This is a genomic window from Micromonospora sp. FIMYZ51 (assembly GCF_038246755.1).
GTDB lineage: Bacteria > Actinomycetota > Actinomycetes > Mycobacteriales > Micromonosporaceae > Micromonospora.
Map to the genome: position 1 here is coordinate 2,152,228 of NZ_CP134706.1, position 57,671 is coordinate 2,209,898.

Annotated in this window: 44 protein-coding genes, 1 pseudogene and 1 riboswitch; of the genes and pseudogenes, 19 read left to right on the forward strand and 26 right to left on the reverse strand. The window is 71.9% G+C overall.

Going from position 1 to position 57,671, the window contains the following annotated elements:
- Nucleotides 1-7: 7 nt before the first annotated feature.
- The 4 genes from mgtA to QQG74_RS10595 form a co-directional block, all read right to left on the reverse strand.
- On the reverse strand, nt 8-2,530 hold the full coding sequence (gene mgtA / locus QQG74_RS10580; RefSeq protein ID WP_341720118.1) for a magnesium-translocating P-type ATPase: 2,523 nt from the start codon (nt 2,528-2,530) through the stop codon (nt 8-10).
- A gap of 182 nt (nt 2,531-2,712) precedes the next feature.
- Nucleotides 2,713-3,321 carry a DedA family protein gene (locus tag QQG74_RS10585; protein WP_341720119.1) on the reverse strand — a complete coding sequence of 203 codons (609 nt, stop codon included), beginning with the start codon at nt 3,319-3,321 and terminating at the stop codon, nt 2,713-2,715.
- Between the two features lie 171 nt (nt 3,322-3,492).
- Complete coding sequence (locus QQG74_RS10590; RefSeq protein ID WP_341720120.1) at nt 3,493-3,873, reverse strand: YccF domain-containing protein; 381 nt, start codon at nt 3,871-3,873, stop codon at nt 3,493-3,495.
- Nucleotides 3,874-3,934: 61 nt separating this feature from the next.
- Nucleotides 3,935-6,019 (reverse strand): cellulase family glycosylhydrolase, encoded by a 2,085-nt coding sequence (locus tag QQG74_RS10595; protein ID WP_341720121.1) that lies wholly within the window; start codon nt 6,017-6,019, stop codon nt 3,935-3,937.
- Between the two features lie 278 nt (nt 6,020-6,297).
- On the opposite strand from QQG74_RS10595, the gene QQG74_RS10600 reads away from it, so the two are divergent.
- On the forward strand, nt 6,298-7,512 hold the full coding sequence (locus QQG74_RS10600) for an FUSC family protein (RefSeq protein ID WP_341720122.1): 1,215 nt from the start codon (nt 6,298-6,300) through the stop codon (nt 7,510-7,512).
- 5 nt (nt 7,513-7,517) lie between these two features.
- Here QQG74_RS10600 and QQG74_RS10605 read toward each other — a convergent pair whose 3' ends face one another.
- The 4 genes from QQG74_RS10605 to QQG74_RS10620 form a co-directional block, all read right to left on the reverse strand.
- Nucleotides 7,518-8,048, reverse strand: a complete 531-nt coding sequence (locus tag QQG74_RS10605; protein WP_341720123.1) for a DUF3558 family protein — start codon at nt 8,046-8,048, stop codon at nt 7,518-7,520.
- A gap of 19 nt (nt 8,049-8,067) precedes the next feature.
- Entirely contained in the window at nt 8,068-8,595 is a 528-nt protein-coding gene (locus tag QQG74_RS10610; protein ID WP_341720124.1) for a hypothetical protein, read from the reverse strand.
- 58 nt (nt 8,596-8,653) lie between these two features.
- A complete protein-coding gene (locus tag QQG74_RS10615; protein WP_341720125.1) occupies nt 8,654-11,440 on the reverse strand; it encodes an AAA family ATPase in 2,787 nt (928 codons plus the stop codon).
- A gap of 70 nt (nt 11,441-11,510) precedes the next feature.
- A complete protein-coding gene (locus QQG74_RS10620) occupies nt 11,511-12,473 on the reverse strand; it encodes a helix-turn-helix domain-containing protein (protein ID WP_341720126.1) in 963 nt (320 codons plus the stop codon).
- Between the two features lie 358 nt (nt 12,474-12,831).
- On the opposite strand from QQG74_RS10620, the gene QQG74_RS10625 reads away from it, so the two are divergent.
- Nucleotides 12,832-13,455 carry a hypothetical protein gene (locus tag QQG74_RS10625; RefSeq protein ID WP_341720127.1) on the forward strand — a complete coding sequence of 208 codons (624 nt, stop codon included), beginning with the start codon at nt 12,832-12,834 and terminating at the stop codon, nt 13,453-13,455.
- A 145-nt stretch (nt 13,456-13,600) separates the two neighbouring features.
- Here QQG74_RS10625 and QQG74_RS10630 read toward each other — a convergent pair whose 3' ends face one another.
- Nucleotides 13,601-15,286 carry a hypothetical protein gene (locus tag QQG74_RS10630; RefSeq protein WP_341720128.1) on the reverse strand — a complete coding sequence of 562 codons (1,686 nt, stop codon included), beginning with the start codon at nt 15,284-15,286 and terminating at the stop codon, nt 13,601-13,603.
- Nucleotides 15,287-15,600: 314 nt separating this feature from the next.
- Here QQG74_RS10630 and QQG74_RS10635 point away from each other — a divergent pair, with 314 nt between their 5' ends.
- From QQG74_RS10635 to QQG74_RS10650, 4 genes are read left to right on the forward strand one after another with little or no spacing between them, the layout of a single operon-like run.
- A complete protein-coding gene (locus QQG74_RS10635) occupies nt 15,601-16,434 on the forward strand; it encodes an ABC transporter ATP-binding protein (protein WP_341720129.1) in 834 nt (277 codons plus the stop codon).
- Between the two features lie 39 nt (nt 16,435-16,473).
- The gene (locus QQG74_RS10640) at nt 16,474-17,457 is read left to right on the forward strand and encodes an iron-siderophore ABC transporter substrate-binding protein (RefSeq protein WP_341720130.1); all 984 of its coding nucleotides are present in this window, start codon (nt 16,474-16,476) and stop codon (nt 17,455-17,457) included.
- Nucleotides 17,454-19,562: an iron ABC transporter permease gene (locus QQG74_RS10645; RefSeq protein WP_341720131.1), complete on the forward strand. Its 2,109-nt coding sequence runs from the start codon at nt 17,454-17,456 to the stop codon at nt 19,560-19,562. The genes QQG74_RS10640 and QQG74_RS10645 overlap by 4 nt, the downstream gene beginning before the upstream one ends.
- A gap of 28 nt (nt 19,563-19,590) precedes the next feature.
- Nucleotides 19,591-20,523, forward strand: a complete 933-nt coding sequence (locus tag QQG74_RS10650; protein WP_341720132.1) for a siderophore-interacting protein — start codon at nt 19,591-19,593, stop codon at nt 20,521-20,523.
- 212 nt (nt 20,524-20,735) lie between these two features.
- Here QQG74_RS10650 and QQG74_RS10655 read toward each other — a convergent pair.
- Nucleotides 20,736-21,248, reverse strand: a pseudogene (locus QQG74_RS10655) (2'-5' RNA ligase family protein); the annotation flags it as partial.
- A gap of 16 nt (nt 21,249-21,264) precedes the next feature.
- Nucleotides 21,265-22,311: an NAD(P)-dependent alcohol dehydrogenase gene (locus QQG74_RS10660; RefSeq protein WP_341720133.1), complete on the reverse strand. Its 1,047-nt coding sequence runs from the start codon at nt 22,309-22,311 to the stop codon at nt 21,265-21,267.
- 243 nt (nt 22,312-22,554) lie between these two features.
- Here QQG74_RS10660 and QQG74_RS10665 point away from each other — a divergent pair, with 243 nt between their 5' ends.
- Nucleotides 22,555-23,451, forward strand: coding sequence for a DUF72 domain-containing protein (locus QQG74_RS10665; RefSeq protein WP_341720134.1), 897 nt, complete (start codon nt 22,555-22,557; stop codon nt 23,449-23,451).
- Here the strand turns inward: QQG74_RS10665 and QQG74_RS10670 are convergent.
- From QQG74_RS10670 to QQG74_RS10685, 4 genes are all read right to left on the reverse strand, one after another.
- Entirely contained in the window at nt 23,438-23,815 is a 378-nt protein-coding gene (locus QQG74_RS10670) for a hypothetical protein (protein ID WP_341720135.1), read from the reverse strand. The two genes, QQG74_RS10665 and QQG74_RS10670, sit on opposite strands and share 14 nt — an antisense overlap.
- A 256-nt stretch (nt 23,816-24,071) precedes the next feature.
- The gene (locus QQG74_RS10675; RefSeq protein ID WP_341720136.1) at nt 24,072-24,713 is read right to left on the reverse strand and encodes a hypothetical protein; all 642 of its coding nucleotides are present in this window, start codon (nt 24,711-24,713) and stop codon (nt 24,072-24,074) included.
- Nucleotides 24,714-24,818: 105 nt separating this feature from the next.
- Nucleotides 24,819-25,676 (reverse strand): alpha/beta fold hydrolase, encoded by an 858-nt coding sequence (locus tag QQG74_RS10680; protein WP_341720137.1) that lies wholly within the window; start codon nt 25,674-25,676, stop codon nt 24,819-24,821.
- Between the two features lie 163 nt (nt 25,677-25,839).
- Entirely contained in the window at nt 25,840-27,051 is a 1,212-nt protein-coding gene (locus tag QQG74_RS10685; protein ID WP_341721192.1) for a globin domain-containing protein, read from the reverse strand.
- Between the two features lie 147 nt (nt 27,052-27,198).
- Between QQG74_RS10685 and QQG74_RS10690 the strand changes: the two genes are divergently transcribed.
- On the forward strand, nt 27,199-27,663 hold the full coding sequence (locus QQG74_RS10690; protein ID WP_341720138.1) for an Rrf2 family transcriptional regulator: 465 nt from the start codon (nt 27,199-27,201) through the stop codon (nt 27,661-27,663).
- A 68-nt stretch (nt 27,664-27,731) separates the two neighbouring features.
- On the opposite strand, the gene QQG74_RS10695 is transcribed toward QQG74_RS10690, so the two are convergent.
- The gene (locus QQG74_RS10695; protein ID WP_341720139.1) at nt 27,732-28,997 is read right to left on the reverse strand and encodes a hypothetical protein; all 1,266 of its coding nucleotides are present in this window, start codon (nt 28,995-28,997) and stop codon (nt 27,732-27,734) included.
- 352 nt (nt 28,998-29,349) lie between these two features.
- Here QQG74_RS10695 and QQG74_RS10700 point away from each other — a divergent pair, with 352 nt between their 5' ends.
- The 3 genes from QQG74_RS10700 (at nt 29,350) to QQG74_RS10710 (ending at nt 35,536) form a co-directional block, all read left to right on the forward strand.
- Complete coding sequence (locus QQG74_RS10700) at nt 29,350-31,407, forward strand: DNA topoisomerase IV subunit B (protein ID WP_341720140.1); 2,058 nt, start codon at nt 29,350-29,352, stop codon at nt 31,405-31,407.
- 31 nt (nt 31,408-31,438) lie between these two features.
- Nucleotides 31,439-33,922, forward strand: coding sequence for a DNA topoisomerase (ATP-hydrolyzing) (locus QQG74_RS10705; protein ID WP_341720141.1), 2,484 nt, complete (start codon nt 31,439-31,441; stop codon nt 33,920-33,922).
- 225 nt (nt 33,923-34,147) lie between these two features.
- Complete coding sequence (locus QQG74_RS10710) at nt 34,148-35,536, forward strand: RICIN domain-containing protein (protein ID WP_341720142.1); 1,389 nt, start codon at nt 34,148-34,150, stop codon at nt 35,534-35,536.
- Between the two features lie 225 nt (nt 35,537-35,761).
- Here the strand turns inward: QQG74_RS10710 and QQG74_RS10715 are convergent, their stop codons facing one another.
- The gene (locus QQG74_RS10715) at nt 35,762-37,105 is read right to left on the reverse strand and encodes a solute carrier family 23 protein (protein WP_341720143.1); all 1,344 of its coding nucleotides are present in this window, start codon (nt 37,103-37,105) and stop codon (nt 35,762-35,764) included.
- A 207-nt stretch (nt 37,106-37,312) separates the two neighbouring features.
- Between QQG74_RS10715 and QQG74_RS10720 the strand changes: the two genes are divergently transcribed.
- The 3 genes from QQG74_RS10720 to QQG74_RS10730 all read left to right on the forward strand — a co-directional run bounded on the left by QQG74_RS10720 (nt 37,313) and on the right by QQG74_RS10730 (nt 40,997).
- Nucleotides 37,313-38,440 (forward strand): acyltransferase, encoded by a 1,128-nt coding sequence (locus QQG74_RS10720; protein WP_341720144.1) that lies wholly within the window; start codon nt 37,313-37,315, stop codon nt 38,438-38,440.
- 195 nt (nt 38,441-38,635) lie between these two features.
- Nucleotides 38,636-39,424, forward strand: a complete 789-nt coding sequence (locus QQG74_RS10725) for a hypothetical protein (protein WP_341720145.1) — start codon at nt 38,636-38,638, stop codon at nt 39,422-39,424.
- A gap of 341 nt (nt 39,425-39,765) precedes the next feature.
- Nucleotides 39,766-39,908, forward strand: a riboswitch (cyclic di-AMP (ydaO/yuaA leader).
- A gap of 222 nt (nt 39,909-40,130) precedes the next feature.
- Nucleotides 40,131-40,997, forward strand: a complete 867-nt coding sequence (locus QQG74_RS10730; protein WP_341721193.1) for a C39 family peptidase — start codon at nt 40,131-40,133, stop codon at nt 40,995-40,997.
- Nucleotides 40,998-41,055: 58 nt separating this feature from the next.
- Here the strand turns inward: QQG74_RS10730 and QQG74_RS10735 are convergent, their stop codons facing one another.
- A complete protein-coding gene (locus tag QQG74_RS10735) occupies nt 41,056-41,757 on the reverse strand; it encodes a helix-turn-helix domain-containing protein (RefSeq protein ID WP_341720146.1) in 702 nt (233 codons plus the stop codon).
- A 116-nt stretch (nt 41,758-41,873) separates the two neighbouring features.
- On the opposite strand from QQG74_RS10735, the gene QQG74_RS10740 reads away from it, so the two are divergent.
- The gene (locus tag QQG74_RS10740) at nt 41,874-42,899 is read left to right on the forward strand and encodes a hypothetical protein (RefSeq protein ID WP_341720147.1); all 1,026 of its coding nucleotides are present in this window, start codon (nt 41,874-41,876) and stop codon (nt 42,897-42,899) included.
- Here the strand turns inward: QQG74_RS10740 and QQG74_RS10745 are convergent.
- From QQG74_RS10745 to QQG74_RS10765, 5 genes are all read right to left on the reverse strand, one after another.
- Nucleotides 42,887-43,414, reverse strand: a complete 528-nt coding sequence (locus tag QQG74_RS10745) for a hypothetical protein (protein ID WP_341720148.1) — start codon at nt 43,412-43,414, stop codon at nt 42,887-42,889. The genes QQG74_RS10740 and QQG74_RS10745 overlap by 13 nt on opposite strands.
- A 67-nt stretch (nt 43,415-43,481) precedes the next feature.
- Nucleotides 43,482-45,179 (reverse strand): CDP-glycerol glycerophosphotransferase family protein, encoded by a 1,698-nt coding sequence (locus tag QQG74_RS10750; RefSeq protein WP_341720149.1) that lies wholly within the window; start codon nt 45,177-45,179, stop codon nt 43,482-43,484.
- Between the two features lie 34 nt (nt 45,180-45,213).
- Nucleotides 45,214-46,722 carry a bifunctional cytidylyltransferase/SDR family oxidoreductase gene (locus QQG74_RS10755; protein ID WP_341720150.1) on the reverse strand — a complete coding sequence of 503 codons (1,509 nt, stop codon included), beginning with the start codon at nt 46,720-46,722 and terminating at the stop codon, nt 45,214-45,216.
- Nucleotides 46,723-46,889: 167 nt separating this feature from the next.
- Nucleotides 46,890-47,693: an ABC transporter ATP-binding protein gene (locus QQG74_RS10760; protein ID WP_341721194.1), complete on the reverse strand. Its 804-nt coding sequence runs from the start codon at nt 47,691-47,693 to the stop codon at nt 46,890-46,892.
- 10 nt (nt 47,694-47,703) lie between these two features.
- The gene (locus QQG74_RS10765) at nt 47,704-48,600 is read right to left on the reverse strand and encodes an ABC transporter permease (RefSeq protein WP_341720151.1); all 897 of its coding nucleotides are present in this window, start codon (nt 48,598-48,600) and stop codon (nt 47,704-47,706) included.
- A gap of 156 nt (nt 48,601-48,756) precedes the next feature.
- On the opposite strand from QQG74_RS10765, the gene QQG74_RS10770 reads away from it, so the two are divergent.
- The 4 genes from QQG74_RS10770 to galE all read left to right on the forward strand — a co-directional run bounded on the left by QQG74_RS10770 (nt 48,757) and on the right by galE (nt 52,782).
- Nucleotides 48,757-49,386 carry a TetR/AcrR family transcriptional regulator gene (locus tag QQG74_RS10770; protein ID WP_341720152.1) on the forward strand — a complete coding sequence of 210 codons (630 nt, stop codon included), beginning with the start codon at nt 48,757-48,759 and terminating at the stop codon, nt 49,384-49,386.
- Nucleotides 49,387-49,619: 233 nt separating this feature from the next.
- Nucleotides 49,620-50,729, forward strand: a complete 1,110-nt coding sequence (locus QQG74_RS10775; protein WP_341720153.1) for a DegT/DnrJ/EryC1/StrS family aminotransferase — start codon at nt 49,620-49,622, stop codon at nt 50,727-50,729.
- Complete coding sequence (locus QQG74_RS10780; RefSeq protein ID WP_341720154.1) at nt 50,726-51,742, forward strand: Gfo/Idh/MocA family oxidoreductase; 1,017 nt, start codon at nt 50,726-50,728, stop codon at nt 51,740-51,742. Before QQG74_RS10775 ends, QQG74_RS10780 begins: the two co-directional genes overlap by 4 nt.
- Nucleotides 51,739-52,782 carry a UDP-glucose 4-epimerase GalE gene (gene galE / locus QQG74_RS10785; protein WP_341720155.1) on the forward strand — a complete coding sequence of 348 codons (1,044 nt, stop codon included), beginning with the start codon at nt 51,739-51,741 and terminating at the stop codon, nt 52,780-52,782. The genes QQG74_RS10780 and galE overlap by 4 nt, the downstream gene beginning before the upstream one ends.
- Nucleotides 52,783-53,013: 231 nt before the next feature.
- On the opposite strand, the gene QQG74_RS10790 is transcribed toward galE, so the two are convergent.
- From QQG74_RS10790 to wecB, 3 genes are read right to left on the reverse strand one after another with little or no spacing between them, the layout of a single operon-like run.
- The gene (locus QQG74_RS10790) at nt 53,014-55,131 is read right to left on the reverse strand and encodes a glycosyltransferase family 1 protein (RefSeq protein ID WP_341720156.1); all 2,118 of its coding nucleotides are present in this window, start codon (nt 55,129-55,131) and stop codon (nt 53,014-53,016) included.
- Nucleotides 55,128-56,549 (reverse strand): glycosyltransferase, encoded by a 1,422-nt coding sequence (locus QQG74_RS10795; RefSeq protein WP_341720157.1) that lies wholly within the window; start codon nt 56,547-56,549, stop codon nt 55,128-55,130. Before QQG74_RS10795 ends, QQG74_RS10790 begins: the two co-directional genes overlap by 4 nt.
- Nucleotides 56,546-57,628, reverse strand: coding sequence for a UDP-N-acetylglucosamine 2-epimerase (non-hydrolyzing) (gene wecB, locus QQG74_RS10800; protein WP_341720158.1), 1,083 nt, complete (start codon nt 57,626-57,628; stop codon nt 56,546-56,548). The genes QQG74_RS10795 and wecB overlap by 4 nt, the downstream gene beginning before the upstream one ends.
- Between the last annotated feature and the right edge of the window lie 43 nt (nt 57,629-57,671).

Sequence of the window (57,671 nt, forward strand, 5' to 3'; positions counted from 1 at the left end):
CTGGCTGCTAGTCCGGTGGCACCCATCGTTTGACCAGTTCGTTGGCGGCGACGTACGCGGCGGTGAGCCCGGCGAGCGTGGCCAGCACGGGCAGTGGCGGGCGGCCGAGGCCGAGCGGCCCGCCCCACGGGCTGAACGGCAGGGCGACGGTGACCGCGATGAGCAGGGCACCGGTGGCGAGCAGCGGCGTCGAGGGTCGGCTGCGCAGGAAGGTGCGGTTGGTCCGCAGCACCATCAGAACGATGATCTCGGTCGCGGTGAACTGGATGAACCACGCGGCACGGAAGACGTCGGTGGGTGTCCGCCACCACCAGTGCAGTACGGCGAGCGCGGCAAGGTCGACGGCGATGCTTATGGATCCGTAGACCAGCATGAACCGGCGGATCGCCCGAACGTCGACGGTGCGGGGGCGGCGCAGCTGCTCGGGATCGGTGTGGTCGGTGGAGATCGTGGTGTAGGGGATGTCGGAGAGGAAGTTGAGCAGCAGCACCTGCCGGGGCAGCAGCGGCAGGAAGGGCAGCAGCACGGTCGCGATGCTCATGCTGACCACGTTGCCGAAGGACGCACTGGTGTTGACCCGGATGTATTTCAGGGTGTTGGTGAACGTCTGCCGGCCGAGCCGGACGCCGTCGGCGACCACGTCGAGGTCCTTGTCCAGCAGGACGATCGCCGCCGCCTGCTTCGCCACGTCGGCGGCGGTGTCGACGGAGATGCCGACGTCGGCGGCGTGCAGGGCGGGGGAGTCGTTGATGCCGTCGCCGATGAATCCGACCACGGCCCCCCGGGCGCGCAGCGCGGTAAGCACTCGCTCCTTCTGGACCGGGTCGACCTCGGCGAAGATCTCGGTGCCGCCGACCCGGTCGGGCAGCTCCGCGTCGGCACAGGCGGCGATGTCGGCGCCGAGCAGCGGCTCGCCGCTGAGGCCGACCTGCGCGGCGACGTGCGCGGCGGCGTACCGGTTGTCGCCGGTGATCAACCGGACCGCGACGCCCAACGTCTTGAGGCGGTCGATCGCCTCGGCGGCGTCGGGTTTGGCCGGGTCCTGGAAGGCCAACAGGCCCACCAGGGTCATCGCGGTCTCGTCGTCCGCAGTGGCGGTCCGGGCCCCGGGCAGCGCCCGGACGGCCAGGCCGAGCACCCGGTGCCCGCGCTCGCTCAGCTCGGTGAACCGCTGCTGGACCCGGTCGCGGACCTGGTCGAGCGGTACCACCCCACCGCCGGTGCGGGCCGTCGCGCAGACGTCCAGCACGGCGGCCAGCGAACCCTTGGTGATCAGCGTGGCGGTGCCGCCGTCGTCGACCAGCAGGGACAGTCGCTGACGGCTGAAGTCGTACGGGACCTCGGCGAGCCGGCGAGCCGGATCGGCGGGCGGCTGCCCGGCCATGATCGCGCTGTCCATCGGGTTGGTGAAGCCCTGTTGCAGGCCGGCGTTGAGCCGGGCCAGGCGGGCGGTCTCGGGATCGGGTGCGCCGTCCAGCGAGAGACAGTCGGTAAGCGTGACGGTTCCGGCGGTAAGTGTTCCGGTCTTGTCGGTCAACAGCATGGTCATCGCACCGAAGTCCTCGATCGCTTCGAGGCGCTTGACGATCACCCGGTGCGCGGCCATCGCCCGGGCACCGGCGGAGAGACTGACCGCGACGATCGCCGGGAGCATCTGCGGGGTCAGCCCGACGGCGAGGGCCAGCGAGAACAGCAGGGAGTCGATGACCGGCCGGCCCATCAGCAGGTTGACCGCGGCGATGCCGACGAGCAGCACCAGCATGATCCGCACCAGCAGCAACCCGAAGCGGGTCAGACCCCGCTGGAAGCCGGTCGCGGCGGGCCGGGCCCCGATCCGGGCGGCCACCTCGGCGTACGCGGTGTCCCGGCCGGTCCGCATGACCACCACCCGGCCGGTGCCGCTGACCACGTGCGTACCCATCCAGAGCGCGTTGGTCCGCGCGGGCAGCTCGGCGTCGGCGGGCACCGGATCCGGCCTCTTCTCCACCGGGAACGACTCCCCGGTCAGCGCGGCCTGGTCGACCTGCAACCGGTGCGCCTCGACGACCCGGCAGTCGGCGGGCACCACGTCACCGGCGTGCAGCACCACCAGGTCGCCGACCGTGACCTCCTCGACCGGTACGGCGACCTGGCGACCGTCGCGGAGCACCTCCACGTCCACCCGCACCCGCGCCTGGAGCGCGTCGACGGCCCGGCCGGCGGCCCGTTCCTGCCAGAATCCGAGCCCACCACTGGCCACGACGATGGCCAGGATGATGGCACCGTCGATCAGGTCGCCGACGGCCATCGACAGCACCGTCGCGGCGATGAGGATCACGATGATCGGGTTGGTGAACTGGGTCAGCAGCAGGCGCCAACCGCGACGGCGGGCCACCGCGACCCGGTTCGGGCCGCGCTCACGCAGCAGCCGGGCGGCCTGCTCGCCGGTCAGACCCGAAACCGGTGCGCCGACGGCGGCCAGCGCCTCGGGCAGCGGCCCGGCCCAGAACTGCCCGGTGTGGGTCTGCCGCCCGCCCTCTGCCGCCCCCACCCACCCTCCGCAGCGTCGCGGCGGCGCATCCCGCCGCGACGTTGACGCTACCGAGCAGCCACGGGCCGCGCGGCCGGTCGGCCCGATCGGTCAGTGCCGCGCAGCCACGTGCCGCGCGGCCGGTCGGCCCGATCGGTCAGTGCCGTGCAGCCACGTGCCGCGCGGCCGGTCGGCCCGATCGGTCAGTGCCGCTGCCGGGCCCGGTGCCGCCAGGCCGCCACCAACACACCGACGAGGACCACGGCGAGCAGCACGTGCGTCCCGATGCCCAACTCCCGCTCCAGGTAGCGCAGCGAGGCCGCGCCGAGGTAGCCAAGCAGGGCCACCCCCGTCGCCCAGACCAGCCCGCCGGCCAGGTTCGCCCACCCGAACGCCGCCCGGCGCATCCCGCTGGCACCGGCGATGATCGGCACGACGGTACGCAGCACCGCCACCCACCGACCGATCAGCACCGCCGTCGCGCCCCGGCGGGCGACCAGGCGTCGGGCCCGGTCCAGGTCCAGGTGCCGCCGGGCCACCGCGGGTGCCCGGGCCACCACCTGCGGGCCGTAGCGCCGGCCCAGCAGGTAGCCGGCCTGGTCGCCGAGGCACGCGCCGATGGTCGCCGTGACGATCACCGCCCACAGCGGCAGCCCGCCGCCGTGCGCCACCACCCCGCCGACAAGCACGGCGGTCTCCCCGGGCACGACCAGGCCCAGCAGGGTCGAGGACTCCAGCGCGGGCAGGGCGAACACCAGGATCAGCACCACCACCGGTGGCAGCGCGGCGATCATGGTGAGGGCCCGCTCCATGTCCTGATTGTGACCGCCGGAACCGGTCCGGATCGGATGATCGGTCCGGCGCAACCACCGGACGTCGCGGCCCGAGTCGGTAGGGTTCGACCGGGCAGCAGGCCCGGGACCGCCGTGCCGGACCCCGGCCTGCGGTACGAGTCGGGTGCCGGGATCCTGCGCCATTGCCGGCTACGGCGCCGGGACGACCTCCTGGCCGAGCGGCCAGATCGCCGCCGGCACGAGCTTGAAGTTGGCCACCCCGAACGGGATGCCGATGATGGTGAGGCAGAGGCCGACGCCCGCGACGATGTGGGACAGGGCGAGCCACCACCCGGCCAGCACCACCCAGATGACGTTGGCGATGCCGGAGGCGACGCCGACGCCGGGCTTGGGCACCAGGGTGCGTCCGAAGGGCCAGAGCGAGTACGACGCCAGCCGCAGCGACGCGACCCCGAACGGGATGGTGACGACGAGTACGAAGCAGATCAGTGCGGCGATGCCGTAGCCGATGGCCAACACGATCCCGCCGCCGAAGATGAGCCACAGCACGTTCAGCACGAATCGGATCATGAATCAATCATGACTGGCGGGTGCCACCGGCCACCCGGGGCGGCCGGTGGCACCCGACGGGTCAGCCGGTGACGCCGGTGACGCTGCCACCGGACTTCGTGACGCGGTACGTCACCTGCGTACCGCTCCAGAAATGGAAGGTGAGGGTCACCGCAGCGCCGTCGCGGACCGCGTCGAAGAAGGTGTCGGTAAGCGTGATCCGGTTGCCGGGGTAGTCGGGGGCGAAGGCCACGTCGAACTCCTTGTACGACGTCCAGTCGTGCGGCCCGGCGTTGCTGCCGTCGGCGTACCTGGCCTCCATGGTGGCGAGTTGGTCGCCCCGGAACTGGGTCGGGATGGCGAACGAAGCGGTCGAACCGGTCGCGTTCGACAGCACCGGCGGGTCGTAGCTGATCACATCGATCCGCCAGGGCACGCCGGTCGAGAACCGCGCCTGCAAGGTGGCGTTGACGCCGTACGCCCGGTTGCCGACCAGCCGGGTCACCGCGCTGGCGGTGAGGGTGAGCTGGTTGCCGGAGACGGTGTAGTCGGTGCCCTGCGTCAGGTTCGTGCTGCCCTGGCGCAGCCCGGCGAAGGTGGTGCCGTTGAGGTGCAGAGTGAGCGACTTGGCGGTGATCGAACCGGTACGCGGCACGTAGACCTGGTCGGCCGACGCGGTGCCGGAGCGGGTCGTCCAGCTCGACTTGATCTGCGCGAACAGCTCCGGGTCCGTCCACTGGTAGGAGATCCGGTTGAAGTGCTGGCCGTTGTCCCACAGCTGGGTGGTCAGCTGCCGGTGTCGGGCGTAGTAGCCGAGGAACTCGAAGAACTTGAGCTTCTCGCCCTGCTGGATGGTGCCGGTGTGCCGGTCGAAGCCGAGCAGCCCGTACTCGCCGATGACGACCGGGATGCCCCGGGCGACGAAGGCGTTGTAGACCCGGTCGAACGAGTCGACCAGGTCCTGCTGGGTGGTGGCGTCGAAGCGAGTGCCGCCGGCCACGTTCACGCTGAACGGCCAGTAGCCGTAGAAGTGCACGGTGGCGATCAGGTTGCGGTCGTTGAGCTGGTTGATCGTCGTGGTCAGCTCGTTGATGCGGGCCTGCTCGGAGGAGGTGTGCAGGGTCGGCAGGACCAGCATCCGGGTGGCGTTGTTGCCGCCGGAGGCGCGAACGATCCGGTGGAAGTTGACGTTCAGTTCGTGCAGCAACTGCGCGTTCTGCGCGTCCCCGGAGCTGTTGGCGAACTGCGGCTCGTTGACGCTCTCGAAGTGCAGTCGCGGTGAGGCGTCGCGGAACGCCGCGGCGATCTGGGTCCAGAGCGCGTTGTAGCGGTTGAGCACGGTGGTCCGGTTCGTCGGCATCTCATGGATCCACTGCCACGAGTCGTGGTGCAGGTTGATCATCACGTAGAAGCCGTCGTCCAGCGCCCAGCCGACGACCTCCTTGATCCGGTTCAGCCAGGCGGCGTCGATGGTGTAGGACGGCGCCGGTCCGTGGTGGTTGCTCCAGGTGACCGGGATCCGGATGCTGTTGAAGCCCTGGGCCCGGATGGCGTCGAGCTGTGCCTGGGTGACGCGCGGGTTGCCCCACGCGGTCTCGTCGGCGCCGACCGCGTCGAAGGTGTTGCCGAGGTTCCAGCCGGGCTGCATGGCGGCGACGTACGCCATCGGGTTGCCGGTCGGCGGCGGGGTGGTCGGTGGCGGCGTGCTCGGCGGCGGGGTGCTGGGGCCCACGCTGCCGGTGCAGGTGACACCGTTGAGCGCGAACGAGGTCGGTGCGTTGTTGGCACCGGACCACGACCCGTTGAAGCCGAACGAGGCCGTCTGGTTGGTGCCGAGCGCGGCGTTGTAACCGACATTGCTTGCGGTGACGTCGCTACCGGACTGGGTGACTGTGGCGTTCCACGCCTGGGTCACCCGCTGGCCGGAGGGGAAGGTCCAGGTCAGCCGCCAACCGTTGAGCGGATCGCCCAGGTTGGTCACGTCGACGTTTGCGGTGAACCCGTCCGGCCACTGGCTGGGCGCGGCGTATGCCACCCGGCATCCGGCCGCCGCGTGCGCGGCACCCGCGTTGATCAAGCCGACACCGGCCAGCAGCACCGCGATGCCGCTGGTGATCAGGCCGAATCGCCATCGTGTCCTTCGTAGTGTGCCGCTCAGCCCGGCCATGACGCTCCTCGTGTGGTGATGGTGTCGACGGGTGGCTGGCCGGGCGCCGCCGGGACCACCGGAAACGTCCGGCCGGCTCGCACCATAAGTTGGGATCAACAACTTTGTCAATCGATGTTTCGCGATGCGGTGCGCAGCTTCGCAGGTCGGGATGGTGTCAACCGAAGTTGCGCTGACTGTTGGTCGTCCGTATGGCTTCGATGGAGCGTCCGGAGTGTGCTGGGGGTGCAGGTCCGGATTGGGACGATTGATCACGGTCTCGGCGGGTAGTCCGCAGCGTGACAGCGGCGGACGAGCGGGGCGGCGGGCCGGTGCGCGCCGCCGCTGCCAGGGCGGAGGCGCTGGTCGCGAGGGCGGTCGGCGGTGTCAGCCGGCGGGCCGGTTGGCAGGAACGGCGGCGCAACCTGGAGCTGTACGCGATCCTGGCCATTCAGTCCGGAGTGGCGGCCGCGATCGCCTGGACGGTCGCGCACAACCTGCTGAACCACCCGTCGCCGGTGTTCGCGCCGACCGCCGCCGTCGGTACGATCGCCGCGGCCATCGGCCGACGCACCCGCCGCACCGTCGAACTGTTGATCGGTGTGCTGGCGGGGATCGTGGTCGGCGACGCGCTGATCATGATCATCGGGACCGGCCCGTGGCAGCTCGCCACCATCGTCACGCTGGCCATCCTGCTCGCCCTCTCCCTGAGCCGGGGCGGTTCGGTGGTGACCCAGGCCGGCGGTACCGCAGTGCTCATCGCGACGCTCGCACCGGTGCAGCGCGGGCTCGAGGTACCCCGAATCATCGACGCGATCATCGGCGGTGTCTCCGCCGTGCTGGTGGTGGCCGTCCTGCCGGTCAACCCGGTCCGGATCATCCAGCGGGCCGCCCGGCCGTTGTTCACGGTCCTGTTGGAGCACCTGCACCTGGCCGCAGACGGAATGACCGACGGCGACGCCGACGCGGTTGCCCGTGCCAAGGACGAGGTGGTCAACGCCACCAACAAGATCCAACTGCTCACCGATGCCGTCTCCGGTGCCGAGGAGGCGGTGGCCATCTCCCCGCTGCGCTGGCACCGCCGGCGCGAGTTCGAGCACTACGAACGGGGCACCCGCTTCCTGGGACTTTCCATCCGGGGCGCGCAGGAGATGCTGCGCCGGGCGGCCACCGCGACCCGCGACGGCGAGCCGATGCCGGCCGGATTGCCGGCCGCGGTGCACTACTTCGGCGACGCCCTCGCGCTGATCCAGATCGAGGTGGAGAGCGGGCACCACTCCGCCCGTTCCGAGAAGCTGATCCTGAAGGCGGTCAGCCGGGCCGCCGAGGCGTACGAGGAGGGAGTCGGATTCTCCGGCAACGTGGTGGTGGCGCAGATCCGTACCGTCGCCACCGACCTGCTGCGCACCCAGGGATACGACGAGGAAGCTGCCAGCGCCCTCGTCCGGGAACACTTCGAACGCCGGATGCGTGCCGACCCGGCGGAGCACTCCACCGAGCCGGATCGCAAGTGACGTGATCAGAGCCGTCCGGCCACCGTGCGGGCCAGCTCGGTAAGGGGTTTGCGGTACCCGGCCGGGTCCTCCAGCCGGACCAGCCGGATGGCGACCCACACCCCGGAGGCGTTGACGAAGACGGCCCCGTCCTCGAGATACGCCTCGTCGCCGATGCCGGAGAGGGTCTCGAACTCGTGGTCGAGCTCGCGGTCGATGTCGAGGATCTTCTTCGCCCCGTCCCCGACGTAGACCTCCACCTGAGCCAGCGGGCCGGAGACCGGTCCGGTGTAGGAACAGCTCTCCCCGCCCGGCACCGCGTCCTCCAGCCGGGTACCGGCGAGCTGCTCGGCCTCCCGCTTGGAGACCAGCGCACAGGCGTCCACCGGCGGCGCGGCGGCCGGCTCGGGCGCGTCGACCGGCTCGGTCGGCGGCGCCGCCTCCGCCGTCGCGGCGGGCGACGGGGGCGCCTCGGTGGGCGCGGAGTCGCCGCAGGCGGCGAGGGTGGCGACGGCGACGGCCGTCGCCGCGAGCCGGGCGGAGGTCAGGTAGCTCACCGGGTCTCCCTCGTCCGCTTCAGTTGGGCAGGGCGTCGAGCAGCCGGCGCATCGCCTGCTGATAGCCGTCGGGTTCGGCGCCGAGGCGCTGGAAGCTGCTCAGGGTCACCGTGAAGCTGCCCGCGTCGTTGATCACCACGGCCTCGGCCCCGAGTTCCTTGACGGCCAGGTAGCCCTTGCCGCCACCGTCGAGTTCCGTCACCTGCTGATACAGCTCGTCGGCCTGTTGGCGCTGGTAGTCGTAGGTCGTCTCGCCGGCCAGCCGGGACGCCGTCGTCACCGTGGCCAGGGCCACCCCGTTGCCGTCACCGAAGCTACAGTTGCCCTGGTCGACCATTGGTTGACCGACCAGGTCGGCGATCTGATCGGCGGTGAACGGGCAGTCCGGGCGGACCGCGTCGGCACCGTCGGCGGGCAGGTCGAGGTCCGTGTCGTCGACGGACTGATCGGCGTCCGGGCCGGCGGCCGGCGGCGGTGGCTCGGTCTGGTTGCATCCGGTCAGGGCGAGCACGGCCACGAAGACCGCGGGCAGGATCAGTCGCCGCACGTGTTTCTGTTCCCTTCTTCCGCCCGGCCTCGGACAGCCGGCAGGTGACGTCTCGACGCTACGGTCGGCCGTCCGCAAAGGAATCCGGCGTTTCCCCCACCATTGCGCCGAGGCCGGCGCGGGCCAACGCGGTACCGAGTTCGGCCCGACGGGAGATGCCCAACTTGCGGTAGACACGGGACAGGTTCGTCTCGACGGTCTTGGGGCTGACGAAGAGTTCGTCGGCGATGGCCCGGCTGGTCCGTCCCTGGGCGGCGAGCCGGGCGACCCGCTCCTCGGTGGCGGTGAGGTCCGACGGCGCGGGCGGACGCCCGCCGAGCCGGGCCGCCTCGGCCCGGGCCCGCCGGGCGAAGGCCGTCGCGCCGAGCGCGTCGAACTCCACCGCAGCGGTCGCCAATGCCTCCCGGGCCGGTCGCTTGCGGCGCAGCCGGCGGTGCACCACCCCGGCGACCAGCAGGCACCGGGCCCGGTCCAGCGGCAGCACGTCCGGTGCCACCGCAGCACGCGCCGCGGCGAGTTCGGCCAGGGCGGCCGACGGGTCCACCCCACCGGCGCTGTCCAGCAGGGCCCGGCTGCGGGCCAGCCCCAGCGACGTCCAGGGCCGGGGCAGGCGTCGGTGTCGCCGCGCCAGCCGGTCCAGGGCCGCCCGGGCGGTGGCCAGGTGGCCGGCGCCCACGCACGCCTCGATCCAGTCCGGTTCGAAGCGCTGTGCCAGCGGTTCGGTCAGGCCCATCCGGTCCACGGTCTCGGCGAGCCGGCCGTACCCGGCCGCCGCCTCGGCCATCCGCCCGGCACAGAGATCGACGAAGGCGGCCAGCTGAAGATGGATCCGCCGACACCAGTCGTCGTCGAGCTCCTCGCCCAGCCGTACGCCCGCCTCGGCCACCCGCGCCGCCACGTCGAGCCGGCCGCGCAGGGCGTCGAGCAGCCCGGCCAGCCAGGTCTCCGCGGTCAGCTCGGTGCCGAGCAGTTCACCGAGGTCCCGGGCGGCGGCGATGTGTCGCTCGGCGACCGCCCAGCGTCCCGCCAGCAGTTCGGTTTCGCCGAGATGCTTGAGCAGTTCGTACTGCGACGGTTCGTCGCCGCGCGCCGCCGCCCGGTCCAGCAGTGCCTGGAGCCGGTCGCGGGCCCGGCCCGGATCGTCGATCGCCTTCCACCAGATCGCCGGAATCGTGCCGGCCAGCCAGGACGGTTCCGCGCCTTCCATCGCCAGGGCGCGGTCGAGCAGTTCGGTGCGCGGCGGCTCGCCGGCCCGTGCCTCGTTGAAGAACAGGTGCAGCAGTGCCGCGGCCAGCAGGGTGCGGTCGCCGCCGGGCCCGGCGAGCAGGGCGATGGCCGCCTGAGCGTGGGCCCGGGCCGGTTCCGGCACGTCGACGAAGAGCGCCAGGTGGGCGTGGATCCGGCCGGCGAGCAGGGTGCCGGGCGGAGTCGCCGCCAGCGCCCGACTCGCGGCCTCGACCGCCGTGCCCCCCGGCTCGTCGGCGCTCCACGCGACCACCGCCCGCAGCAGCAACGCCTCGGCGCGTACGTCGCCGGTGAAGGTGGCGGCCACCACCTCGGCGGCGGCTCGGGCCCCCGGATGGTCGCCACAGTCGAACCGGCAGCGGGCCGCCGCCAACAGCCGCTCGCCGTGATTGACCCGGTCGTCGGCGGGGGTGAGGCGGCCGGCCGCCTCGTACAGGTTGGCGGCGGCCTCTGCCGCGCCCCGGGCGTGCTGACGGGCGGCGGCTGCGGCGAGCGCGTCGGCCACCACCGCATCGGCGGTGACCGTGCAGCGGGCCAGGTGCCGGACCCGTTCGTCGGGGTCGGTCACCACCTCGGCCAGCCGGCGGTGCAGGCCACGCCGGACGCCGGGTGGAATGCCGGCGCGGACCGCCGCGGCGTACACCGGGTGGGCGAACTCGACGCGCAGCGGCGTGACGACAAGCAGCCCGGCCTCCTCCGCCGGGTCGAACGCGCTGGGGGAGACCCCGGCCGCCGCCAGTTCCCGGAGCAGGGGTACGCCGAGCAGGGCCGCCAGCCGTACGGCGTCCCGGCAGCGGGCCGGCAGCCCGGCGAGCACCTCGCCGAGGAGTTGGTGCATGGAGGAGGCCACCGGCAGGTCCTCGGCCGGCTCCGGGGGCTCCGGCAGGCGCTGCACGGCACGGGCCACCTCGATGGCGACCAGCGGATTGCCGCCGGCCTCCCGGGCGATCCGGGTCAGCAGCGAGCGGTTCAGCGTGCTGCCGACCCGCTCCCGCAGCACATGGTGCAACTCGTTCACGCCGAGCGGCGTCAGCGACAGCCGGGTCAGCCGGCCGGCGGCGGCGCCGAGCCCGAGGGGTGCGGCCCGCAACGCGCCCGCGTTGTCGCTGCGACAGCTGACCAGAGTGGCCGGTCCCGGGCCGACCCGCCGCAGCGCGAACCGCAGGGCGCGTTCACTCGGCCGGTCCAGCCACGGCGCGTCGTCCACGGCGACCAGCACCGGCCCGCCCATGGCCAGCGCCGCCTCCAGCAGCGAGCGGGTGGCCGCGCCGATCACCCGCTCGTCCACCGGTTCGTCACCCTCGCGAGTGAGCAGCACCATCTCGGCCGCGACCCGTTGCGGACGCGGGAGCTGGGTGGTCAGCTCCGCCAACGGGCGCAGCAGGTCGGCGAGGGCGGCGAAGGGCAGGTCCGTCTCGCATTCGGTCGGCGCACAGGAGAGCACCTGCCAGCCGGCCTGGGCCGCCTCGCTGACCAACGCCCGCAGCAACACCGTCTTGCCGATCCCGGCCGGGCCTTCCAACAGCACCGGCCCGGGCTCGCTGAGGGAGCGCCACGCCTGATCGAACAGTTCGTCCCGGCCGACGAGCGCTCGCCGCATGGACAGGATTCTGGCACCGCCTGACCACAGGTGACCATCGTGCGGACGGCGAGCCACCGGCGGCGGTCGGTCAGGCGTGCAGCGTCCGGCTGGGTGGGATTCCGTAGATGGCGTGGTATCGCGCGGTGAACCGGCTGTGGCTGAGAAATCCCCATCGCGAGGCGATGGCCGAGACCGTCTCCTGTCGCGGATCGGCCAGCAGCAGGTCGTGGTGGGCCCGATCGAGCCGGACGCGGCGCAGGTGGGCCATTGGCGTGGTGTCCAGGTGGCGGCGGAACGCCAGTTGCAGGGCCCGCAGCGAGACCTGGGCGGCGGCGGCGATGTCGGCCGCGCCGATGTCCCGGTCCGCGTGCTCCTCGATGAACGCGGTCGCTCGGCGCAGGGTCGCGGTCGTCGCGTCGCGTCGCTCCATCGCGGTCGGCCAGCCGGCGGTGGTGTTGGGGAAAACCGCGAGGGCGGCGGCGGCCAGCATCCGGGCGGCGTTGGCGAGCACCAGCGGCTGCCGGTGGGCGGACGGGTTGCCCAGTACGACGTGGTTGAGGTAGCTGGTGGTGTGCCGCCACAGCCGGGCCAGGCCCGGCGAGATCGGGGTCAGGCCGGTGAACCTGGTCGCACCCGCCCGGTCGTCCGCGGTGCCGCCGGTCACCTTGGTCAGCACGGACCGGTCGAGCACGCACCCGACGAGCTTGCCGGGTCGCCAGTGCATCGAGAACGGCAGGCCCGGTGCGGCGGCCAGGAACACGTCGCCCGGACCGAGCCGATCGTTCACCCCGGCGCAGCTGCGGTCGACCCGACCGCTCACCACCTGGCCGATCATCAGCGCCTCGATGGGCCCGACGTCGATGTCCAGCCGGGTGGTCTGCTCCACCGTCTCCAACCAGAACGCTCCGGCGTCGATGCGGTGATGGCGCAGCCGATAGCGTTCGGTCGACCGCATGATCAGTTCCGTGCCGTACGCGCCCGTCAGGAAGGCGCTGATGGTGTCCGGGTCGCTGCTGTCGAACCGGTGTGCGGTCGGAACCTTCGTGTTCACGGCGTCTCCATCACAGTGGACGGAGTGGTCTGTCGCCACGCACGGCCAGCCGGTGTACTGGGCTCAGTCCGGCAGCGTGACCTGAAAATTCCCGTAAATGCTAATCCACAAAGGAGGGATTCCCGTCGATCTCATGCGGCATATGCGGTGCCGTGGGCTGAATGTCGCTCGTTGCCGACCGGGGGAGGGCTTCGTTTTCGGGCTAGGGCCACACGTTCCCGTGCGCCTGCCGGACTAGCCGATGACCGATCGTGGCCATGATCATGCAAAGCGTGTCGAGCGAAAGGTAGCTATTCGACCGAACGGATGAATTAGGGGTGGGGTGTTGGAGATCAAAAATCCGACTGACATCGTCCGGTTGGCGTCGGCTGAAGCGCTTCGGCGGATCGCCGAGGAGACCCTCCTGACCGGCCTTCTGGGGATCCGGATGGCCGCCCTCGGCGGCAGCCTCCGGGATGTGCTGCGCGTGGCCCTGGTGGCGCAGCGGCTGGCCACACCGGCACGGCTCATCGCGTTGTGTCGGGAATCGGGTTTCGGTCCCGATGCCTTCGACCTGCTTGGGCATCATCTGCTTGGTGCCCTGGTCGGTTATCGGCCGGGGCCGGATGCGTTGGTACGGGTCGGCGGTGCGCTCGGGCTGGCCCGTCGGGAGTTGTTCACATCCGGTGGTCCGCCGTCCGGCGAGCCGGTCCGGGTCCGTGCTCATCCGGGTCGGCGCAACAGTGCGGCGGGGCGCTACCGCTCGGCGAAGCCACCGGAGCACCTGCCCTCGCCGCCAGCCTGGACCTGCACCGGATGTGGCCAGGAGTGGCCGTGCGCGGTCAAACAGAGCCAGTTGCTGGCCGAGTTCGGCGGAGCCCGGGCGGCGCTCGCGGTCTACCTGGGCTCGTGCCTGCTCGCCGCCGCTCGTGACCTGCCCGGCCTGCCGCTGGCCAGAGCCCGGAACCGGTTCCTCGGCTGGCTGCCGCGCCGGCCGTTCTGATCAGTGCTGCCCCCGCGCCGGTCCGCTCGGGTGGCGCTCCGGCGACCCGGGCTGCGGTCCGCCGGGCTGCGGTCCGCAGCCCGGCGGACCGGCGGGCGCGCGGGCGGTGCGGCTCGGCGGACCGCGTCCGGGCAGCAGGCGGTGCTCAGTGTGGCGCGGGTTCGGGTGCCCGGTCGTCGGAGGCCGGCCGGTCCAGGGCCTCCTCCCCGGTGGCCGCCGGGCCGGCGAACCAGTCGATGCCGCCCGGCTTGCCCGCCGCCACGGCCGCCGCCGCCCGCGCCACCGGATCCGTCGGCGCGGCGGTGGTGAGACCCGCCGCTTGCTGTCCGGCGGAGTCAGGCGTACCTGCGTGCGGGGCCGCATCGTTTCCGGCCACGCTCCCGTCGGTGGTCGGCCCGGTCCGGCCGGCACCGCCCCCGCTGGCCGCTGGGGTGCCGGAATCGCTCTCGCCGGGCTGGTTCTCGTTGCCGGCCGAGAGGGTCGCCGCGTCGCCGGTCCGGGCCGCCGGCCGCTCATTAAGGCGCGCAGCCACCACCGGGTACTCGGCGGTCTCGCCACCGCCGGCCGCAGCGGCCATGACGGCCGCCGCCGCCAGGTCGGCGACCCGCTTGGCCTCGCGTTGCACCCGGGCCCGGGTCTCCTTGGCGTGCCGCTCGGCCGCCTCGACGGCCCGGCGTACCTCGTCCAGCCGCCGGCTCTCCGTCTCCAGATCCCGGTTGGTCTCCGCCAGCTGCTGGCGCAGCCGGGTCAGCTCGGCGTCCGTGCTCTCCTTGTCGCGCCGCGCCTCGTCGAGCTGTTGCCGGGCGGTCTCCAGCTGCTCCTGCACCTGGGCCAACACGTCCTGCTGCTCACCGACCGCCAGCTGGACGGCGTGCAGCTGCTCCTCGGCGGCAGCGGCCTGCTCGTCGCTGTGCTTGCGTACGTCGGCGGCCTGCTCGTCGGCGCGCTTGCGGATCTCCGCCGAGTACTGCTGGGCGTCCGCGATCATCGAGCTGACCCGCTGCTCCGCGGCGGACCGCTGGGCGGCCAGCTCGCGCTCGACGCTCGCCCGCTGCTCGGCCAGATCCTCCTCGGCCGCGGTCCGCCGCTCCGCCAGCTCCTCCTCGACGGTCGACCGCCACTGCGCCATTTCCTGCTGGTTCTTCGCGCGGGCCGCCTGGATCTCCTGGTGGATCTGGGTACGCGCGGAGGTGGTCAGCGCCTCCGCCGCCGCGCGGGCCTGTTCGACCTGTTGGCGACACTGCTCGCCGATCCGCTGCGCCTCCTGCTGGGCCCGCTCGTGTGCGGCCTCGCCCTCGGTACGCAGCTGGTCGGCCCGTTCGCGGCTCTGCACCAGCTCGGCATCGGCCGCCGCCCGCAGCTCCTCGTACTTCTTCTCGTGCTCGGCCCGCCGGCCGGCCAGCTCCTCTTCGAGGTCGGCGAGGGCCTTGACGGTCCGCTCGCGAGCGTTGGCGAGGATCTTCTCCGCCTCCGCCTGGAGCTTGGTGGCGCGCTGGGTGTGGGTCTCGATGATGGCGGCGGCCTGCTTCTCGGCCAGGTCCAGGATCTGGCCGACCATCGGGCCGACGTCCTGGAAGGTCGCCTTGTCCAATTGCGCGGGCCGCTGGCGCAACTCGGTCACCTCGGCCTGCAACGCGTGCAGCTTGGCGACCATCTCCTGGACCTGTGTGGCGGCCCGGTCCCGTTCGGTCGACACCGCGCTGAGCCGGCCCTCGATCTGTTCGACGTAGCGCTCGACCTGGCGTTTTTCGTACCCGCGCAGGGTGACCTCGAAGTTCGGCCGCAAAACCAGGTCGTCGCGGGCTGCGAACGGCTCCTCGCCGATGGACATGCCTCATCCTCCGTACGGTCGCGAGTCGCCACACCGGGGCGGCCCGGCGGCGATGACGCGCAACGCTACCGCTGCTCGCGATGGTCTGTCGTCCCACCCCGGTACCGTTTCCGGCCACCTGACCGGCGGTGCCGCCGGGCGACGCCAACCCGCGGTGGTACGCCTCCGGTGTGGACCTCCCGACGGAGCTGGCGACCCGGGGGAGGCGGTTGCATCGACCCGCATCTACCTGCGGCGACGTGGTCGCCGGGGCGGGCGCGGACGGCCGGGACCCGCGCCTTGACATCAAGTTAGGTTAGGTTAACCTAACCCGCATGTTTAGCGGACCGGCGTCGGAAAACGCCGAGCAGAGCCTACGGGGGGCCGACCTCCGGCTGGGCTACCACGGCACACCTGTGGTGCACGGTGCGACGATCACGCTACGGCCCGGCACCGTGACCGCGCTCGTCGGACCCAACGGCAGCGGCAAGTCCACGCTGCTGCGGGCGCTCGCCCGGCTGCACCCCATCGGCGGCGGCGCGGTGCACTTCGCCGACGGCACCGCCGCGGCCGGCCTGCCCGCCAAGGAATTCGCCCGCCGGGTGACCCTGCTCGCGCAGAGCCGACCGGTGCCCAGCGGGGTCACCGTCCGCGACGTGGTCGGCTACGGCCGCCACCCGTACCGGGGCCGTTGGCGTGCCGACGATCCCGACGGGCCCGCCGCGGTGGCCCGCGCGATGGACGTCACCGGGGTGGCCGCGATGGCCGACCGGCCGGTGGACGAGCTGTCCGGTGGCGAATTGCAGCGGGTCTGGCTGGCCACCTGCCTGGCCCAGGACACCCCGGTGCTGCTGCTCGACGAGCCGACCACCTTCCTCGACCTGCGCTACCAGGTCGAGATCCTCGACCTGATGCGTGACCTCGCCGACGACCACGGCGTCGCGGTCGGCGTCGTGCTGCACGACCTCAACCAGGCCGCCGCGGTTGCCGACGAGGTGGTGCTGCTGCACAACGGCCGGGTCCGCGCCAGCGGCATTCCGGCCCAGGTCTTCACCGAGCCAGACCTGACCGAGACCTACGGCATCCGGATCGAGGTCGCCGTCGACCCGGCCAGCGGGCTGGTCACCACCCGCCCCGTGGGCCGGCACCTGACCCGGATCCCGGTCTGAACCCCACCCCGTCAACACCCGCACCAGAGAAAGAACGTCATGTCTCGTACCCGTGTCACCGCCCTGGTCGCCGCCGTCACCGCGTTGGCGCTGGCCGCCTGCGGCACCACTGAGAACACCGCCGAGCCCACGGCCGCCACCCCCGCCGCCGGCGGGCCGGTCACCGTGACCGACAGCCGCGGCAAGGAGGTGAAGCTCGACAACCCCGCCTCCAAGGTCGTCGCCCTGGAGTGGGGGGAGGCCGAGATGCTGGTCAGCCTCGGCGTCATGCCGGTCGGCGTGGCCGACCCCAAGGGCTACGCCACCTGGGTCACCGCCGCCAAGCTCGACGCCGAGGTCAAGGACGTCGGCACCCGGGGCGAGCCGAGCGTCGACTCGATCGTCGCGTTGCAGCCCGACCTCGTGGTGATGGCCGACGGTCGCGGTCCCAACCTGGTCAGCCAGCTGGAGAAGTACGTGCCGGTGATCGTCACCAAGAGCAGCGACGCCACGGACAACCTCGGCCGGATGCGCAACGACCTCAACATGATCGCCCAGGCGGTCGGCCGGACCACCGAGGCGGAGAAGCTGCTCGCCGACCTGGACACGGCGATCGCCGAGGGCAAGCAGAAGATCGCTGAGGCCGGCGCGACCGGCAAGTCGTTCGCCATCGCCGACGGTTGGAAGGAAGGCAGCACGGTGAGCATCCGGATGTTCGGCGAGGGTGCCCTCGTCTCCCAGCTCGGCATCCAGCTCGGCCTCACCAACGCCTGGCAGGGCAAGACCGACGAGGTCTGGGGCCTGGGCCAGACCGACGTCGAAGGGCTGACCGGGCTGAAGAGCCCCGACCTGCACTTCTTCTACAACGCCTCGGACGGCACCGACGTCTTCGCCGACGGCCTGGCCGGCAACGCCATCTGGACCTCGCTGCCCTTCGTGCAGCAGGGCAACCTGCACCGGATGCCCGACGGTATCTGGACCTTCGGCGGGCCGCTCTCCGGCAAGCAGTACATCGACCAGTTCGTCGCCACGTACGCGGGGTGACTGCGCTGATCGCGCCCACGAGCTCGGAGCCGGCCGCCCCGCCGGCTCCGGGCCGGCGCCACTCCGGTTCCCGGGTGGCCGGGGTCTTCCTCGCCGCCATCGCGCTGTGCCTGGTCGTCGCGGCGGTGCACGTCACCCAGGGCACCTCCGGCATCGGCGCGCTCGACCTCCTGCGGCTGCTCACCGGCGGTGACGACGAGGCGGCCCGGGTGCTTGTCGCGTCCCGGCTGCCCCGGCTGCTCGCCGGGCTGGCCATCGGCATCGCCCTCGGCTTCGCCGGTGCCGCCTTGCAGTCGGTGGCCCGCAACCCGCTCGCCTCGCCGGACACCCTCGCCGTCAACGCCGGCGCCCACCTGGCCATCGTCTCGGTCGCCGCGTTCGGTATCGCGCTGCCCGCGCTGCCTGCCGGTGGCCTCGCCTTCGGCGGCGGGCTCGCCGCGGCCGGCCTGGTGCTGGCGATGTCCTCCGGCGGGCAGGCCGGCACCACCCGGCTGATCCTCGCCGGCTCGGCCACCGCACTGGCGCTCAGCTCGGTGACCATGCTGCTGCTCCTGCTCTTCGAGCAGGCCACCATCGGCCTGTTCGCCTGGGGCAACGGCTCGCTGGTGCAGGCCGACCTGGTCGCGCTCAGCCAGCTCGCCCCGGTGATCGGCGCCGCGCTGGTGGCGCTGATGCTGCTCGGTCACCGCCTCGACATCCTGGCCCTCGGCGACGACACCGCCACCGTGCTCGGCCTCAACGTACGGCGTACCCGGCTGGTCGTGACGGTGCTGGCCGTGCTGCTCTCCGCCGCAGCGGTCACCCTCACCGGACCGGTCGGCTTCGTCGGCCTCTGCGCGCCGGTGATCGTCCGGCTGCTCGGGCCACTGGTACCCGAGGTGCACCGGCACCGGGTACTGCTGCCGCTCTCCGGCATCGCCGGAGTGGTGATCGTGCTCGGTGCCGACGTACTGCTGCGCGCCGTCATGGGCGGTCAGGCCGGCGTCGACATCCCCACCGGAGTGGTGACCACCCTGCTCGGTGCGGCGATCCTGATCTGGCTGGCCCGCCGGCACCGCGACGCCGGCCCCACCCGCCGCCCGCCGGGCGGGCACGCGGCGGTGCGTACGGCGGCCTTCCACCGCACCGTGGTGGTCGTGGCCGGCACGGTGACCGCCGCCGCAGTGCTGCTCGGCATGCTCGCCGGGGACACCTGGGTGCTCTTCGGCGACGTGGTGAACTGGCTCAACGGCAGCACCGGACCGGCGTACACCTTCGTGCTCGACCAACGGTGGCCACGGGTGGCCGCGGCGATGCTGGCCGGCGCGGCGCTCGCGGTCGCCGGCACCACAGTGCAGGCGGTCTGCCGCAACCCGTTGGCCGAGCCCGGCATCCTCGGCATCACCGCCGGGGCCGGGCTGGGCGCGGTCTGCCTGCTCACCTTCGTCCCGCTGGCCGGCGTCTGGGCCGTCTCGGGGGTCGCCGGGGTCGGCGCGATGCTTGCCTTCGCCCTCGTCTACGGCGCGGCCTGGCGGGGCGGGCTCAGCTCCGACCGCCTGGTCCTGATCGGCTTCGGCGCCTGGCAGGGCGGCATGGCGCTGATCACGTACCTGATCGTCGCCTTCGACCCGTGGAACACTGGCAAGGCCCTGACCTGGCTCTCCGGCTCCACCTACGGCCGTACCGCCGGCCAGGTGCTGCCGGTGGCGATCGCGCTGCTGGTGCTCACCCCGGCGGTGGTCGCCGCCCGCCGCGAGCTGGACCTGATGGCGCTGGACGACGACACACCACGGGTGCTCGGCGTCCGGCTGGAGCGCACCCGACTGGTGGCGCTCGGCGCGGCGGCGCTGCTCACCTCGACCGCGGTCTCCGCGGTGGGCGTGATCGGTTTCGTCGGCCTGGTCGCCCCGCACGCCGCCCGTGCCCTGGTCGGCGGTCGGCACGCCCGGGTGTTGCCGGTGGCCGCGCTGCTCGGCGCGGCCCTGGTCAGTCTCGCCGACACCCTCGGCCGCACCGTCATCGCCCCGGCACAGGTCCCCGCCGGCCTGGTCACCGCGTTGATCGGCACCCCGTACTTCGTCTGGCTGCTGTGGCGCTCCCGCGCCGCCACCCCGCAAACCCGGTGACGCACCGGTCCGCATTGAGAGAGGCACCATGACCAGCACCCTGCCCGCCGCGCCCTGGCGGCTGTTCAGCGTCGAGGTCCGCGCGGTACGCCGGCTCAGCCCGTCCTTCGTCCGGGTCACCTTCACCGGCCCGGACCTGGACCGCTTCGCCGACAACGGCTACGACCAGCGGATCAAGCTGGCCCTGCCGGTGCCCGGCCAACGCGGCGTCCACCTGCCCGAAGGCCCCGACTGGTACGCCCGCTGGCGCGCACTGCCGGAGCACCTGCGCAGCCCGATCCGCACGTACACCGCCCGCGCGGTCCGGCCGCAGCTCAACGAGGTGGACGTCGACCTGGTGCTGCACGGCGACGGCGGGCCGGCGACCCGGTGGGCGCGGCGGGTCCGCCCCGGCGACGAGATCGCCATCCTGGGACCGAACGCCGCGTACGAGGGGAACCACGGCGGCGTCGAGTTCCGTCCCCCGTCGACCGGGTGCCTGCTGCTGGCCGGGGACGAGACTGCCGTGCCGGCGATCAGTGGCATCTGTGCCCGGCTGCCGCTGCACGCCCGTGGTCGGGTGCTGCTGGAGGTGCCCGAGGCGGCCGACGTGCTGCCGCTGGCCACCCCGCCCGGCGTGGCGGTGACCTGGCTGCCCCGGGCGGCCGACCCGTACGGTGCCCGGCTGGTCGGTGCCGTGGTCGCCGCGGCCGACGAGTTGCTTGCCGACCGAGTGCCCGCCCTCGCGGCCCGGTCGGTCGCCGCTTCGGCCGGCCAGCCGGTCGACGACGTCGACGTGGACCGCGAACTCCTCTGGGAGGTGCCCGACCCGTTTCCGGCGGCACCGCTCTACGCCTGGCTGGCCGGCGAGGCGGCGGTCATCCGCACCCTGCGCCGCCACCTGGTGGCCGAGCGCGGCCTCGACCGTCGCGCCGTCGCCTTCATGGGCTACTGGCGCCAAGGCCAGCCCACACCCTCCTGACCCCACCTCACCCCACCCCACCCCACCGCTCTCGCCCCCGCGGCCCTCCCCGCCCTCCCCGCTCCCGCGATCTTGCACTTCTTGTCGCGGCAAAAGCCCCAAAGGGGCGTATCAGCGACTAAAAGTGCAAGATCGCCGGGGCGGGGCGGGGCGGGGCGGGGCGAGGAGGGTGGGGAGGAGGAGGAGGAGGGTGGGGTGGGCGGGAGGGTGTTAGGGGAGGGGTGGGAGATGTTGCGGGCGTGGTCGGTCAGGGCGGCGGCGACCACCGTGGCGTTCAGGGGCAGGACTTCCAGGCAGCGGCGGATGGCGGGGGCCATCAGCGTGTTCGGTACCCGCATCGAGAGGGTGCAGTGGGGGACCCACCGGTCCGGCTGGTAGTGCTCGACCAGCGGGACACCGGCCGCGGCCAGCCGGGCATGCACCAGCCGATGGTGCGCCAGCAACTCCGGCGTGGGAACCGGACCCAGCCAGAGCACCCGGCCGACGAACTGGCCCGCGTACTGGAACGACAGCCGCAACGGCACGGCCACGGTGGTGCCCGCCAGAGCCGCGCCGACCTGCTCCGGGTCGAGCCGTGGCGCCACCGCGAGTGAGACGTGCGGCCGGTGCCGCTGCGCCAGCAGTGAGCGCATGCTCGGTACGCCCTCGGCCTCCAGGGCGTCCCAGAGCACCCGGATCCGTCGGGTGGCAACGTTGTCCAGGTAGAGCTCCAGCGCGGCGACCACATGATCAGCTTAGGGTTCACGGCACGATGACGGCGCGACCCTCCAATGTGCCATCCTGCATCTGGCCGTACGCGCGCAGCGCGTCGTCCAGCTTGAACGTCGTCGTCTTTGGCCGAACCAGCCCCCGGGCACCGAGTTCGAGCACCTCGATCAGCTCCGGCCGGCTACCCCAGTAGGTGGTCTGGATGCTGAGCTCGTACGGCACGGAGAAGAAGCCGACCGGCAGGCTCCCGCCGCCGATGCCGACGATCGTCAGGTCCCCCAAGGTACGCGCGGCGGCGGCGCCGAGCCGCAGGGTCGCGTCGGCCCCGACGAAGTCCAGCACCACATCGGCACCGCGACCGGCGGTGGCCGACCTGATCTCCTCGGCGGTCTTCTCGCCCGAGCGCAGGGTCAGGTCCGCGCCGCACTCCTCGGCGAGCCGCAACGCCTCGTCGCGGGTGTCCACGGCGATCACCCGGGCCGCGGTGGTCGCCTTGATGATCTGCACGCCGACGTGCCCGAGCCCGCCGACACCGATCACCACGGCGGTGCTGTCGGGCGGCAGCTTGGGCCAGGACCGGCGGATCGCGTGGTACGGCGTCAGTCCCGCGTCGGTGAGCGGCGCCGCCTGGACCGGGTCCAACCCTTCGGGCAGCGGTACGACGAGCCGGGCGGCCGGCACCAACTCGTACTCGGCCATGCCGCCGTCCAGGCCCAGCCCACCCCCGCCGCTGGGCACCGGCGCCGCGGCCGGGTTCTCGCAGTAGTTCTCGGCACCGATCCGGCAGCGGGCGCACGTGCCGCAGCCCCACGGGCCGTACACGGCCACCGGCTGGCCCACCTCCAGCCCGGTGACCCCGGCGCCGACCGCGTGCACCCAGCCGGCGTTCTCGTGGCCGAGAATGAACGGCGGATTCCAGGGCACCGCACCCGCCTCGAAATCGTGCATGAGGTGCAGGTCGGAATGGCAGGCACCGGCAGCGCCGATCTTCACCACCACCTGGCCGGGGCCCGGCGTCGGCTCGTCGACCTCGACCAGCTCCGGATCCGTCTTCCAGTCGGGTAGCCGCAGCGCACGCATGCCATACCTCCTCGTCCCGGTGGCGTCTCGCTCCGGGCTCCCCGTCCGGCGCCGAAACAAACCCCGATCCGACGCTTTCCGACCCTCCCTATTGCCTGGTCAGGACCTTGATCGCGGCCCGCAGCTCCAGCGCGGCACATGCTCGACGGTGACCGCCGAGCGGTTGCCACCGGCGCGGCACGCGCTCGACGGTGACCGCCCCAGCGGTTGCCGATCCGGCGGCTCGGCGGTGCACTGAATTACATGACTGTCATCAAGGTGGGCACGTCGTCCTGGGCCGACCGGACCCTGCTGCGCTCCGGCTGGTACCCGCGGCAGGTGAACACCCCCGCCGGGCGACTGGGCTACTACGCCGACCGGTTCGCACTGGTCGAGGTGGACACGTCGTACTACGCGGTGCCGGCACCGGAGACGGTCCAGGGCTGGGTGGACGCCACACCGGACGGATTCACCTTCAACGTGAAGGCGTTCAGCCTCTTCACCGGCCACCCGACGCCGGTGGCCGCGCTCCCGGCCGACCTGCGGCCGACCGGTGGGCCGGACCGGATCCGCCGCCGGGACCTGCCGCCGGACGCGTACGACGAGCTGTGGCGGCGGTTCCGCGCGGCGCTGGCACCGATCGCGGCGGTCGACCGGCTCGGCGCGGTGCTGTTGCAGTTCCCACCGTGGCTGGCCCGTGGCGACGCGGCCCGGCGACGGATCGTGGAGCTGGCCACCCGCTGTCGACCCGGGCGGGTCGCCGTCGAGCTGCGGCACGCGTCCTGGTTCGACGGCCGGGCGGCGTTGGAGACGCTCGCCTTCCTCCGGGAACACGAGTTGACGTTCTGCTGCGTCGACATGCCGCAGGGCCATCCCGATTCCGTGCCGCCGGCCCTGGTCGCTACCGCCGACCTGGCGATGGTGCGGTTCCACGGGCACAGCACCGCCTGGGCCGGCGGCAACAAGGAGGATCGGTTCCGCTACGCCTACGCAGACGACGAGCTGCGCTGCTGGGCGCAACTGCTTGCGGAACTCGCCGGGCAGGCCGACGAGCTGCACGTACTGTTCAACAACTGCTGCGCCGGGCAGGCGCAGCGCGACGCGGAGAAAATGGCCGGGCTGCTCGCCGTCGGTGCCGGGCAGCCGGTCAGTCCCGGGTGACCCCCTTCGGTCGCATGCCGGTCGCCTCCTCCAGCGCGTTGTCCGGCAGATCCTCGCCGGCCACCTCGTCCGGGAACGGTCGCCGGGCCGGCGCCGGATCTGGCGGCGCCCCCGGACCGGCGGCCGGCACGACGGTCGGCTCCACCGAGCCGAGCCCGTGCCGGCCGGCGGGCCGATGCTCCGTCGGGATCTCGCCCGCCCGTCGCTCGCCCCGCCGCCCCTCCGGCACGGCGGACTCCTCGCTGCCCTCGTTCATCGGCGAGTCCGCACCGGCGCCCCACGGCGGGTCGGCATCGAAGCCGTCCGTGGTCCCCCAGGGCGTGACCTGCTCCGGTCCCCGGTCCTGCCGCTTCCTGTCGGTCATGACCACCTCACTGCTGGATGCGTCCCCACCGGACCGCCCGCCACCGATCACGCTCCCGGGCCGGGCTGCCGGCCCCCGGCACCGGTCCGGGCTGCCGGCCCGCGTCTGCTGCCGGCCGGTTCACCGGTGCCTGCTGCCGGTCGGGCCGCCGGTCCCCGCTGCGGGCCGGTCACCGGTCCCGGCCGGGTCACCGGTCTCTGCTGCGGGCCGGTCACCGGTCCCGGCCGCGCCGTCGGTCTGCTGCTGCGGGGAGCGGTCAGCGCCCCGACATCGCCATGTTGCGGCGGACCGCCTTCATCGCCGCGACCCCGGTCGCGCCCTTGCCCGCCATCCCCGGGACATGCATCAGCCCGTTCGCCCGGCCGAGCATGCCGCGCAGCACCTGTCCGGGCTTTTGCTGCTCACCCATGTACGCGGTGACCACGATCAGCGCGCCGGTAAGCGCCGGGATCGCCCACTGGAGCATCCGGAGCTGGCGCTGGCAGGAGGCCACCTGCGGCGGCGTCTGCTGGTTCGGTTCGGTGATCCCCTCGACCGAGGGCATGCCGGCCCGCTCCAGGCGCCTGCCGAGCATCCGGCTGTAGCCGGTCACGGCCAGGGCGCCGACGGTAAGCGCCGTCTTCACCGTGCTCATCCGACCGACGCCCCGCTGGGCGGCCATCCGAGGGCTCTCGGTGACCAGCTCGCCGACCGCGCCCGCGAGGTGGGCACCGATGGCTGCCGCGTTGACCGGGGTCCATAGGGCCCAGCCGGTCGAGGCGACCGGAAGCCGTTGGGTCGAGTCGCCGACCCGCGCCGCGGCGCCGTTGACGCCGAAGGCACCCATCAGGGAACCGCCGAACCAGGCCGCCAGGCCCAGGTCGTGCATCGAGCGTAGTGCGGTGTGACTGTCAGACATCTGGTCTCCCTCCGCCGAATCGGGCGTGCCGGCTTACCCCGGTGACCAGGGGTTAATCCCGTACCGCGCAGCATGCGCCCGGCCCGCTCCCGGCCCGCCGCCGGATCAGCGTGCTGGCAGGCCGGCGGTGAAGTCGGCGATCCGGGCGGCCAGCGGCGTGGCGGCGCGTACCCAGGTGAAGTGATCCAGCGTGTTGCCCGGCACGTGGTAGCGCTCGCGTTGCACCTGAGCCGCGGTGAGTTTGGCGCAGAGCCGATCCAGCGTGGGGTGCGGGGTGTACTGGTCGCCCTCGACACTTACCGCCAGCACCGGCATGCCGATGCGGCCCACCGCCGCCTCGGTGTCGGCCCCGTCCAGCGGCGGGAAGCAGCCGGTCCGGGCGGTGTGTGCCCAGTCGCGGATCACCCCCCGGGCCTGCCGGCCACCGAACCCCCACCCGGGCCAGACGCCGAACAGCCGGGTGGTGGCCGCGATGCCCTGGGTGTACGGCAGTAGGCCGTAGCGCCGAGGACCGGTGAAGTCACGCCAGTACGGCAGGCCGACGGCCACCAGAGCCAGCCCGTCCACCTCTGGCTCGTCGTGCAGGGCGAGATGCAGCACGGCGGCGTGACCGCCGAGCGAGTGCCCCAGCAGCAACGTGCGCCGCCCGTCCAACCGCTCCTTCAGCGCGGTCCGGACCGCACCGACGTCGGCGGCCAGCTCCGCGTACCCGTACCGGCAGGCCCGGCTCGGGCGCGGGGTGCTCTCCCCGGTGCCGCGCAGGTCGGCGACGACCACGGCCAGCCCGGCGTCGCGCAGCGCGGCGGCGAACGGCCGGTAGTACCGGGCCCGTACCCCCATCGCCGGCAGGACCAGCACCACCGGCGCGTTCGGCCGGCCCACTGGCTCGGGGTAGACCTGGATGCCGAGGCGGGCGCCGTCGACCTGGACGAACTCCTGCACGTATTCCACACTCGCGCTCACCAGGCCAGGTTACCGATCAGTAGGGGTGCGCCGGGGGTCGGGCCCCGCCGGTGCGCCGGGGCGCCGGTGCGCCGGGGCACCGACCTGCCGGGGCGCCGACCCGCCGGTGCGCCGGGGCGCCGACCTGCCGGGGCGCCGACCTGCCGGGGCGCCGACACAGGCCCTAGCCGCGTAGCATGCCCGGACCGAAGACCTCGTAGGCGATCCGCTCCACGGGTACGCCCCGGCGTAGCAGCCCACCCCGGACGATGTTCATGAACGGCAGCGGTCCGCAGAGGTGCACGTGGGCGTCGGGGGAGAGCGGGATCATCTCGGGGTCCACCCGGCCGCCGGTCACCTCGGCGGCGACGCCGGGCAGGGCGACCCCGGTGGCGTCCTCGTACCACAGCCGGGTGCGCAGGTTCGGCAGCGCGGCGTGCAGGCGCGGCAGGTCATCGCGGAGCGCGTGGGCCGCGCCGGTCCGGTCCGCGTGCACCAGCACCACCGGGCGCTGCGGCGCGGTGACCGCCAGGTGCTCCAGCGCGGCCATCGCCGGGGTCAGCCCGATGCCGGCGCTGACCAACAGCAGTGGACCGTCACCGGCGACGGCGTTCACCTCGCCGAAGGGTGGGCTCAGCCGCAGCCTGGCACCGACCGCCACGTGTTCGTGCAGGAAGGTGGAGACCTGGCCGTCCGGGGCGCCGTCGACGCCGCGTACCCGCTTGACAGCGATCCGCCAGTGCGCCGCGCCGGGGCGGCCGGCCAGGCTGTACTGGCGGATCTGCCGACCGCGACCGCCGTCGAGGTCGACCGCGACCGAGGTGTACTGGCCCGGCACGAAGGTGGGCACCTCGCCCCCGTCGTCGGGGATCAGGGTGAACGAGACCACGTCGGAGGTTTCCTGCCGGCGCGCCGTCACCCGCCACGGACGCCACACCGACCCGCCCTCGGCCAGTCCGGCGCTGGCGTACAGCCGGGCCTCCCGGGCGACCAGCTCGACCGCCAGCAGCCAGTAGACCTCGTCCCAGGCGGCGGCGACGGGCGGGGTGACCGCGTCGCCGAGTACCTCGCCGACGGCGGCGAGCAGGTGCCGGCCCACGATGGTGTACTGCGCGGGGGTGATCCCCAGCGAGGCGTGCTTGTGCGCGATCCGGTCCAGTACCGGACCCCAGGGCGCGGCGTGGGCATCGGTCAGGTGCTCGGCGTACGCGACAACGGCTGCGGCCAGGGCCGCCTGCTGGCTGCCGCTCGCCTGGTTGCCCCGGTTGAACAGATCGAGCAGCTCGGGATGTGCGGCGAACATCCGCTTGTAGAACCGGCGAGTGATGGCCTCGCCGTGCGCCCGCACGGCGGGCAGGGTCGCCGTCACCACCGCTGCTGAGGACTGGGTGAGCACGATGTTCTCCTTCGGAAACGACCTTACGGACCTGCTCACCAAAACAGGTATCGGAGATACCTCTTTAGGGTCGAAAGTCCTGGATCGCTGGTCGCGCCGGTCACACGGCGGACCGTCCGGGGCGTGGCCACTGGCTAGGGTCGAAAGGTGAAGCTCAACCGGTCCACCGACATGGCGTTGCGGATCGCCATGTTCACCGCCGCCTCCGGCCGACGGACGACCGTGGACGAGCTGGCCGAGCGACTGGCGTTGCCCCGCAACCACGTGGCCAAGGTGGTGCAACGGTTGCAGCACCTCGGGGTCCTGGTGACCATCCGGGGCCGCTCCGGCGGGGTGGCGTTCGCCGCGGACGGCGCGACCTACACCGTCGGGGAGGTGGTCCGGGTGTTCGAGGGGGAGGGCGAGGTGGTCGACTGCGAGACGCCGGCCTGTCCGCTGCGGGCGGCCTGCCGGCTACGGGTCGAGCTGCGGCGTGCGCAGGACGCCTTCCTCGCCGTCCTGGACCAGCTCACCCTAGCCGACCTCCTCACCACCCTCACCCTCCTCCCTCCTCCTCCCCACCCACCCCCACCCCCACCCACCCCGTTGATCATGAGGTTGGCGGCAGTTTGAAGATCAACTAGTGCCGCCAACCTCATGATCAACCGGGGCAAGGGGTGGGGTGGGTGGGGTGAGGTGGGTTAGGAGAGGGTGAGGGTGAGGGTGCCGGTGGGGGTGCGGGTGCAGGCCAGGGAGCGGGCGGTGGTGGTGGCGGCGCCGGCTAGGCACTGGCCCAGCACCTGGTGCCCGGCGGCGTTCGGGTGCCACGACTCCTGGCAGGTCTGGAAATAGGTCACGCAGGTGTTCGCGATGCGCTGGATGGCGATCTTGTCCTTGCCGGCGAGGCTGGTGACGAAGGTGCCGTTGGGCGGGTTGTCCATCAGCCGGATCGGGGTGGCCAGGGTGCCGGACGGGCTGGTCGAGGACTCGCAGAGCCGGGCGCCGTCGAAGGCCCGCTGGACGTTGAGGTAGACCAGGTCGGCACTGGGAAACTCGGCGGCCAGTGTGTCCCGGGTGGTGCGCACGATGGTGCCGAGACCCTGCGAGAACCGGTGCCCGGGAGCCAGGCTGGCCCGGTGGATCGGGCAGCCCGCCGCGTACCGCTCGGCGCCCAGGGCCCGGAACTTGTCCCGGGTGTCGTCCCGGCCGTCCTCCGAGTGGTAGGACGCCGCCAGTTCCAGCGGCAGCGGGTTGGTGTAGTCCTGCAACACCACCCGGTGCTGGCCGTCGCCGTCCACCTCGCGCAGGGTGGTGAGGATCTGCCGGACCGCCGCGGTGGTCTCGGCGGTCGCGGCGTTGAGCTGAGCGGCGGTGGCCAGGTCGGCGTCGCTGCACGGCTTCTGCTCCACCGGCCCGTTCAGGTACGCCCAGAACTCCCACCAGCCGGTCCAGGCGTCGGCGATGAACCGGTTGGCGCACTTCTCGGCGACCCCGCCGAAGGTGAACGAGCTGTTGTTCGAGCCGAGGCCGATCAGCACCAGATCGATGTCGTGGGTCTGGGCCACCGCGCGGAGTTGGTCGAGCTGGGCGGCGACCTGGCGGCCGTTGGCCCGCGCCGAGGAGGCGGCACCGATGTCGTGCGGCTGGCCGCCGGAGCAGGCCAGGTTGAACCGGCTCTGGATGCCGGGCAGCGTGGCCTGGTGCAGCGAGGCGTTGGCCGACCGGTGGCAGAAGAAGGCGTTGCTGTTCGGCGCGGTCCACCCCGGGAAGGCCCGCGCCACGCCGGTCGAGTCGACCACCGGCTGGTACGCTCCGGCGCCCTCGCCGCTGATGAAGCTGTCGCCGAGGGCGACGGCGGCGGTGGGCAGCGCCGCCGAGGCGGGGGCGGGTGCCGCGACGGTGGTGGAGAAGGTCGCTGCGGCGACGGCCAGGGCCATCGCGGCGGCGGTACGACGCAACCCGGACATGGCATCACATCCGTTCATGGAAATGTGAAAGATCCTCTGTTGGTGTGATGGGATCACGCCGGTGTGACGCACGTCAACCGCGGGAAACGCCTGTGACATGTGGGTCAGCCGGGTGCTAGACCGGCCGCACCGCGCCCCGCCACCCGCAGCCCTCGCCGGGGTCGGGGCATAACGCCGGACCCCGAGGCGTTGACCGCGGCAGGGCCACCAGCAGCGGCCCCGTGCGGCGTGCCGTACGGGTGTCCGCGTCGCGTGTCGGGGCGTACGGCTACGCTCGCTGCGGCGTGCCCACGCTGGGCCGACCGCCGACGGTGCGGGGCAGCACATCGCCGAGACCCGGGAGTACGACCAGTTGACCGCAGAGCCTGAGACCCTGTACGGAGCCGACGACCTCACGCACCTTGAGGGGCTGGACGCCGTCCGCAAACGGCCCGGCATGTACATCGGCTCCACCGACAGTCGTGGCGTGGGCCACCTCGTCAACGAGATCCTCGACAACTCCACCGACGAGGGGGTCGCCGGTCACGCCACGAAGATCGCGGTGATCCTGCACGCCGACGGCTCGGTGCAGGTCGACGACGACGGGCGGGGCATCCCCACCGACGTGCACGCCCGCTCCGGCATCTCCGGCGTCGAACTGGTGCTCACCCGCCTGCACGCGGGCGGCAAGTTCGGCGGCTCCGGCTACAAGACCTCCGGCGGCCTGCACGGCGTCGGCGCCTCGGCGGTCAACGCGCTCTCCCGCCGGTTCGACGTCACCGTCCGCCGGGGCGGCAAGGTGCACGCCATGTCCTTCCGGCACGGCGTACCGGGCATCTTCGACGGCGACGGCCCGGACGCGCCGTTCACCCCCGGGCCCGGCCTCCAGGTCGTCGGCGCGACAAAGCGCGGCCAGCGCACCGGCACCTCGATCCGCTACTGGCACGACCCCCGCTACTTCGAGACCGGCGCGACGCTTGACCACGACGCCGTACGCGCCAAGCTGCGGCACACCGCCTTCCTGGTGCCCGGGGTCAGCTACACCCTGCATGACCGCACCGGCGAGCAGCCCACCGAAGAGGTGTTCCACTACCCCGACGGGCTGACCGAGATGGTGGAGTTCCTCGCCCCGGCCGGCGACCGTCCCGTCTCCGGCACCCTGCTTGTCACCGGCGAGGGGACGTACCGGGAGAACGCCGCCGACGCCAACGGCGTCATGCAGTCCAACGTGCAGCGCCGGGCCGAGATCGAGATCGCCTTCCGCTGGGGCACCGGCTACGAGCGCACCGTCGAGTGCTTCACCAACACCATCCGCAACGCGCACGGCGGCACCCACCGCAAGGGCTTCGAGCGGGCCCTGGCGCGTACCCTCGCCGACGCCGTACGCAACACCCGTGGCCTGCTCAAGGCCAAGGAGGACGCGCCCACGCTCGACGACGTCCTGGAGGGCATGACCGCGGTGGTGCACGTGCGGGTGCCCGAGCCGCAGTTCACCTCGCAGACCAAGGACGAGCTTTCCACCGCCGGTGTCACAAAGGTGGTGCAGGGGCTGGTCGAGCGGCACGTCAAGTCCTGGCTGGAGGACCGCAAGACGAAGACCGAGGCGCGCACCGTCCTCCAGAAGATCGTCGACGCGGCCCGGGTACGGCTCACCCAGAAGCAGCAGAAGGACGCCGCCCGCCGCAAGACCGCCCTCGAAGGCGCGGCGATGCCCGCCAAACTGGTCGACTGCCGCGCCTCAGGAATCGATAGAAGTGAACTATTTATCGTGGAAGGTGACAGCGCCCTGGGTACGGGGCGACTTGCCCGTTCTGCCGAATACCAGGCGCTTCTTCCGATTCGGGGCAAGATCCTGAACGTGCAGAAGGCCAACCTTCAGCAGGTGCTGGACAATGCCGAGTGCGCGGCGATCGTGCAGGTGCTGGGCGCCGGTTCCGGGCGTACCTTCGACCTGTCGGCGATGCGGTACGGCCGCGTACTCATCATGGCCGACGCCGATGTCGACGGCGCGCACATCCGGACGCTGCTGATCACCCTCTTCGCCCGCTACATGCGACCGTTGATCGAGGCCGGTCGGCTCTACGCCGCGATGCCGCCCCTGCACAAGGTCACCACGAAGGGGCGCAACCCGCAGACCGTCTACACCTACACCCAGGCGGAGATGGAGGCGACGGTGCGCAAGTTGGAGCAGGCCGGCAAGCAGATCGTCACGCCCATTCCACGGTTCAAGGGCCTCGGCGAGATGGACGCCGACGAGCTCTGGGAGACCACGATGAACCCGGCCACCCGCGCGGTACGCCGGATCACCCTGGACGACGTCGAGGCCGCCGAGCGGATTCTCGACCTGCTGATGGGGGAGAAGGTCGAGCCGCGCCGCAACTGGCTGATCGACTCCGCCGACCGGGTCGACCGCGACGCCATCGACGCCTGAGCACCGGCTCTTTCGGAAGGACAGCCCAGCAATGGCACGCCGCAAGGAAACGAAGGTCGACCACTCCGCGTTCGACCGGGCCGGTGCGCGGGTCTTCGACAACCCGCTGGTGACCGAGGTCTCCGACTCCTACCTGGAGTACGCCTTCTCGGTGATCCACTCCCGGGCGTTGCCCGACGCCCGGGACGGCCTCAAGCCGGTGCACCGGCGCATCCTCTACTCGATGCACGAGGCGGGTTTCCGGCCGGATCGGCCGCACGTCAAGTCGGCCCGCGTGGTCGGCGACGTGATGGGCCGCTACCACCCGCACGGTGACACCGCGATCTACGACGCGATGGTCCGGATGGCGCAGGGCTTCTCGCTGAACGTCCCACTCATCGATGGGCATGGAAATTTTGGTAGCCCGGACGATGGACCGGCAGCGGCGCGTTACACCGAGGCTCGGATGTCGCGGGAGGCGATGCTGCTCGTCGGTGAGTTGGGCGAGGAGACCGTCGACGTCGAGCCGAACTACGACGGTTCGCTGACCCAGCCCACCGTGCTGCCGGCCGCCTTCCCGAACCTGCTGGTCAACGGCACCTCGGGGATCGCGGTGGGAATGGCGACCAACATGATCCCGCACAACCTGGGTGAGGTCGTCTCCGCCGCCCGGTGGCTGATCCGGCACCCGGACGCCAGTCTCGACAAGCTGATGGAGTTCGTGCCCGGTCCGGATCTGCCCACCGGCGGCCTGCTGCTCGGTCTGGACGAGGTGCGCCGGGCGTACGAGACCGGCCGGGGTGTGGTGCGGATGCGCGGCAAGGTGGAGATCGGCCCGTTGGAGGGCAGCCGGGGTCGGCAGGCGATCACCGTGGTCGAGTTGCCGTACGGCGTCGGTGCGGAGAAGGTCATCGCGGCGATCACCAACGAGGTGACCAAGACCAAGCGGCTGACCGGGATCGCCGACGTCAAGGACCTCACCGACCGGGAGAGCGGCACCCGGCTGGTCATCGAGTGCAAGGTCGGGGTCAACCCGCAGGCGCTGCTGGCCGACCTGTACCGGCTCACCCCGTTGGAGCAGTCGTTCGGCGTGAACAATCTGGTGCTTGTCGACGGGCAGCCGCGCACCCTGGGGTTGAAGGCGCTGCTGGAGGTCTTCCTGGCGCACCGCTACGAGGTGGTGACCCGGCGCAGCGCGTACCGTCGGCGCAAGCGGGAGGAGCGGCTGCACCTGGTCGACGGGCTGCTGATCGCTCTGCTCGACATCGACAAGGTGGTCAAGCTGATCCGGGCCAGCGAGGACGCCCAGGATGCCAAGGACGGCCTGATGCGCCGCTTCAAGCTCTCCGAGATCCAGGCCGGGTACATCCTGGACACTCCGCTGCGCCGGTTGACCAAGTACGACCGGCTGGAGTTGGAGGCTGAGCAGGAGAAGCTGCGCGCGGAGATCGCCGAGTTGTCCACCATCCTGGACGACGAGAAGGTGTTGAAGAAGCTCGTCTCCGACGAGTTGGCGGCGGTGGTCAAGCAGTTCAACGCGCCCCGGCGGACCACCCTGGTCGACGGCGACCTCAAGGAGGTGCTGGCCGCGTCGGCGCCGGCCGGTCCGCTGGAGGTGGCCGACGATCCGTGCCAGGTGATCCTCTCGGCGACCGGGCTGGTGGCCCGCACCGCCGCCGAGTCGGAGGAGGCCGCCGAGGGGCGCCGCCGGCACGGCCGGGTCAAGCACGACGCGGTACGCGCCACGGTGCACTCCACCGCCCGGGGCCGGGTGCTGCTGGTGACCAGCGCCGGGCGGGCGTTCAAGGTGGATGTGCTGCCGTTGCCGGTGCTGCCGGAGCAGACCGGCACGGTGTCGCTGCGCGGCGGGATGTCCGCCGCCGAGTTGGTGCCGTTGGAGCCGGGGGAGAGCGTGGTCGGCCTGGCGCCGCTGGGTTCGTCTGCCGAGGGCTCGCCCGGCCTGGCGTTGGGTACCCGGCACGGTGTGGTCAAGGTCTGTGCCCCGGACTGGCCGGTGCGTTCCGACGAGTTCGAGGTGATCGGGCTGCGTGAGGGGGACGAGGTGGTGGGGGCGACCTGGCTTACCGATGGCAACGAGTCCCTCACCTTCCTCACCAGCGCGGCGTCACTGCTGCGTTTTCCGGCCGGGTTGGTTCGGCCGCAGGGGCTCAAGGGTGGCGGCATGGCCGGCATCGCCCTGTCGGGCGGGGCGCAGGTGGTCTTCTTCGGCGCGGTCCGTACCGACGATCCGGAGCATGGTGAGCCGATGGTGGTCACCTCCACCGGGGCGACGGTGAAGGTGACGCCGCTGGCGGCGTACCCGGCGAAGGGGAGGGCGACCGCCGGGGTGCGTGCGCAGCGGTTCCTCAAGGGTGAGACCGACGTGGTGGTCGGTTGGGTCGGTCCACGGCCGGTGGGGTCGACGGCGAACGGTGAGGCGGTGGAGTTGCCGGCGGCGGATCCGCGCCGCGACGGTTCCGGCTTCGCGGTGATGTTGGGCCCGACCGTGGTCGGTCACCAGATCGACCGTCAGTAGTTCCTGTTCATCGGGCGCGTGGTGTGGGCCGGCGGGGTTGACCGTCGGTGCGCCACGCGCCCGATCCATCGATGACCGTCATTGACGTATGACGTATGACGACGATACGTTAGGCCATGCTCGCAGGCTTGGCCCAGCGTGTTTACCCCACCATCGAAACGCCGGCGCCTGCGACAACGCGCGTCCGTCCTGAGCGCGCGTGGTCCCAGTCAAAGGAGTAAGTCAATGAATGGTGAGGTTCGTCCCGCCTCTCCTGCACCCCGGCGTCGGCGATGGTCGGTGGTGGCTGCGGCCGGTGCCGCGCTGCTGGTGGCGGGCACCCTCGTGGCGGTCAACGCGGCACCCGCGGCAGCGGCGACGGTGGACACCAACGCCTGGTACGTGCTGGTCAACCGCAACAGCGGCAAGGCGTTGGACGTGTACGGTCTGGCCACCAACGACGGCGCGCGGATCAGCCAGTGGACGCGCAACGACGGGGCCAACCAGCAATGGCAGTTCGTGGACTCCGGCGGTGGCTACTACCGGTTGAAGTCGCGGCATTCCGGCAAGGTCCTGGACGTGTCGAACGCGTCCACCGCCGATGGCGCCGCGATCGTGCAGTGGTCCGACCACAACGGTGCCAACCAGCAGTTCCGATTGGCCGACTCGGACGGCGGTCACGTCCGGTTGATCAGCCGGCACAGCAGTAAGGTCGTCGAGGTGCAGGGCGCCTCCACGGCGGACGGCGCGAACATCGTGCAGTACGCCGACTGGAACGGCACCAACCAGCAGTGGCAACTCGCCCGGGTCGACGGAGGCGGCGGCCCCACATCGCCGCCACCGAGCGGTGAGCCGGGCGCCGGGTGCGGCCGGACGCCGACGCTGGGCAGCGGTTCGCACACGATCCAGAGCAGCGGCAAGAGCCGCAGCTTCATCCTGCGGATTCCCGCCAACTACAACAGCAACACCCGCTACCGGTTGATGTTCGCGTTCCACTGGTTGGGTGGTACCGCGGGTGATGTCGCCTACGGCGGTGCCGATGGGGCCGCCTGGGCGTACTACGGGCAGCAGGAACAGTCGAACAACAGCGCGATCCTGGTCGCGCCCCAGGGCATCGGCAACGGTTGGGCCAACTCCGGTGGCGAGGATGTCACATTCGTCGAGGACATGATCCGTCGGATCGAGAGCGACCTCTGCGTCAACACCACCCAGCGCTTCGCCCTCGGGTTCAGCTACGGCGGTGCGATGAGCTACGCACTCGCCTGTGCCCGCGCGAACGTCTTCCGGGCGGTCGCGGTCTACGGCGCGCCCAGAGAGCTCAGCGGATGCAGCGGCGGAACCCAGCCGATCGCGTACTTCGGCATTCACGGCATCTCCGACAACATCGCCAGCGGGCGGTCGCTGCGCGACAGGTTCGTCCGCAACAACGGATGCACCCCGCAGAATCCGCCGGAGCCGGCGGCGGGTAGCCGGACGCACATCACCACCGCGTACTCGGGATGCCGGGCCGGTTATCCGGTGCAGTGGGGCGCGTTCGACGGCGGCCACACCCCCGGTCCGGTGGACGGCGGCGGGGACAGCGGCGCCCGGACCTGGACCAAGGGCGAGGTCTGGCGGTTCTTCGCCCAGTTCTGACCCAGCCGAACCCGCCGGTGACCAGCCCGCCCCCCATCGAGCCGGCGGACGGGCCCGGTAGCTGGCCCGCCCCCATCGAGCCCGGCGGACGGGCCCGGTAGCTGGCCCGCCCCCCATCGAGCCGGCGGACGGGCCCGGTAGCTGGCCCGCCCTCGCCGAGCCGGTGGGCGGACCCGGTGACCAGCCCGCCCTCGCCGAGCCGGCGGGGGCGGGCCGGTTCGATGGTCAGAGTTCGGGCTCGGGGCCCTGACGGGACGGCGGGGTGGTGCCGCGCAGGCGGGCCACCAGGCGCATGCCGTGGTAGATCAGCAGGGCGGCGGCGGTGCCCAGGGCGATGCCGTGGAAGGAGAGGTCGCCGGCGGCGAGCGTGTAGTCGGCGGCGCCGATGATCACCGCGACGGCGGCGGTCAGCAGGTTGATCGGGTCGTGGAAGTCGACCCGGTTGTCGAGCCAGATCCGGGCGCCGAGGATGGCGATAAGTCCGTAGAGCGCGGTGGTGGCGCCACCGAGCACACCGGCCGGCACGGTGAGGATCAGCGCGCCGACCTTGGGGCTGAGCCCGAGCAGCACCGCGGCCAGCCCGGCCACCCAGTACGCGGCGGTGGAGTAGACCCGGGTGGCGGCCATCACGCCGATGTTCTCGGCGTACGTGGTGGTGCCGGAGCCGCCACCGGAGCCGGCGAGCACGGTGGCCAGCCCGTCGCCCATGAACGCCTTGCCCATGTCCCGGTCCAGGTTGCGGCCGGTCGTCGCGGCGACGGCCTTGACGTGGCCGGCGTTCTCCGCGATCAGCACCAGGACCACCGGGATGATCAGTACCACCGCGCGCAGGCTGAAGCTGGGGGTGTGGAACTCGGGCAGCCCGACCCAGGCGGCCTCGCGCAGCCCGGTGACCGCGGCCGGGGCCAGCCCGCCGGTAAGCGCGGCGACCAGCCAGCCGACGAGGACGCCGAGCAGGATCGAGAGCCGGGCCAGGAAGCCCTTGAAGAGCACGGTGAAGAGCAGGATCGCGGCGAGCGTGAGCACCGCGATCAGCGGCTGGGCCTTGACTCCGCCGTCGCCGCCGCCGTCCCAGGCGACCGGGGCGAGGTTCAGCCCGATCAGCATCACGATGGCGCCGGTGACCACCGGCGGCATGAGCCGGTTGATCCAGCCGGCCCCGGCGAACTGCACCAACAGGCCGACCAGGGCCAGCGCGGCGCCGGCCACCACGATGCCGCCGAGCGCCGGGCCGATGTCGCCGCCGGACTTGGCGGCCAGCACCGGTGCGATGAAGGCGAACGACGAGCCGAGGTACGACGGCAGCCGGTTGCCGGTGATGACCAGGAAGAGCAGGGTGCCGAGCCCGGAGAAGAACAGCGTGGTGGCCGGCGGGAAGCCGGTGATCAGCGGCACGGTGAAGGTGGCGCCGAACATCGCCACCACGTGCTGCACGCCGACGCCGATCGTACGCGGCCAGGTGAGCCGTTCGTCGGGGTGGACCACCTCGCCGGGGCGGATCGACCGGCCGTCGCCGTGCACCGACCAGGGTGACCAGCGGGAGCGCGTGGGGGTGGGGGACTGGGTCATGGTTGGCCCTTCACATCCGAGATGGCGGGGGCGCGGTCGACCCTGAACGTTGTTTCTAGCATGGGCGGTCGGCGCGGAAGATGCCGGTACGGCGCGATTCGGCGCTGGTGGGCAGGTGTGTTAGCAGGGGGCCCTTGCTATGCACGAGGCGTTAACAGGGGGCCCTTCCTTACACCTGGGGTGGGAGTGGGCGGGTAGGGTGCCCGGATGACCAGCACGACCGTCGACCGGCCGACCGCCCCGACCGGACGCGGCACGGCGAGCCGGCTGCCGTCGCTGACCGGGTTGCGCTGGGTCGCCGCCCTGCTGGTCTTCGGTTTCCACGCCGGGACGATGCGGATCATCGCCGAGCCGGACCACCAGGCGGTGGTCGGCAAGATCTTCACCCTCGGCCTGTCCGGGGTGCAGTTCTTCTTCGTCCTCAGTGGGTTCGTGCTGGTCTGGTCGGCTCGACCCGGTGACTCCCGGCGGCGGTTCTGGCGGCGTCGGTTCGCCAAGATCTACCCGAACCACCTGTTGATGTGGGCGGTGGCGATGCTGGCCGCGCTCTGGTTCGCCGACCCGATCAACCCGGTGGCCGCGGTGGAGAACCTGTTCCTGCTCCAGGCCTGGGATCCCCGGCCGGGCTACTTCTACAGCGTCAACAACGTGAGCTGGTCGCTCTCCTGCGAGTTGTTCTTCTACCTGTGCCTGCCGCTGGCGCTGCCGTTGGTGCGGCGGGCCCGGCCGTGGCAGCTGTGGGCCGTGGTGATCGCGGTGCCGCTGCTGATCCTGGCGCTCTGGCCGGCGCAGACGCTGGTGCCGGAGCAGTACCGGTGGTGGTTCACCCAGGTGTTCCCGCTGGTGAGGTCGCTGGAGTTCTGGATGGGGGTGGCCGCCGCCGAACTGATGCTGCGGGGTCGCTGGCGCGGACCGCGCCTGCTGGTGGCGAGCCTGATCTTCGTGGCGACCTGGGTGGTGGCCGCGCAGTGGATCCGTGCCGAACTGTGGGCGGCGATCCTGTCGGCGGCGTACGTCGTGCTGATCGCGGCGGCGGCCGACGCGGACGTGCGGGGCAGCCGGTCGCCGCTGCGGTCCCGGCCGATGGTCTGGCTCGGCGAGGTCTCCTTCGCCTTCTACCTGGTGCACGTCTTCGCGATCATGACGATCATGCGGATCACCGGCGACTGGGGGACCGGCTTCCCGGGCTGGTGGGGTCCGGCCGCGGTGATCGGATTCCTGCTGCTCACCCTGGCCCTGGCCGCGTTGCTGCACCGCTACGTCGAGCAACCCATGATGCGCCGGCTGGCGCCGCCCCGCCCGAGCGCCGCCGGGACTGTCCACTCCGGACGATAGGGCTCGGCCGAGCGTCGGCTCGATCCGGCGAACAGTCCCACCCGACACGCCCGGACGGCGATGCGGCTGCCACGACGACGGCGGTAGCGTGAGGGCCGTGCTCATCGCCGCGCCTGCCTGTCCACTGTGGTGCTCGCGGCGTCCGGCCGTCCGGATGCTGACCGGCCTCGTGCCTCGTTCCCGCTGAGGCAGGTCATGGAGCAGTCTGTCCTCTACCAGTTCCTGACCGAGGTACCCCGGGCCGTCGCCATCTGGTCGGCGCTGCTGGTGCTCGCGCTGGGGGTGCTCACCGCCCTGGTCGCCCGCCCGCAGCGGGCCCGGTCGACCGAGGGGGCACCGGCGGTCGAGGGTGCGCCGGTGGCCGAGGGCGACTCGGCCGAGGATCCCGCCGTGACCACGGCCGCGGACCTGAGCAGGTACGCCGGAGAGGTGGCCGTGGCGGCGGCCGGTGCCGCGCGCAACGCCCAGCGGCGACGGGACGCCTGGCGGGTCGCGCACGAGGAACTCGAACGCGCCTGGACCGCGTACGACGAGGCGGAGCAGGTTGCCCGGCGACTCGCGGCCACGGTGCCGCTCGCGGTGCCGGGGGCGGTGCGGAGCCCGGACGAGTACGCCGCCCGGGAGCGGTGGCTGCACCGCGCCGCGATGGCCGCGCACTGGCGGGGCGACCTGACAGCCCGGCAGTTGAGCGAGGTGTTCGCTCGGCGGCGCGGTGGGGATCCCCGATGGCACCCTGCCGAGCAGGAGATCACCCTCGCCCGGCTGCTGCGCGACAGTCGGCTGGCCGCGTACCGGACGGCCGAGGCCCGGGAACGTGCGGCGTGGCGGGCGGCCGGAATCGCCGCCGAGGCCGCCCGTACGCTCGCTGCCGAGGCGTACGCTGCCGCACAGCGACTTCGGCCGGACCGGGTGCCGACGCGGCGCCGGGTCGCCTTCGGCCGGCCGGCCGTCATCCGGCGCTGGCGTCCGGCCCGGGTGGGCTGATCGGATGACCGCCCGGTCGGGCGGTCGGACCGACCTCGCCGACCGGTGCGGGTGCAGTCCCCGAGATGGGTGACCCCGGTCACATTGACTCCGGAAACGGTCACCGAGCGCGCTCGGGTGCATCGGTTACGTAATTTCCGGGACTTTTTGGGTGGTCGGTCCGGTTGTCGCCTTTCGGCGTGCTCAATTCCCCGAATCCCATTGAGCGACGCCAGTCGCCGAATACCCGGAAATAATTGATCTGGATCATGTTTACGCAGGCAATGACGGGTTGGCGCGCGGTTTGACCGGCCAGTAATGTCGCCCCGTCCGGTGCGGTAACCGATCGCAAAAGGCGACGCCGCGCCGACCCGCTCAATCGTGATCTCACGAACCGGGGACCCACTGCATTACCTGGGGTGAATCCGCGAGCCTCGGCCCGCGGTAGGGCGATCTTCCCGCCCGAATCCGTCAGCTAACCCGGTCGGCGGTGTCGGAAGGAGCTCCATTCGCGTGCAACACGTACCGATCCCCCCGTTGTTCCCACGCCTCCACGGCATCGCGGTGTCCGCGTTCGCCGGCTCTCCGACGGCGAGCTGATACCGGACCCACCGCCACCGCCCGGTGTCCCCGGGTGAATCTCTCGAACGGTCCGTCCGCGTCCGGGTGGTCGTCGGTTTCCCCTGCCGACCCGACCGCCGGCACCGGTACGGCCGCCCCAGCCCTCGTGGAGGATTTTGTGAAGCACACCGTCAAGCGTCAGCTCCGCCGCCTGGCGACGGAGCGTCCGTACCAGATCGTCGCCGGATCGGCGGCGGCGCTCATCCTGGCGACCGGCACGGGTGCCGCGCTCGCCGGCACCGGGGACGCCCCGGCCAGCGCACAGACCACCACCGTCGCCGAGTTGCGCGGTGACGCGGCGGCCTCCCGCAGCGACGCCCGGGTGGCGCAGACCCCATCGTCCGCGCCGAGCGAATCGGTCGCGGCCAGCGCCGCCGCCTCGCCCTCGCCGTCGCCCTCGCCGAAGGCCAGCTCCGCCACGCCGGACCCGGACCTGACCAGTAAGAAGGCCGCGCCGAAGCCGCCGGCGAAGAAGGTCCTGGACTACGACTACCAGGCACAGGTCAACGGCTACTACTGCGGCCCGGCCGCCGTGCGCAACGCGCTGAGCGCCGCTGGCGTCGAACGCGACCAGGACACCCTGGCCAGCCAGCTCGGCACCACGTTCGCCGGCACCAACTCGGCGGCGGACACCACCCGGGTGCTCAACGCCGTGCTCAAGGGCGACCCCTACCAGACCAGGTGGATCCGTGGTGGTGCGGCCACCCCGGCCCAGATGGACCAGCTCCAGGCCGACGTCGTGGCGACAATCAACGACGGGCGGGGTGTCGTGGTGAACGTGGCCGGCAGCGCCACGGACACCAACGGTCGCTGGCACTCCTTCCCCGGCGGGCACTACATCGCCGTGGTGGGCTACGAGGACGAGGGCCGAATGGTGAAGATCGCCGACTCGGCCGACGGGTCCTACTACTCCTACTGGATGAGCACCATCGACCTGGCCAACTGGGCGGCCACGCGCGGCTACTCGGCCTGACCGACCTGACGGACCCGAACGGGCGCCGGTTCCCCGCTGGGGAACCGGCGCCCTACCGTCACCGCCCCTGTCGCCCGCCCTTGCCCGCCCCGCCGGCCGTGCTCTCTGCCGTGCCGGCCGCGCCGGCCGCCGTGCCTGCCGCGTCGAGCGCCGGCACCAGCGGCGTCAACGCGGCCCGGACCAGGTCGGGCAGCGACCCGGACGGTACGACGAAACCGGGCATCGACGGTGCCACGGTCGTGGACTCCAGCCACTGCCGGAGGGCGACCCTGGCGGCTGCCCCGACGCTGGCCGAGAGCACCCGGGCGGTCAGGCGGTCGATGTCCGGGCAGCGTTCGGTGATGGCGTCGGCGAGCGGGCCCTCGATCGTGCTGACCGTGTCGACGTAGCAGGCGCGCAGGGCGGGACTTGTCGTGATCATCAACAGCGCCGCGCTGGACTGGTCGCCCTGGTCGGCGTACTGCCCGACGACGGCGTCGAGCACGGCGTCGGCGAGGCCGATCTCGGTGGGCCGGGAGAGCACGGCCGCCGCGACCTGTGCCGTACGTTCTGCGGTGACCGCCGCGATGATCGCCTGCTCGCGGCTTGAGAAGTAGTTGTTGTACGTCCTTGGTGACACCCCAGCGGCCTCGGCGATGTCGTCGACGCGGACGTTGCCCGGCCCGCGCTCCAGCGCCAGGCGCAGCGCGGCCGTGCGGAGCGCCGCTCTGGTCGCCTGCTTCTTCCGTTCCCGCAAGGAGGGGCGGCCCGCTGCTGTCACCCGCTCACCATCGCACAATCTCTGCGTGTCCGCAAACTTGCGTGCGCGCAGAAATTTGCTAGCGTCGCCACGAGCCCCCACCCCGGCGGCGCCCCGAGCGAGAAGGACCGACAGACATGCGAGCCAAGGGCATGAGCTACGACACCGGCTTCGTCCGGGACGGGCACAACTCGTTGCCGCACTTCGACCCGGAGTTGGTCCGGCGAGAGTTGACAATCATCCGCGACGACCTGCACTGCACCGCCGTCCAGATCGTCGGAGGCGACCCGCAGCGCCTGGAACTCGCCGCCCGGCTCGCCGCCGAACTCGGACTGGAGGTCTGGTTCTCGCCGTACCCGCTGGACCTGTCGGCCGACGAGGCCCTCGCCCTGTTTCTCGACTGCGCCGAGCGGGCCGAGCGACTGCGCGCGACCGGGGCCGAGGTGGTCTTCGTCTCCGGCGTCGAGCTGAGCATCATGAACCGGGGCTTCGTCGTCGGCGACCGCATCGACGACCGACTCGGCAACCTCCTTGCCGACCCGGTCGGCCGCGCCGAACGGATCGCCGAGGTCCGCTCCCGGCTCGACCGGTTCCTCCGCACCGCCGTGGCGGCGATCCGCGAACGCTTCCACGGAAAGGTGACCTACGCCGCCATTCCGTTCGAGGGCGTCGACTGGGAGCTGTTCGACTTCGTCACCCTCGAACTCATCCGCTCCGCCGAGGTCGCCGACCAGTTCCGGGCGGCCGTACGCGAACTCGTCGCCCAGCCCAGTCCGGTCGCGATCACCGGTTTCGGCACCGCGACCTGGCGCGGTGCGGGCGACGTCGCGCCGCGCAGTATGGAGATCATCGAGTACGACGAGGCCACCGGCGAACCGGTCCGACTCAACGGGCGCTACCAGCGCGACGAGGCCGGCCAGGCGGCCTACCTGAGCGAGCTACTGGAGATCTTCGACAGCGAGGGCGTGGACAGCGCCTTCGTGCACCTGTTCGCGCTGTACAACCTGCCGCACCGCCCCGACGGCGACCCCGCCGACGACCTCGACCTGGCCAGCCTCGGGATCGTCAAGGTCCTCGACGGCCGGGACGGCGACACCTACCCCGGCCTGCCCTGGGAGCCCAAGGCCGCCTTCGCCGCCGTGGCCGACCGCTACCGCGACTGACGGCGGACCAGCAGCCGGGCCACCGCCAGCGGCAGCACATGCAGTACGCCGACGAGCAGCAGCGCCAACGTGGCGATCTGGCCCACGGCGAGCCCCTCCAGCGCCAGTATCAGCACCGCGCAGCCGCCGGTGACCAGTACGTGCCGCACCAGCCGCAGCGTGATCCGTCGGGTCGACCCCGGCGCGTCCGGCGCGGCGGGGTCCGGCGCGGTGGCTTTCGGCGGCCGTGACGTGACCATCGCCGCGATCGCGATCAGGCCGGCGACCTGCACCGCCCAGCGGGCGGTGGTGCCGATCCCGGCTCCGTCGGTCACCGACGGTGCGACGACAGTGGTGGCGGCGAACACCACGAAGGCCGGCAACCCGGTGAAGAGGAACGCCAGAATCCCGACCCGCGCCACCCGTTGCCCCAGGCTGTCCTGCGGTTCGACCTGTTGTTCGAGGTTGACGCGGATCTCGTCGGGGGCCCACACCAACTTGCGGGCGGGCGGCTGGTCGGGCGTCGGTTGCGACATGCGGACAAGTCTAAAGTGGATCCGCCAGGTCCCCGGCTACGGGGACCTGGCGGGCAGTGCCCGCGCGTCAGGTGGTGGGGGAGAGCGGGGCGGTGCGCGCGGCGCGCGGCGTCGGCGGAGCCCAGGTGGGGTCCAACTCGCGCCGGGCGGCGGCCAGGAACGCCTCGGCGTAGGCGTCGATGGGGAAGTCACCGAGGTACCGCCGCCGGGTCGTCCAGCGGGCCGTGGCGAGCGGATCGGTGTCGAGCAGCCCGGTCAGCACCTCGTCCAGGTTCGTCAGGTCGCGGCGCAGCACATAGCCGGACGCGGCCAGCGGAAACCGCTCGGTGAAACGGTCGCCGTCGGCACCCGTGTCGGTGACCGCGTACGGCTTGCCCGAGTAGAGCCAGTCGGACACCACGCCGGAGACGTCGGAGACCAGGGCGTCGGCACGGTTCACCGACTCGGCCAGGCTCAGCCGGCTGGCTGCGGCACCGAACAGGTGCTGCCGTCCGGTGCGGGACCGGTCGGCGGCGAGCAGGTCGTGTAGCCGCGCCAGGTACCGGGCCGAGGCCGGGTTCTGCGTGGTGTAGGGGTGCGCCCGCAGGATCACCGTGGCACCCCGGTCCAGCAGCCGCCGCAGCAGCGGCTCGGCCATCGGCAGCGAGCAGTAGTCGGCGTCGGCGTGGTGCCCGGTCCAGGTGGGGGTGTAGAGCACCGTCGGGTTGGCCAGGCCGGTGGCGGGCTCGGTGCGTACCTCGATCGTCTCGACCTGCGGACGGCCGACCACGACGAACTTCTCCGCCGGGATCGCCACCCCGGCCCGGGCGTACCTGTCGATGGCCGCCTCGCCGGCCACGAAGATCCGGTCGAAGATCCCGGACACCGGGTTGGCGCTGGACGCCTTGTCGCTGTCGCCGTGGTGCAGCTGGATGTGGGTGAGCTGGGTGAAACGGAGGCAGTGACTGTTCTTCGCGCCGTGGTTGACGTAGAACGCCACCCGCAGGCTGGGCACCAGCACCTCGTCCATGCTGCGCAGGGTGGGGCAGTAGAGCACCGGGGCGGTGGTGGCCGCCGCGATGGCGGCCAGCGACTCCGGTTCGCGCACCATCACCACGAACGGCCGACCGATCCGCGCCAGGTACGGCAGCCACATGGTGACCTGGTACTCCGAGCCGGGCGGGGCGGAGAAGTGCAGCACGAACTCCGGCTGGTGCCGGCGCAGCGCCCGGGTGACCGGCGAGCCGCCGCTTGCCGGCCGGAACCGCCGCCGGGCCAGGTCCAGTGCGACCGCGCCGACGACGGCACCCACCAACAGGACCGCCACCAGCGCGAGGACGGCGGGCAGGGCGGCCAGGGCGGCCAGGGCCAGGACCGCGAGCAGGCCGGCCAGGGCGTCCCCGAGGCCGGCGGCGACCTGCGGCACCCAGGTGCGTACCGGCAGGTTGGCGGCGCGGATCTCCAGGTTTCCGGCGTCCCGCAGCGGACCGGCCAGCAGCAGCAGTCCCAGCAGCACCAGGGCGGCGGCGGCCAGCGCCGGGTCGAACCCGGAGTCGAGCTGCCGGGCGTAGCCGACCAGGATTCCGGCCGCGATCAGTGTGGTCTCCGCGACGCTGTCGGCGCCGGGGCGCACCCGGCGCTCCCAGACGGTGGCCGCGAGCGCGACCACCGCCAGGCCGAGACCCCAGGCGGTCGCGTCGGTGAGCGCGACCACGCCGAACGCCAGCACCGCCCCGCCGGTGGCCAGGCCCCGGGCGGCCAACTTCGTGACCAGGTCACCACGCATCTCGGTGTCGCCTTCGCGCTATGTTGCCGGCCGGTCAGCCGACGGGTGCGGTGTCGATCGGCCGGTCGGCCTGGGCGGGCGCCGGCACGGCGAGCGGCGCGGCCTCGCCGGGCGGCCGGCGGACGTCGATCACCTGGCCGGTGAGGTCCGAGATCAGTACGTCCAGCGAGGCCTGGGCGACGGTCTCGGCGGCGAGCAGGGTGTGCTCGGGCTCCTCGCCGAACGCCTTGGTTCGCATCGGGGTGGCGGTTCGCTCCGGGTTGATGATGTTCACCCGGACGCCCTGCTCCGCCCACTCGTCCGACAGCGCCTGGGTGAGGTTGACCAGGGCGGCCTTGGTCGCCGAGTAGAGCGCGTAGTCGGCCCGCCCCCGGGTGTACGAGCTGGAGGTGTAGAGCAGCAGCTGGCCCTTGGTGTGCTGGAGGTACGGCAGGGCCTGCCGGGCGACGGTCACCGGGCCGACGAAGTTGACCTGGAGCACCCGGTCGATGGTGTCCTGGTCCATCTCGGCCAGCGCGCCCTTCTCCAGGATGCCGGCGGTGACCACCACGTGGTCGATGCGGCCGGTGGCGTCGAAGGCGGTCTTCAGCGCGGCCTCGACGTCCTCGGGCCGCTCCACGTGGGTGCCGGTGCTGGAGCGGCTGAACGGGAAGACCTGCGCGCCGTGCCGGCGGGCCAGCTCGGTCAGGTCGTGGCCGATGCCGTAGCTGCCGCCGAAGACGACTATCGTCCGGCCGGCGACCTCCTCGCTGTAGGCCCGCTGGTCGGCCAGCCGGGGCACCTTGGCGGCGGCCAGCTGGAACAGCTTGTCGGCCAGGTGCACGTCGACCGGGTGGGTGACCTTGATGTTCTCGTCCGAGCCGTCGATCACCTTGATCGGGGTCTCGGGCAGGTAGCGCAGCACCACGCCGCAGTCGTCGGTGGCGGCGAAGTTCGGGTCACCCTCGGCCCGGCGGTACGCCTCCCGGATGGTCCCGGAGCGGAAGGCCTGCGGGGTCTGGCCCCGGCGCAGCGTGGCCCGGACCGGGATGTCGGTGATGCAGTCGTTCTCGTCCACCTGGATGATCGTGTCGGCCGACGGGATGGCCACGTCGACCGCCGAGTAGGTCCAGAGGGCGTTCACGCACTCCCGGACGATCCGGCCGTTGAGCAGCGGTCGTACCGCGTCGTGGAAGAGGATGTTGCAGTCCCCTTCGCCGACCGCGTCCAGCGCGATGCGGGTGGTGGCGTTGCGGGTGTCGCCGCCCTCGATGACCTTGGTGACCTTGCGGAAGCCGGCCTTGTCGACGATCCGTCGCGCCTCGTCGACGTGGCCGCTGGCCATCAGCACGATGATCTCGTCGATCTCCGGCGCGGCCTCGAAGACGGCAAGCGTGTGCTCGATGATCGGCTTACCGGCGATCTTCAGGAGCTGCTTGGGGATGCCGAGGCCCAGGCGGGTGCCGGTGCCGCCGGCAAGCACCACGGCCACCGTCCGGGAGGGTCGCCACGGCGCCGGGTTCTCCCGCCGGGTGCCCGGTTCGGTGGTCAGGTCCTGCGTCATTGCCGGTCCTCGCTCTCGGGGGGTGTCGCTCGCGGTGAATGGGTGCCAGGAAGGGTTGCGCCGAGGTGGCGACGGGATGAACAGTAACGCGCGGACCGCGTCGCCCCAACGAGGGCGACGCGGCGCGGGCGGTCACCGGGTTGCGGTTCGGACGGCCGCGACCGGCTCTACTTGCCGTTGGTGAATGCTTCGTAGGCGCGAATTACCTCATCGGTCGGGCCGTCCATCCGCATCTCGCCCGATTCCAGCCAGATTGTCCGTTCGCACGTGTCCCGCACCGAGGAGAGCTGGTGGCTCACCAGGAACACGGTGCCGGCGCTCTCCCGCAGCTCCCGGACCCGCTTCTCGCTGCGCTTGCGGAACTTCTTGTCGCCGGTGGCGAGGGCCTCGTCGATCAGCAGCACGTCGTGCTGCTTGGCCGCGGCGATGGAAAACCGCAGCCGGGCCGACATGCCGGAGGAGTAGGTACGCATCGGCAGCGAGGCGAAGTCACCGCGCTGGTTGATCCCGGAGAACTCGATGATCTCCGGCAGCTTGCGCTGCACCTCCGCCGGGTGCATGCCCATGGCCAGGCAGCCGAGCGTGACGTTGCGCTCGCCGGGCAGGTCGTTGAGGAGCGCGGCGTTCACCCCGAGCAGCGAGGGCTGCCCCTGGGTGTAGATCGCGCCGTGCTCCACCGGCAGCAGCCCGGCGATGGCCCGCAACAGGGTCGACTTGCCGGAACCGTTGGTGCCGATCAACCCGATCGCCTCACCGCGGTACGCGGTGAAGGTGACGCCGCGCACCGCGTGCACCTGCCGGACGTTCGGCGCGGAGGTACGGGTCAGCAGCCGCTTGAAGGCCGTCGCCGGGCTGGTGTTGCCCGCGCCGCGCCGCCGGTGCACCCGGTAGACGACGTGTGCGTCGTCCACCACGACGGTCGGGATCCGCTCCTGGATCCGGGGCAGGGTCACCGTCACATCATTGGACATCGCGACCTGATCAACCACGGCCGTACTCCTGTTCGCCGCGCCAGAAGTAGAGGTAGCCACCGATCCCCATGACCAGCGCCCAGCCCAGCGCGATCAGCCAGGCCTGCGGCAGGGACTCGTTGAGCAGCGGGGTGCTCTCCAGCAGGGAGACCCGGGCCAGCTCGATGTAGACAAGCAGAGGGTTGAACTGGAGCACCGTGGTGGTCCATTCGGGCAGGTTCCGGGCGAACAGCTCGACGCTGTAGAGCACGCCGGAGCCGTACATCCAGGCCCGCAGGATGAAGGGCATCACCTGCTTCAGGTCGGTGGCCTTGGAGCCCAGCCGCGCCACCGCCATGGTCAGCCCGGCGGTGAAGATCGCCTGGAGCAGCACCGCCGGCACCAGCATCAGCCACATCAGGGTGATCGGCTCCCCGGTCACCAGCACGATCACCAGCAGCACCACGATCGATCCGAACAGCTGCTGGAACTGCGTGGTGGTGATGGCCAGCGGCAGGCTGGCCCGCGGGAAGTGCAGCGCGCGGATCAGGCCGAGCTGGCCGCTGATCGCCTTGGTGCCGTTCTGCACGCTGGTCTGGGTGAAGTTGAAGATGAACACGCCGGTGGTCAGGTAGGCGAGGAAGTTGTCCACGCCCCGGCTCTGTTCGAGGACCAGACCGAAGATCAGGTAGTAGACCGCCGCGTTGGTGAGCGGGGTGAGCACCTGCCAGAGCTGCCCGAGTCGAGCGTTGCTGAACGAGGCGGTCAGCTTGGCGCTGGCGTACGCGGCGATGAAGTGCCGGTACTGCCAGAGCTGGCGGGTGTAACGGCCGAGCGAGGGTCGCTCGCCAGCTACCCGCAGCCCGTGCCGGGCGGCCAGCTGGGCCGGGGTGAGGCCGGAATCGGGGTCGGCCAGCGCGTTGGCCATGGGGAAAGGCGCTCCGATCTATCGAGCCGGGCGGAATGTTCGCGACGTGGAATCTAGCGTGGCCAGTGCGTGGAGCGCCGCCCCCGTCGCTGCGTGGACAGTAGTCCGAAACACGTCGGGACGCAACCGTAGCGTCGTTGCGGTACATTGTCGCACGTGAAGACCGACAAGAGGCGGGCGCCGGCCGGTGCCGCGGTGCTCCGTGACGAGATCACCACGGCGATCCGCCGCGCGGTCACCAAGGAACTGGCGGAAGTAGGCTACGGCCGGCTGTCGATCGAAGCGGTGGCGCGTCGGGCCGGAGTGAGCAAGACCGCGGTCTATCGCCGGTGGCGCTCCAAGCTCGAACTGGTGCTTGACGTGGTCTCGGCCGTCGCGCGCCGCAAGCTGCCGCTGCTGGACACCGGGACCCTCGACGGCGACGTACGGCTGCTGCTGCTCGTGGTGACCGGAGCGCTGGGGCACCCCCTGGCGTCGCAGATCATCCCCGATCTGCTCGCCGAGGCGGCGCGCAACCCGCAGATCGCCGGCACGCTCCAGGGCGCCCTGAACGACTACCAGGACCGGATCGGCAAGATCGTCATCGGCCGGGCGGTCGAGCGCGGCGAACTGCCCGCCGGTGCCGACCCCCGGGTCGCCGCCGACCTGATCGTCGGGCCGGTCTACTGGCGGCTGGCCATCGCCCGGGTGCCGTTGGAGCCACCCGAACTCGCCCGGCTGGCGGACGCCGCAGTGGCCGCCCTCCGGGTGGCGTGTGCCGAGCCGGACCGGGACCAACCGGCCTGAGCTGCCGGGACCGGCCTTCCTGAGCTGCCGGGACCGGCCTTCCTGAGCTGCCCGGGCGACCGGCTCTGAGCTGCCCGGACGGCGGCGTCGCGCACGCCCCGGATGGCCGTGACCGAAACGGGCCGGGAAATCCCGACCAACGCTCGTGAGCGCCGGTCTCGTCTTCGCCACCGAACGGACTAGTATCGCACCCCGACACCCGCAAAACAGTCTTGCGACACAGGAGGATCTTCATGGCTGGGCAGCACCCGGACTTCATACCGCCAGCCCGGCCGATCATCGGCGAAGCCGAGATCGAAGCGGCTGTGCGGGTGCTGCGTAGCGGCAAGGTCGTGCAGGGGCCCGAGGTCGCGGCGTTCGAGGAGGAGTTCGGCGAGCTGGTCGGCGACCGGCACTGCGTAGCCGTCAACTCCGGCACCTCCGCCCTCCAACTGACCCTGCTGGCGCTCGGCTTCGGCCCGGGCGACGAGGTCATCGTGCCGTCGTTCTCCTTCGCGGCCAGCGCCAACGCCGTACGGCTGGTCGGTGCCGAGCCGATCTTCGTGGACATCGAGCCGGACACCTTCTGTGTCGACCCGGAAGCGGTCGCCGCCGCGGTCACCCCGCGGACCGTCGCCATCATGCCGGTGCACCTGTACGGTCACCCCGCTGCGATGGACAAGATCATGGCGGTCGCGCAGCGGCACGGCCTGGCCGTCGTCGAGGACGCCGCCCAGGCCCACGGCGCCAGCCTGCACGGCACTCCGGTCGGTGCGTTCGGCACCGCCGGCTGTTTCAGCTTCTATCCCACCAAGAACATGCACTCCCTGGAGGGAGGCATGATCAGCACCGCGGACGCCGGGCTCGCCCGCACCCTGCGGCTGCTGCGCAACCAGGGCATGGAGCAGCGGTACGCCAACGAGATCGTCGGGGCCAACATGCGGATGACCGACGTGGCCGCCGCGATCGGCCGGGTGCAGCTCACGCAGCTCGCCGAGTGGACCGAGCAGCGCCGGGCCAACGCCAAGTACCTCGACTCGAAGATCAACGGCATGGTCACCCCGCCGGTGGCGGACGCCGCCCGGCACGTGTACCACCAGTACACCGTCCGGGCCCGGGGCAACCGGGACGCGGCCCAGGCCCGCCTCACCGAACTGGGCATCGGCAACGCCGTCTACTACCCGACCCCGATCCACCGGCTCAAGCCGTACCTGGGCAAGGACGGCCAGCCCGGCCCGTGGGAGCTGCCGGAGACCGAGCGGGCCGCCGCCGAGGTGATCTCGCTGCCGGTGCACCCCTCGCTGAGCCCCGCCGACCTGGAGCGGATCGCCGACGCCGCGAACCTCGCCGGTGGTGCCCGGTGAGCGCGCGACAGGGTGGCAAGCTGCGCGCCGGCCTGATCGGCCTGGGCGCGATGGGCCGCAACCACGCCCGGGTACTGTCCGGTCTGGACGGAGTCGAGCTGGTCGGGATCGTCGACCCGCTCGGTGACCCCAACGGCCTGCTCCGGGCGCCGGTCCTGCCCGAGCTGAGCGAACTGCTGGCCCTCGACATCGACTACGCCGTGGTCGCCTGCCCGACCGCGCTGCACGAGCCGATCGGGCTCGAACTCGCCGCCCACGGGGTGTCGGCGCTGATCGAGAAGCCGCTCGCGCAGTCCGTCGAGGCGGCGACCCGGCTGGTCGAGGCGTTCGAGAGCCGCGGGCTGGTGGCCGGGGTCGGCCACATCGAGCGGTACAACCCCGCCCTGCAAAACCTGCGGTCTCGTCTGGAAGCGGGCGAGTTGGGCGAGGTCTACCAGGTGGTGACCCGACGGCAGGGTCCGTTCCCGCACCGGATCGCCGATGTCGGCGTGGTGCTCGACCTGGCCACCCACGACATCGACCTGACCAGCTGGGTGACCGGCCAGGAGTACGCCTCGGTGTCGGCCCGGACGGTCTCCCGCAGCGGCCGGCTGCACGAGGACATGGTGGCGGCCGTCGGCCTGCTCTCCGACGGCACGATGGTCAACCACCTGGTCAACTGGCTCAGCCCGCTCAAGGAACGGTCCACTGTGATCACCGGTGACCGGGGCTGCTTCGTCGCCGACACGCTCACCGCCGACCTGACCTTCTACGCCAACGGCGCCATCGACACTGAGTGGGAGGCGTTGCGGGCCTTCCGCGGCGTCGCCGAGGGCGACATGGTCCGCTACGCCATCCCCAAGCGCGAACCGCTGCTTGTCGAGCACGAGCGATTCCGGGACGCGGTCGAGGGCAAGGAGAGCGACATCGTCACGCTCCGGCAGGGGCTGCGGACGGTCGAGGTGGCCGGCTGCCTGGTGCGTTCGGCCCGCGACGGCGTGACGATTCCGATCGAGGGCGGGACGCCCCGGTGAAGGTCCTGATCGCCGGCGGCGCCGGATTCATCGGCAGCACGATCGCCTCGGCCTGTCTGGATGCCGGGATCACTCCGGTCATCCTGGACAACCTCAGTACCGGACGGGCCGAGTTCGCCGCGGACCGGATCTTCTACCAGGGTGACATCGCCGACCGGCGACTGATCGACCGGATCTTCGCCGAACACCCCGACATCGAGGCGGCCGTGCACTGTGCGGCGCTGATCGTGGTGCCGGACTCGGTCGCCCACCCGCTCAGCTACTACCGGGAGAACGTCGGCAAGTCGGTGGAGTTCGTGGACGCGCTCGTCGGCAACGGGTGCGACAGGTTGCTCTTCAGCTCCTCGGCGGCGATCTACCAGCCCGGCGAGGACTTCGCCGTGGACGAGTCCTCTCCGGTGGCCGCCACCAGCCCGTACGGGCGCAGCAAGGCGATGGTCGAGCAGGTGCTCCAGGACAGCGCCCGGGCCTACCCCCTGCACGTCATCTCGCTGCGCTACTTCAACCCGGTCGGCGCCGACCCGAAGATGCGTACCGGGCTCCAGTTGGCCCGTCCCACGCACGTGCTCGGCAAGATGATCGAGGCAGCGCGTACCGGGTCGACGTTCCAGCTCACCGGGGCCGACTGGCCCACCCGCGACGGCTCCGGCATCCGTGACTACGTGCACGTGTGGGATCTCGCCCGCGCCCATGTCGAGGCGTTGCGCCGGTTCGACACCATCCTGCCGACCGAGCACGGCGAGCGGTACCAGGTGATCAACCTGGGGACGGGCGACGGCACGACGGTGCGCGAGCTGCTGGCGGCCTTCCACGCCGTGCTGGGTCGGCCGATCCCGACCGCGGTCTCCGACCGCCGCCCGGGCGACTCGGCCGGTACCTACACCCGCAGCGAGCGGGCCCGACAGCTGCTGGGCTGGGAGCCGACCCTGTCGCTTCGCGACGGCATCCGCCACTCGTTGCAGTGGGACGAGTTGCGTGACCAGGTGCTGGGCGGCGACGCGGACCCGCACCTGTTGCCGGTCGGCGCCACCGGCCGGTAGCGCCGGCCCGGACCGGGCCCAACCGGCGGCTCAAGCACCACCGGGGTACGCCGAGGGCGCCACTGGGGGTACGCCGCACCCGTCCCGCACGGGCCTCGCGGTAGGTAGCTACGCGAGGCCCGTCGCGCGTCGTCCGTCCGCCGGTGCGCCGCGTCGCTCCGCCCAGCAGGGGAGCCAGCCGGCGTCAGCTGGGGCGAGTCAGCCAGCGGCATCGTCCCCAGCTGGCGCGAGTCAGCGGGCGGCGTCGCCCAGCAGGAGCCGGTCGAAGCGGTGCTTGACCACGGACCAGTCCCATGCGCCGAGCGCGTACTCGGCGGCCTCCCGGCCGCTGTCGCGCCACGCCTGGTCGGTGCCGGTGGTGGCGAGGATCCGCTCGACGGCCTCCTCCGGGCTGCCGATCACCCAGCCCTGCGGGTAGAGGGTGCGCGCACTGTGCGGTCGACCGGCGAAGAAGGGCCAGTCCCGTACCACCGGAACGGCGCCGCTCGCGGCACCCTCCATCAGGCCACAGTGGCAGCCCTCGCGTACCGACGAACTGAGGATCACGCCGACGTCGGTGAGTACCTTCGGCACGTTGTTCGTCGGCCCGAACCGCCGCACCGCACCGGCCGCCACCAGGTCGTCGACGTCGCGGTTGAACGCCTCAAGGTACTGCCGGCTGGCGAGGCTGACATCGGGGTTCATGTCGCCGCCGACGAGGAGCAGCCGGTAGCGGTCGTCGCGTCGGCGCAACAGCCGCAGCACCTGCAACGCCCAGCGCGGGTCCTTGGCGACCTGACCGATGCCGACCAGGCCCAGCTGGAAGCGGGCCTCCGGCGACTTCTCGATCTGGAAGCCGCGCAGGTCCATCGCGTTGTCCAGGACGTGCATCCGGGGCGCGTCCGGACCCTGTAGGTAGGGCACCAGGGCGGTGGTCAGGTCCTTGATGTGGTCGGCCACGAAGATCAGGTCGTCGACCCGGGAGAAGTCCACCAGGTGCGGCCAGCGGGACAGCGCCTCGTAGCTGTGCAGCCGGACGATGATCCGGGTGGTGCCCGGGTCCACGACGGTGAACAGCGCGGCGGGGGCCACACACCAGTCCACGAAGACCGTGTCGGCCCAGTCCAGGTGGCCGCGGAGCCGGTCCTCGACCTTCTCGTGGTACGGCGTGGCCTCGGCGGAGAGCCGGTCCTGGAGCATGTGCTTGGCGGCCCACGTGACGCTCTTGAGCGAGGCGTTCGCGGCCAGGTCCAGGAAGCGGACCTCGACCCCGGGATGCGCGTCGTAGTGTTCCCGGATCAGCTTGAGGAAGTTGTCGTTGGCGCTTGTCGCGATCAGCAGCCGCAGCGGTCGGTCGGTCGGCGGTGCGGCGGCCGGCTGCCGGCGACCGCGCGGCTTGGCCAACGTGGCCGCCGCCTCGGAACGCCGGAACGGTGCCACGAACCCTTCCGGGTCCTCCGCCAACGGGGAGCTGAGCTGGTCGATGTGCAGCACCCGGTCGAAGGCGAGGGTCATCGCCCGGTTGAGCAGATCGGCCGCGGCGGCCTGCTCGTCGGCCCGGTGCCGCTGGTCGGCGACGGAGAGCAGCGCCTGCACCGCGCTGTCCAGATCGCGCGGCGGCATGCCCGCCTTCAGCTCCCGGCTGGCCGCGTCGGCAAGCATCCGGGCCCGGGCGGCCGGCTTGCGCAGCTTGCTGGCGGTGGCGGCGAGGATCAACGCCTCGCCGTCGGGCCGGTCGGCCCAGGCCATTCCCTCGGCCACCTGATAGGCGACCTTGGAACGCAGCGAGTCGGGCATCTTCGGCGCCCGTACCGCCTTCAGCCAGAGTTGGGTGCCGGCCTTGCTGCGCATGATCGGTCGGGCGGTGACGGCGTCGACCGCCGCCCGGGGCGCGGCGTTGATCAGACGGTGTACCCGCTGCCGGACCGACGTCGTCGGGCGTTGCAGCGACTTCGGCGCCGGCTGGCCCGGCCCGTCGAGCACGGCCTGCACCGCCGCCTGGACGCCGTACCGGGCGGCGGCAGCGGGGTTGCGCTGCGCCATTCGCCACACCGTGTAGATCGCGTGCGCATCCAGGGCGACCAGCACGTCCGCGCTGCGGGCCTGCTCCCGCGCCCAGGACTCCCGCCACACCTGGGTCCAGACCCGCTCACCCGGCGTGGCCCGGGCAGCCGCCCGGTTGGGGGTCGCTTTGGCGATGTCCGCCGGCAGGGCGCAGAGCCCGTCCAGCGCCAGGTCGGCGGGAACGTCCTCGATGTCGAGCGCCCCGACCAGGTGGACCCGCGCGCCGACCTCGCGCAGCCGGGTCACGGCGGTGGTCAGGATCCCTGGCTTCGGCGATACGCCGGTCACCAGCAACACATCGCTCATGCGAGTACTCCGCCCCCATGGTCGGACTTGATCTCGTCCAGCGGCACACCGTCGCCGGGCAGGTCGTGCCGGGCGGCGAGCGCCCGTTCCGCCAGCTGCCGGACGCCCGTGCGCATCAGGCTCTCGCGGGTGAAGGGGTCCGCGTGGGCGCGTACGCCGGACCGTTCGGCCTCGGTCGCCTCCAGCACCATCCGGGCTGCGCGCCGGAAGCTGTCCACCAGCTGCAACTCGTCCAACCCGCAGGCGCCGGTCCACAGTGGATGTCCGGTGAGCACCCGGGAGGCGTCGTGATCGACCTCGTGCACCGACACGATCGGCAGACCGGTGGCCATGTATTCGTACACCTTGCCGGAGGTGACGTAGCGCCCGCCGATCAGGATCAGCACCAGCGCGTCCCAGCCGGCGTAGACCTTCGGCACCTCCGCCTTGCGGACCGGACCGCCGAAGGAGACCCCGTCGGCCTCGGCCGCGCGGATGAGCTCGGTGAGCCCGTTGGCCTCCCGGTTGGCGCCGGCACCGATGTGGCCACGGATGTCGAATTTGGCGTTACGCAGCAGTGGTTCCCGCTCGCGGGCCTCCCGCCAGGCATCCAGCACCACCTGCAACTGCCGGGTGGAGTAGTTGACCGTACCGAGGTAACCGAAGGTCAACCCGGCCTCGGGATCCGGCTGCCGCGGCTTGATCGAAGGCACGCTGTCCTTGTCGTAACCGTTGCGCACGACGTGCACCCGGTCGGCGACGTGCGGGTACCGGTGCCGGTAGTGGTCGGCGATCGGGTCGTTGACCACCCACAGCGAGAGACAGTTGTCGAGGATGCGACGCTCCCAGACACCGGCCTCCGAGTCCTCGGCGAACGCCTCACCGCCGTTGACCACGTCGATCGACCAGCCGTCGCGGAAGTCGACCGCGTAGGGAACGCGGTGCGTCTCGTAGAGCTTCCACGCGGCGGCCAGGTTCACGTACGGCACGCAACTGGCCAACAGCAGGTCGGCCGGGTGCTGCTCGTGGATGTCGAGGACCGCCTGTTCGAGGGTGCTCCGCCAACCGCCGAACACCGGCTCCGGGAAGATCTTCGTCTCCCGCTTGCGGAGGTTGCTCAGCCACTTGACCGGGCGCAGCGCGCGTTCCTCGCTGAACTTGCGGATGTCGGTTTCGAGATCCTCCCGGGCGAGCGGCAGCTCCACCACCTTGATCCCGGGATCCACCTGCTCCAGCAGCGTGACGTCCAGACCGGAGTCACGCTCCCAGGACTCGGCGGCGATCGTCACCACGGTGACGTCCCAGCCCAGCTGGCGGAACTGGTTGGCGGTCTCGCGCATCCGGTAGGCGCAGCTCTTCGCTGCGGGTGGGAAGCCGATGGCCAGGTAGATCAGGTGCGGCGGGACCTTGCGGTCGCTGCTGGAGGGGAGCACGTTCACCTCTGTGCCAGGATCGAGACGACCCGTTCGGCCGCTCGGCCGTCGCCGTACGGGGTGCCCCGTTCGGTGGTGGGGGCGGGGCGCGTGGCGATGTCCGCCCACTCCCCAGGGGTCAGCGCGGCCGGCTCGGGCACCAGGCGGTTCCAGTCCCCGACCAGGGTCTCGATCCACTCGGTCTCCGGCCGCAGCGTGGTGCAGGGCCGCCCCAGCAGGTACGCCTCTTTCTGCAACCCGCCGGAGTCGGTCACCACGCCGGTCGAGCCCAGCACGGCGGCGACCATGCTGGCATAGGGCAGGGGCCGGCCGACGTGCAGCGCACCCCGGGCCAGCTTCACGCCGTACTCCTCGGCCTTGGCCAGCAACCGGGGGTGGGCCAGGAGCGCGACCGGGACGGGCAGGTTGGCCAGCGCGTCGACGAGGGCGGTCAGCCGCTCGGGCGAGTCGGTGTTCTCGGCGCGGTGCAGGGTGGCCAGCAGGTACGGCTCGTCCGGCGACACGCCTTCGGGTAGGGCGGGCGCGGGATGCGTGCCGGCCAGCACGGCGTCGCGTACGCCGAGGCAGACGTCGACCATCACGTCACCGGCGAGCACCGACCGCTCGGCGAGCCCTTCCGCGGCAAGGTGTCGCATCGCCTCCTCGGTCGGGGCGAGCAGGAGATCGGCGGCGTGGTCGGTGAGGATGCGGTTGTGTTCCTCCGGCATCCGGCGGTTGAAGGAACGCAGTCCGGCCTCCAGGTGGGCGACCGGAAGGTGCAGCTTGACGGCGGAGACCGCACCGGCGAGCGTCGAGTTGGTGTCGCCGTAGACGAGCACCCAGTCCGGCTTCTCGGCCATGAAGACCGGGTCCAACGCGGCAAGCGCCTTGCCGGTCTGTACGCCGTGCGAGCCGGAGCCGATGCCCAGGTGCACGTCCGGGTCCGGAATGCCGAGCCCGGAGAAGAAGACATCGGAGAGGTCCGCGTCGTAATGCTGCCCGGTGTGCACGATGACGTGCTCGTGCTCCGTCCGGGCGAACGCGGCGGCGATGGGGGCGAGTTTGATCAGTTGGGGGCGCGCTCCGACGACGCTGACGACCTTCACTCGGGTGACTCCTCCAGTGTGTCGTGAAGGGCAGCCGCGCCGG

Excerpts from the sequence above, each read along its gene's own strand:
- QQG74_RS10585 (WP_341720119.1), bottom strand. The coding sequence starts at position 3,321 with ATGGAGCGGGCCCTCACCATGATCGCCGCGCTGCCACCGGTGGTGGTG.
- QQG74_RS10590 (WP_341720120.1), bottom strand. The coding sequence starts at position 3,873 with ATGATCCGATTCGTGCTGAACGTGCTGTGGCTCATCTTCGGCGGCGGG.
- QQG74_RS10595 (WP_341720121.1), bottom strand. The coding sequence starts at position 6,019 with ATGGCCGGGCTGAGCGGCACACTACGAAGGACACGATGGCGATTCGGC.
- QQG74_RS10615 (WP_341720125.1), bottom strand. The coding sequence starts at position 11,440 with ATGCGGCGAGCGCTCGTCGGCCGGGACGAACTGTTCGATCAGGCGTGG.
- QQG74_RS10630 (WP_341720128.1), bottom strand. The coding sequence starts at position 15,286 with ATGTCCATCGGCGAGGAGCCGTTCGCAGCCCGCGACGACCTGGTTTTG.
- QQG74_RS10635 (WP_341720129.1), top strand. The coding sequence starts at position 15,601 with ATGTTTAGCGGACCGGCGTCGGAAAACGCCGAGCAGAGCCTACGGGGG.
- QQG74_RS10640 (WP_341720130.1), top strand. The coding sequence starts at position 16,474 with ATGTCTCGTACCCGTGTCACCGCCCTGGTCGCCGCCGTCACCGCGTTG.
- QQG74_RS10650 (WP_341720132.1), top strand. The coding sequence starts at position 19,591 with ATGACCAGCACCCTGCCCGCCGCGCCCTGGCGGCTGTTCAGCGTCGAG.
- QQG74_RS10660 (WP_341720133.1), bottom strand. The coding sequence starts at position 22,311 with ATGCGTGCGCTGCGGCTACCCGACTGGAAGACGGATCCGGAGCTGGTC.
- QQG74_RS10665 (WP_341720134.1), top strand. The coding sequence starts at position 22,555 with ATGACTGTCATCAAGGTGGGCACGTCGTCCTGGGCCGACCGGACCCTG.
- QQG74_RS10670 (WP_341720135.1), bottom strand. The coding sequence starts at position 23,815 with ATGACCGACAGGAAGCGGCAGGACCGGGGACCGGAGCAGGTCACGCCC.
- QQG74_RS10675 (WP_341720136.1), bottom strand. The coding sequence starts at position 24,713 with ATGTCTGACAGTCACACCGCACTACGCTCGATGCACGACCTGGGCCTG.
- QQG74_RS10695 (WP_341720139.1), bottom strand. The coding sequence starts at position 28,997 with ATGTCCGGGTTGCGTCGTACCGCCGCCGCGATGGCCCTGGCCGTCGCC.
- QQG74_RS10705 (WP_341720141.1), top strand. The coding sequence starts at position 31,439 with ATGGCACGCCGCAAGGAAACGAAGGTCGACCACTCCGCGTTCGACCGG.
- QQG74_RS10710 (WP_341720142.1), top strand. The coding sequence starts at position 34,148 with ATGAATGGTGAGGTTCGTCCCGCCTCTCCTGCACCCCGGCGTCGGCGA.
- QQG74_RS10715 (WP_341720143.1), bottom strand. The coding sequence starts at position 37,105 with ATGACCCAGTCCCCCACCCCCACGCGCTCCCGCTGGTCACCCTGGTCG.
- QQG74_RS10720 (WP_341720144.1), top strand. The coding sequence starts at position 37,313 with ATGACCAGCACGACCGTCGACCGGCCGACCGCCCCGACCGGACGCGGC.
- QQG74_RS10725 (WP_341720145.1), top strand. The coding sequence starts at position 38,636 with ATGGAGCAGTCTGTCCTCTACCAGTTCCTGACCGAGGTACCCCGGGCC.
- QQG74_RS10740 (WP_341720147.1), top strand. The coding sequence starts at position 41,874 with ATGCGAGCCAAGGGCATGAGCTACGACACCGGCTTCGTCCGGGACGGG.
- QQG74_RS10745 (WP_341720148.1), bottom strand. The coding sequence starts at position 43,414 with ATGTCGCAACCGACGCCCGACCAGCCGCCCGCCCGCAAGTTGGTGTGG.
- QQG74_RS10750 (WP_341720149.1), bottom strand. The coding sequence starts at position 45,179 with ATGCGTGGTGACCTGGTCACGAAGTTGGCCGCCCGGGGCCTGGCCACC.
- QQG74_RS10755 (WP_341720150.1), bottom strand. The coding sequence starts at position 46,722 with ATGACGCAGGACCTGACCACCGAACCGGGCACCCGGCGGGAGAACCCG.
- QQG74_RS10760 (WP_341721194.1), bottom strand. The coding sequence starts at position 47,693 with ATGTCCAATGATGTGACGGTGACCCTGCCCCGGATCCAGGAGCGGATC.
- QQG74_RS10765 (WP_341720151.1), bottom strand. The coding sequence starts at position 48,600 with ATGGCCAACGCGCTGGCCGACCCCGATTCCGGCCTCACCCCGGCCCAG.
- QQG74_RS10775 (WP_341720153.1), top strand. The coding sequence starts at position 49,620 with ATGGCTGGGCAGCACCCGGACTTCATACCGCCAGCCCGGCCGATCATC.
- QQG74_RS10790 (WP_341720156.1), bottom strand. The coding sequence starts at position 55,131 with ATGAGCGATGTGTTGCTGGTGACCGGCGTATCGCCGAAGCCAGGGATC.